This is a genomic window from Lysobacter soli (genome assembly GCF_003382285.1).
GTDB classification, from domain to species: Bacteria; Pseudomonadota; Gammaproteobacteria; order Xanthomonadales; family Xanthomonadaceae; genus Lysobacter_J; species Lysobacter_J soli.
The window spans coordinates 169,165-225,844 of the sequence record NZ_QTJR01000004.1 but is presented as its reverse complement, the minus strand read 5'-3'; the positions used below and the strand labels follow the sequence as shown (position 1 = coordinate 225,844).

Sequence of the window (56,680 nt, the reverse complement as noted above, 5' to 3'; positions counted from 1 at the left end):
GTCTGCCCCTTTAACGCGAACACATGCGCGAGTCGGGCCGCTTAGGGGCCTGCCTCACCCCGTGTTCTGTATCCCTGCCGAAATCCCGTTCACCGTCGCGACCAGCGCCTCATAGAGCGCATCGTCGGGCCGGTCCGCCGCGCGCCAACGTGCGAGCAGGTCCACCTGCAGCAGGCTGATCGGATCGACGTAGGGATTGCGCAGGCGGATCGACTGGCGCAGGCGGTAGTCGCCCGCCAGCAGTTCATCGCTGCCCTTGATCGCCAGCACGGCCGCGCGCGTGCGCTCGAATTCCGCCGCGATGCCGGGATGGAAGCGCTCGTGCAATTCGCCGGCGAGCAACGAGTAGCGCTCGAAGATGCCCGGCTCCGACTTGGCCAGCATCATTTCCAGGTCGTCGATCAGCGTGCCGAAGAACGGCCAGTCCTGCGCCATTTCGGCGAGCGTGTCGCGGCCGTGCGTGTCGAGCGCGCGTTGCAGCGCGGTACCCACGCCGTACCACGCGGTGAGGCCGGCGCGATTCTGCGACCACGCGAAGACCCAAGGAATCGCGCGCAGCGAACCGACATCGCCCGTGCCCGCACGCTTGCTGGGACGCGAACCGATGCGCAGGCGCTCGATCACGTCGATCGGCGTCGCGGCGCGGAAATACGCGGGAAAGTCCGGGTTCTCGTGCACCAGCGCGCGGTAGTGCGCGCGTGCGTCGCGGGCGAGTTCGCTCGCGATCGCACGCCATTGCTCCTCGCGCGGTTCCGGCGCGCGCGGGCGCAACGTCGCGCGCAGCACGGCGCCGGTCGCCTGTTCGAGGTTGCGCAGCGCGATGGCGCGGATGCCGTACTTGCGGTGGATCACCTCGCCCTGCTCGGTCAGGCGTAGATAGCCGTCGACCGAACCGCGCGGCGCGGCGATCACCGCGCGCTCTGTCTTGCCGCCGCCACGGCTGATCGATCCGCCGCGGCCGTGGAAGAACGCGATGCGCACACCGCTGTCGCGCGCGAGTTCGGTGAGCGCGATCTGCGTGCGTTGCAGCGCCCAGCGCGAGGCGAGCATGCCGCCGTCCTTCGCGCTGTCCGAATAGCCAAGCATCACGACCTGACGATCGCCGCGCGCGGCCAGGTGCGCGCGATACACAGGATCGGCGAACAGCGCGCGCAGGGTGTCGCTCGCGGCGTCGAGGTCGTCGACGGTTTCGAACAGCGGCGCGACGTCGAGCGGCACGCGGCCGTCGCCATCGACGCAGCCGGCCACGCGTGCGAGTGCGAGCACCGCCAGCGCGTCGGCCGCGCTGCGGCTCATGCTGACGATGTAGGGGCCGAACGCCTGCGCGCCGTAACGCGGGCGCAGTCGCGCGACGGCGCGGAACACGTCCAGGGTCGGCCGCGCGGTGCCGTTGCCGACGCCGCGCACCGGCTCGCTGCCGTCGAGCAGGCGATGCAGGCGCTCGGCGCGTTCCTCGCGTGAATGCGATTCCCACTGCGCGTCGCCCAGCACTTCGGCGAGCGCCGCGTCGTGCATGGCCGAATCCTGGCGAAGATCCAGGCTCGCCAGATGGAAGCCGAAACACTGCACGCGCCGGCGCAGGCGACGCACCGCGTGGCCGCCGGCGTGTTCGCCCTGATGCGCGCGCAGGCTGTCCTCGATCATGCGGATGTCGGCGAGGAACGCGGCGGCATCCTGGTACCCGTGCACATGGTCGTCGGCCGTCGCGCGCAGTCGGGCGGCGATCAGCGCGAGCAGATTGCGATACGGCATGTCGGCGTGGCGCGGCTTCAGCGCGGCGGCAGCCTTGGGCAGCAGGTAGCGGTATTCCTCGATGCGCGCGAGCACCGCGTCGGCCACGCCGATGCGCTCCAGCGACTGGCTCAGCATTTCGCCGAGCGCGGCGACTTCCTGCCGGTACGCGCGCAGCACGAGCGAGCGTTGCCCGGCAAGCGTCGCGGCGATGGTATCGGCACCGACGTTCGGGTTGCCGTCCATGTCGCCGCCCACCCACGTGCCGAAGCCGATGACGGTCGGCATCGCCACATGCTCGCCATAGGTCTCGCGCAGCGCGTCCTCGAACAGTTCGTAGAACACCGGCAACACGCGATACAGCACGTCGGACAGGTAGAAGCCGACGTGCTCGAACTCGTCGGCGACGCTGGGCTTCACCGGCGGCGTTTCGGCCGTCTGCCAGCTCGCGGTGAGCGCCAGCCGCATGCGTTCGAGGTCGGCGCGGTGTTCGTACGGCGTGCGCGTGCGGTCGATGTCGTCGATCAGGCAGGTGACGATCTGGCGCTCCTTCTCCAGCAGTGCGCGGCGCACGGCTTCGGTCGGATGCGCGGTGAACACCGGTTCGATGCGCAGCCGCTGCAGCAGCGCGACGACTTCCTCCAGGCTCACGCCCTGCGCGGCCAGCGTGGCGAGCACGTCGCGCAATCCGCCGGGCTGGCGGCTCGCGCCCTGTCGCTCGTAATCGCGGCGACGGCGGATGCGGTGCACGCGCTCGGCGACATTCACCGCCTGGAAATACGTGGCGAAGGCGCGCACCAGATCGCCCGCGTGTTCGAGTTCGACTCCGGCGAGCGCGTCGGCCAGTTCGGCCACCGGCGCGTTCGACTCGCGGCGACGGATCGCGGCGCGGCGCAGGTTCTCCACTTCGGCCAGGAATTGCGGCCCGCGCTGCTCGGCGAGGATGTCACCCACGAGGGCGCCGACGGTTTTGACGTCTTCGCGCAGCAGGGCGTCGTGCGGTGCGAAATCGACGACGCGCAGGGGGTCGTTGGCGGACTCGGCGGGCGGGTTTTGTCGGGTCATCCGCCGAGCCTACCGCACTGCAACATGAGGCGGCGCGACGGTTGCGGCTGCAACGGTCCGGCGGTGACCGCCCGGCTGCGCCGGTCGCGTTGTCTTTTCCTGATGACCCTCGCGCTGGAGTGCGCCATGACGCTGCGGATCCGCCTGTTCGGCCTCGCCGTCGCCTGCCTGGCCCTGGCCGGCTGCCCGAAAGCCTCGAAGGAGGACGCCGCGCAGGCGAACGCGCCGCCGCTGTTCGACACGTTCGGCGAGCAGCATCGCGACATCGCATCGAAGGTGCCCGAGGCGCAGCGCTATTTCGACCAGGGCCTACGGCTGGCGTACGGCTTCAACCACGAGGCCGCCGGTCGCGCGTTCGCGGAGGCCGAACGGCTCGATCCCACCTGCGCGATGTGCGCATGGGGACAGGCGCTGGTGCTGGGGCCGAACATCAATCTGCCGATGTCGCCCGATCTCGCCGCCGATGCCACCACGCTCGCGCTGCGCGCGCAGAAGCTGTCGAAGAACGCCACGCCCGCCGACCAGGCGTTGATCGCCGCGCTGGTCAAACGCTACGAAACGCCCGCGCCGGCGGATCGCGCGCCGCTCGACAAGGCCTATGCGCAGGCGATGGGCAAGGCGCACAAACAGTTCCCGGAGGACGACGACATCGCCGCGCTCTACGCCGAGTCGCTGATGGACCTGACGCCGTGGGCGTACTGGAACGCGCAGGGCGAGCCGACCGAGTACACCGACACGCTGCTGGCCACGCTGGAAGGCGTGCTCAGGCGTAACCCGCGCCACATCGGCGCCGTGCATTACTACATCCACGCGGTGGAAGCCTCGCACCAGCCCGAACGCGCCGAGCCGTACGCCGATCGCCTGGCGTCGCTCGCGCCGGGCTCGGGGCATCTGGTGCACATGCCGGCGCACGTCTACATCCGCGTCGGCCGCTATCACGACGCCACGCTGAGCAACCTCGCCGCGAGCACCGCCGACAAGGCCTTCCTGGCCGTGTGTCGCGGCAGCAACGGCGCGTATCCCCTGGGTTACGTGCCGCACAACTGGCACTTCGCGGCGATGACCGCGGCGCTGCACGGCTCGCGCACGCTGGCGATCGAAGCCGCCGACCAGACCGCGCAGCGCGTCGATGCGCAGCAGCTGGAGGCGATGCCCTTCATGCAACAGTTCCTGGTCGCGCCGCTGTTCGCGCGCGTGCGCTTCGGCGAATGGCAGCAGATCCTCGCCGACGACGCGCCGCCGTCGGAGGTGCCGTTCCCGAAGGCGATCTGGCATTTCGCGCGCGGCATGGCGTTCGTGCGCACCGACAAACCCAGCGAGGCCAGGAAGGAACTGAAGGCCTTGCAGGCCATTGCTTCGGCCCCGGCGCTGGAGAAGGTCGTGCTGTTCGACATCAACCGCGCCGACCGCGTGCTCGACGTCGCACAGCACATGCTCGCCGGCGAGATCGCGCTGGGGACGAAGCAGACGAAGGCGGGCATCGCCTCGCTGCAGAAGGCCGTCGCGGCCGAGGACCTGCTCAACTACAACGAGCCGCCGGACTGGCCGCTGCCGGTGCGGCCCTTCCTCGGTGCGGCGCTGCTCGACGCCGGCCGCGCGAAGGAAGCGGTCGCGGTGTACGAGGAAGACCTCAAGCGCTTCCCGCACAACGGGTGGTCGCTGTACGGCCTGGCGCAGGCGCAGCGCAAGCTCAAGCAGAAGGACGCCGCCGCCGAGACCGAACGCCGCCAGGCCGCCGCATGGCAGTGGGCCGACGTGAAGCTGGTGGCGTCGCGGTTCTGAGGGCGGACGTCTGTCCGGATGCCGCTGGCGTCGCGCGCGCCGATTCGGGAAACTCTCCCCACTCTGGGGAGAGCAACGGACATGCCCGTACTTGGTCTGCACGTCGTCATCGCACTGTGCTTCGCCGTCCACGCCGTTCGTAGCGGACAGGATCGCTACTGGTTGTTCGTGCTGTTCGCGTTCCCGCTGCTGGGCAGCGTCGTGTACGGCGTCGCGATCTGGTTGCCCGAATGGCGCCACAGCCACGCTGGCCGTCAGGTCGTGCGCGGAGTGCAGCGCCGGCTCGACCCCACGCGCGAGCTGCGCCAGGCGCAGGACGCGTTCGAGACCGCGGCCACCGTGGACAACCGCGTGCGCCTGGCGGACGCGCTGATCGAAGCCGGCCGCGCCGACGAGGCCCTGACGCAGTACGAGGCCACGCTGCGTGGCGTGTATGCCGACGATCCGGAACTGCACGTGCGCATTGCTCGTGCCGAACTGGAGGCGGGCCGACCGCAGGCGGCGCGCCAGCGGCTTGATGACCTGATCCGCCGCAAGCCCGATTTCCGGTCGCCCGCCGGGCATCTGCTTTACGCCCGCGCGCTTGCCGCGGAGGGTTCGCGCGCGAAGGCCCGCGAGGAGTTCGACACGCTGGTCGGCTATTTCAGCGGCTTCGAAGCGCAGGCGCATTACGCGCAGGTGCTGGCCGGTTGGGGTGAGATGGACTCCGCGATCCGGCTGCGCGACGAGGCGCTACGCAAGGCCAGGCGTCTGCCCGCCTACGCGCGACGCATGAACCGCGAGTGGCTGCAACGGCTGGGGAAGATCGGCGCGCGCTGAGGCGATCGCGCCGGCGCGCCGCGACTTCTGCGCGCGACCGTTCTCACCACTCCTCTTCCTCGTCGATGTCGTCTTCGTGCGGGCGCGGACGTCCGCCGCCCGTCGACGGCTTGAAGCCCTTCGCGCTCATGCATTTGTCGAGCTTCGCGTGGTCCGGACGCTGGCCGTCTTTCGGCTCGCGGCGTTCGCCCGGCGGAGGCGGCGGGGGCAGGCCCTGCTCCGCGGCGCAGGCGGTGATCGCCTCGCGGAAGGCGTCGTGGTCGGCGGGCGGGCGTTCGCCCGCGTGCGCCAGGGCGGCCACGCCGAGCGAGGCGATCGCCAGCGCCAGGCGCAGGCGCAGTTGGCTGGGGAAATACTGTTGCATCGGAAGGTCTCCTTCGAACGTGGGGCTGCGAGGGGAGGAGGGCGCCCGCCGGCCGGGAAGTGGAAACCGGCGGACGCCACCCTCGGCCCGGACGCTGCGCATGGAGGGCATGCATGGCCAGCGACCGGGTGCCGCACGGTGCGACGGCGGTGTTGCCCGCGATTGCCGGGGCGTGTCGATGGCGCCATGTCGGCGCACGCGTTCATCGGTCGTTTCGCCGAGCGCACGGCCGCGGCATGCGAAGAGTCACCGGATCCGCCGTCCCGCCCCGCATTCATCCAGCGCTGCGCGGCTCGATGTGTCAGCGCTGACATAAAGCGGCATCGGCGAACAACATCGCGTCGGCAGGATCGATGGCGAGTCGTGGACCCATGTGTCCCGTTGCCGCCATCGGAGATCCCCCGATGGCGGCATTTTTCTGTCCGATTCGCGGTCCGGCGAGAACCAAGACATCCGGTTCGCGGTCTGCCTACACTCCGTTACGTCCTTCTGTCCGTGGTGGCATGGATCTGCAGTCGCTCCTGCTCGTCGTCGACGACGACCCCGACCTTCGCCGGCTCATCTCCGGCTTCCTGACCGAACACGGCTACCGCGTGGAGACGGCCGAAGACGCCGTGCAGATGCGGCGCGTGCTCGACGAACAACGCCCGGACCTGGTGATCCTGGACGTGATGATGCCCGGCGAGGACGGCCTGAGCGCCGCGCGACGGCTGACCTCCGAACGCGGGCCGGCGCTGATCATGCTCAGTGCGCTGGGCACCGATACCGATCGCATCATCGGGCTGGAAATCGGCGCCGACGATTACCTTGCCAAGCCGTGCAATCCGCGCGAACTGCTCGCGCGCGTGCGCGCGGTGCTGCGGCGACGGCAGCTCGCGGCCGATGCGGCGAGCGGTCACCTGTACGAATTCGCCGGCTGGCACCTAGACGTCATCCGCCGCGCGCTGCGCGATCCGCACGGCACCTACATCAACCTGTCCGATGGCGAGTTCTCGCTGCTGCGCACCTTCGTCGAACATCCGCAGCGCGTGCTCAGCCGCGACCAGCTGCTCGATTGCGCTCGCGGGCGCGACAGCGAAGTGTTCGATCGCGCGATCGACAGCCAGATCAGCCGCCTTCGTCGCAAGATCAACGAGCGCGGCCACACCGAACTGATCCGCACCGTCCGCAACGAGGGCTACATGCTGTTGCCGACCGTCACCCGCCTGTGAGCACGCACCGGTGAACACGCGCGGCCTTCCGATCTTCGCACGCACCTTCCTGGTGCTGCTGGCGGCGCTGGCGGTGGCCTACGGCATCGGCATCGCGCTGCTCGCCCTGCGCGAGCCGCCGCCGGCGGTGCGGTTGTCGGAAGTGGTCGCGCTGCTGTCCACGCGCATGCCGTCGGGCAATCCGCTGCTGGCGGTGAGCGAATCCGACGAAGCCCCGCAGCCGGAGCACGGTTTCATCAGCCCGCCGCCGCTGCGCACGCTGCTGGCGCGCTGGCTGGACGTGCCCGAGGACCGCGTGCGCTTCTTTGTGGCCGGCGCGAACATGCTGCCGCCGTTCCGGCGCATCGTCGTCATGCCGGGCACGCCGATGGCGCGGATGGACGGGGCCGATCCCGGCCGGCTGGGCGAGTACGTCGTCCCGCCGCCCCTGTCGCCGCCCCCGCCGCCGGACGCGGCGCGCACCGAGCCGGCACGCCAGCGGCAGGCCGTACGCGTGGGCGAGCCGCAGCGCGTGGGCGGCCCGCCCTTCGCGCACGACCGCGACTGGCGCGCCGATTCGCACCTTCCGTTCGCCTTCGTCGCCGCGCTGCGCCAGCCCGACGGACGCTGGCGCCGCGTCGAACGCATGGACCACGGCGTCGGCATCGGCCGAACGTTTGCGCTGATGTTCGCGATGGGCCTGATCGCGCTGCTGCCGCTGGCGTGGTGGTTCTCCAGCGCGCTCGCGACGCCGATCCGCCGCTTCGCCGCGTCGGCCGATCGCATGGGCCAGGACGCGCACGCGCCCGCGGTGCCGCTGGAAGGGCCGGCGGAAATCCAGCGCGCGGCGGCGTCGTTCAACGCGATGCAGGAACGCATCAACCGCCTCGTGCGCGAGCGCACGCAGATGGTGGCGGCCATCGCGCACGACCTGCGTACGCCGCTGGCGCGATTGTCGTTCCGCCTGGACGGGCTGCCTGCCGACGCGCGCGAGAAGGCCACGGCCGACATCGCCGAGATGTCGCAGATGATCGAGGCCGCACTGGAATTCATCCGCGAACAGCATCGCGAACGCGTGCGCGAGCGCCTGGACCTGCGCCTGCTGGTGGAAAGCGTGGTGGACGAGGAAGCCGACGTCGGCCACGCGGTGGCGCTCGCGCCGGGCGCGCCGGCGCCACTGCGCGGCGATCCGCTCGCGCTGCGGCGCATGGTCGGCAACCTGGTCGACAACGCGATCAAGTACGGCCGCAGCGCGCGGGTGTCGCTGCACGACGATGCCGACGGCTACTGCCTGCGCATCGACGACGACGGCCCGGGCGTGGACATGACGCGCAGCGAACAGCTGTTCATGCCGTTCGTGCGCGGCGAAAGTTCACGCAATCGCGAAACCGGCGGCATCGGGCTGGGGCTGGCGACCGCGCGCGGCGTGGTGCTCGCGCACGGCGGCGACATCCGGCTGGACAACCGCGACGAAGGCGGCCTGCGCGTCACGGTGACCCTGCCGCACGAGGTCGGGTGATCGGGTCGTGACGCGATGCGCGATCAGGTTCCGAACGCCCTCCTGAACGGTTCAGCAAAACCCGCAACGCTTCACGCCTGGCGCGCTGCGCCGGGCGTATTCTGCAAACGCCGTCACCGTGGGAGCCGGCCATGAAACGATTCGCCATCCTCCTCGCCTTCTCGCTGCTGGCCGGGTGCGCCACCACGCCCGCCGTGTTCACCGATTACGACCCTGGCGTGAACTTCGGCCAGTACCAGACGTATCGCTGGGAAAAGCGTCCTGAAGGTTTCTCTCCGTTGCAGACGCAGCGCCTGGTCGCCGCGATCGACGCCAAGCTGCGCGAACGCGGCTGGACGCAGTCGACCAACGCGCAGGTCACGCTCGCCGGCAGCATCCTCACCGAGCGCCGCGTGCGCGTGGATACCTGGAACAACGGCCCGATGTGGGGCGGCTGGGGCTGGGGAGGTTGCTGCTGGGGCCCGGGCTGGGGCGCGTGGGGCGGCTGGAACACCTCCACCACCGTGCGCGATTACACCTACGGCACGCTCGTGCTCGACATGTTCGACGCGCAGACGCAGCGCCCGCTGTGGCGCGGCATCGCAATGGGCACCGTGCCGGACTCGCCGATCGCGCAGACCAACGCGATGCAGTCCAGCGTCGACCGCATCTTCGCGCAGTTCCCGCCGACCTCGGCCGCCGCGCAGATGCCCTGACGCAACGCCGCAAACCTCGCATCCACGAACGGGAGCCTCGCGCTCCCGTTTCGTTTTTTTGCGGCGTGGGCGGCCGGCTGACGTATACTCCACCCCAGTACCCGAGCGGGTGGCCGTCGTGCCCCATTCCCCCGAAGAAAAGAAGCGCGTCCAGGCCCGCATCCGCCGCATCAAGGGGCAGGCCGATGCGCTCGAGCGCGCGCTGGACGCCGGCGCCGAATGCGGCGCCGTGCTGCAGCAGATCGCGGCGATCCGCGGCGCGGTGAACGGGCTGATGTCCGAAGTGCTCGAAGCGCATATCCGTGAGGAATTCGGCCAGGCCGCGTCGTCGCAGGAAGAACGCGCCGAACGCGTCGCCGAACTCGCCGGGCTCGTCCGCTCGTACCTCAAGTAATCGTCCTTCCCCATTTCCAGGAGTCGCCATGAAATCCCGTGCCGCCGTCGCCTTCGCCGCAGGGCAGCCCTTGCAGATCGTCGAGATCGACGTCGCGCCGCCCCAGGCCGGCGAGGTGCTGGTGAAGATCACCCATACCGGCGTGTGCCACACCGATGCGTTCACGCTCAGCGGCGACGATCCGGAAGGCCTGTTCCCGTGCGTGCTCGGCCACGAAGGCGCGGGCGTGGTGGTCGAAGTGGGCGAGGGCGTCACCAGCGTGAAGCCGGGCGACCACGTGATTCCGCTGTACACCGCCGAATGCGGGCAGTGCCTGTTCTGCAAGTCCGGCAAGACCAACCTGTGCGTGGCCGTGCGCGCGACGCAGGGCAAGGGCGTGATGCCCGACGGCACCACGCGCTTTTCGTACAACGGCCAGCCGCTGTACCACTACATGGGCTGCTCGACCTTCAGCGAATACACGGTCGTGGCCGAAGTCTCGCTCGCGAAGATCAACCCCGAGGCCAACCACGAGCACGTCTGCCTGCTCGGTTGTGGCGTGACCACCGGCATCGGTGCGGTGCACAACACGGCGAAGGTGGCCGAAGGCGATTCGGTCGCGGTGTTCGGCCTCGGCGGCATTGGCCTTGCGGTGATCCAGGGCGCGCGCCAGGCGAAGGCCGGCCGCATCATCGCCATCGACACCAATCCATCGAAGTTCGACCTCGCGCGCAGCATGGGCGCGACCGACTGCGTGAATCCCAAGGACCACGACAAGCCCATCCAGCAGGTGATCGTCGAGATGACCGGCTGGGGCGTGGACCATTCCTTCGAATGCATCGGCAACGTCAACGTGATGCGCGCGGCGCTGGAATGCGCGCATCGCGGCTGGGGCCAGTCGGTGATCATCGGCGTCGCCGGCGCGGGCCAGGAGATCAGCACGCGTCCGTTCCAGCTCGTCACCGGGCGCAAGTGGATGGGCACGGCATTCGGCGGCGTGAAGGGACGCTCGCAGCTGCCGGGCATGGTCGAGGACGCCATGCGCGGCGACATCGAGCTGGCGCCGTTCGTGACGCACACCATGCCGCTGGACGACATCAACGACGCCTTCGACCTGATGCATGAGGGCAAGTCGATTCGCAGCGTGATTCATTACTGAGCCGCTCCCTTCTCCCGCGTGCGGGAGAAGGTGCCCGGAGGGCGGATGGGGGCAGACGGCCCGCATCTCCGCCTTGCCCTCACCCCAACCCCTCTCCCGCGCGCGGGAGAGGGGCTCAAGAGAGCGATATGGACAGAATCGAACACCGCGCCTGCTTCGGCGGCTGGCAGCACGTTTACCGGCATCACGCGAAGTCGCTCGACTGCGAGACGACGTTTGGCGTCTACCTGCCGCCGCAGGCGGAGCAGCGTTCCTGCCCCGTGCTGTACTGGCTGAGCGGGCTGACCTGCACCGAGCAGAACTTCATCACCAAGGCCGGCGCGCAGCGCTATGCGGCCGAGCACGGCGTCATCCTGGTCGCACCCGACACCAGCCCGCGCGGTGCGGGTGTCGCGGATGCCGAAGGCTACGACCTCGGCATCGGCGCGGGCTTCTACGTCGATGCGACGCAGGCGCCGTGGTCGAAGCACTACCGCATGTTCGATTACGTCTCGCGCGAATTGCCCGACCTGATCGAAGCGCAGTTCCCGGCGACGAAGGCGCGTGCGATCAGCGGCCACTCGATGGGCGGACACGGCGCACTTGTCGTCGCACTGAAGAATCCGGGGCGGTATCGCAGCGTCTCGGCGTTCTCGCCGATCGTGGCGCCGACGCAGGTGCCGTGGGGTCAGAAGGCGTTCGCCGCGTACCTCGGCGAGGATCGCGAGGCATGGAAGGCGTGGGATGCGACGGCGCTGATCGCCTCGGCACCGGAGCGCCTGCCGCTGCTGGTCGACCAGGGCGAGGCCGACGAATTCCTCGCGACGCAGCTGCAGCCGCAGCGCCTGCGCGAAGCCTGCGAAGCGGTCGGGCATCCGCTCGAACTGCGGATGCAGCCGGGCTACGACCACAGCTATTACTTCATCGCCAGCTTCATCGGCGACCACATCGCGCACCACGCCGCCGCGCTGAAGGCGTAAGCGGCGCTCAGGCCATGGCGAAATCGGTGTAGGCGAAGCGTCCGTCGCGCAGCACCGTTTCGCCTTCGCGCACCTGCAACGGTGCGCGGAACATCGGGCCGTCGTGCACGAGCGTGTGGAACTCGCCGTTCTCGCCGCAGGGATCGCAACCATCGGGCAATTGCGCGATCAACGCAGCATCGAACGCGAGGCCGGCGAAGCGCGCGTCGAGTTGCTCGGTATCGACGCAGCACAGGCGTGCGCGCAAACCGCCGTCGTGCATCTCGCGCGCGAGCCGCGCGGTATCGCGTCCGAACAGCGGCGTGTCGATATTCCAGCCGAGACGCGCGCACAGCGACTCGCGCCACGCGCGCACGTCGGCGAGGAACAGGTCGCCGAACGCGATGGTGTCCATGTCGGGCCAGCGCTCGCGTGCGCGCGAAAGCGCATCGGCGAAGGAGGCTTCGTACGTCGCGTTGTCGCATTGCGCCGGGATGCGCGCTTCGATCAGCGCAAGCCCGGCGGCGTCGGCCTGCGCGTGCAGGATGTCGCGGCGGATGCCCTGCATCGACACGCGGTCGTATTCGTCGGTAATCGTGGTGAGCAGCGCGACGACCTCATCGCCGCGCTGGCGCATGGCGTGGAGCGTCCACGCCGCATCCTTGCCGCCGCTCCACGACAGCAACCGCGGGCTCATGCCGCGGTGACGTCCCTCAGTTCCCATGCGCTGCCGGCCAGCCAGCGCAGGCGCTGGCGGAGGATTTCGCCCCCGATGCGCGTGGTCGCGACGAGGTCGATGTGCAGGTCGTGCTGCGCACCCTGCACGACGGCATCCGGATCGGTTTCGCCCAGCGCGGGATCGACCGCGTCCGGATCGTCCTGCTTCATCTTCCAGCGTTCGAACAGCGACGGCTCGCGCAGGGCGGCCTGCAACTGCTCGGCGAAACCGTCGGGGCTGACCGCGGTGAAAGACAGCGACGAATCGCCGCCGCGCGCGCGCTGCGCGTCGGGAAGGCGGATGTAATAGCGCGTGGCCATCGTGGGTCTCCTGATAGGAGCGTCCAGTTTATGGACGTGAATATCCCCGCGCCGTGATGGATGCGACGGGCGCCGAAGCCGCCCGCCGCGTGCGTCACGCAGTGAACTTCTGCCCTTCGGCCGCGAAGCCCACCACCACCGCGCCCTTGCCGACGTTGACCATGCCGGTCAGGCTCATGACGCTTTCGAACAGCTCGACGTTGTTCGACGCGCAGGCATCGCGCAGGCGTTCGTAGCCGGGCAGCGCGCGCAGGCCTTCGAGTTCGCCGCCGTAGCTCAGGCACATCGTCGGCGTCAGCAGTTCGCCGCGTTCCACGCGCTGGGAGACGTGCTCGAACAGTTTCTGCACCGCCGGCTCGAAGCCCTTGATCTTCGCCGCCGGGCCGGTTTCGCCGCGGTTGGCGTGCAGGATCGGCTTGATGTCCAGCGCGCTGCCGAGCGCCGCGCTCAGGAAACCGACGCTGCGATCGCCCTTGGCGCGCGCGCGATTGCGCAGGTAATAGAGATCCGGCGGCACCATGTAGCCCTGCGTATGCAGCGCGAGGTGCTCCAGCCGTGCGCGGATCTTCGGCGCGCCTTCGCCCGCGGCGCGCAGGCGGATGGCTTCCACCGCCGTCACGCCCTGCGCGGCGAACAGGTTCTGCGTGTCCACCACGCGCAGCGCGAACGGCGTCGCGTTGCCCGCCGCGGCGCGCACGGGCTTGTAGTCGTTGAGGATCGCGAAACTCGCCTGCTGTGCGTTGTCGAAGATCGGACTGCGCGTCTTCGTGATCGTCATGCAGAAGACGTAGTCGTAATCGATCACCAGCCGCTGCAGGAACAGGTCCTGGATCTGCTGGACCGTGTACGGCATGGTCTGCGCCTCGTGGCCGCGTTCGGCGACGTGGGCGTGCAGGAACTCGAGCGTGGCTTGCTCGTCGCGATGATCGGCGAGCACCGCCTCGCCGATGCGGACGGTGATGGGCAGCACGGAGACCTCGTGCTGCTCGAGGTATTGCAAAGGCAGGTCGCAGGCGGAATCGACGACGAGACCGATGCGCATGGTTCCCCTCCCGGAAAGAGCGCTGGCTTTCGAAGTGTGACGGCCAGCATACCTTGTCCGAGACGGATGTCCGTGCGGCGCCGCCGCATGACGCTGCGCGTCAGCGCCGGCGCTGCAGACCCACCGGCAGGCCGCTCACGCGGCGCATTTCCTCGTCCTGCAGCAGCGAGGCATCGTGCATCGCGGCGAGGGCGAAGTCGGTGGCGTCGTACCCCCAGAACAGCTCGTCGCCGATCGACAGCGTCGGCACGCCATAGACGCCCGCGGCGATGGCCGCATCGGTGTTCGCGCGCAAGGCGGCCTTGGTCTGGTCGGCGTCGAGCGCGTCGGCGGGGACGTCCAGCGCGGCCATCAGCGGCACCAGCGCCTCGACGCTGTCGCCCGGGCGGCCGTGGGTCCATATCCAGTCGAAGATCGAATCCACCGCTTCGGGCGTATCGCCGGCGGCGATGCTCAGCCGCAGCGACGCCAGCGGATTGAACGGATGCGCCGGCGGGAAGCGCAGCGTCACGCCTGCCTGCCGCGCCAGCCACAGGACGTGGCGGTAGGTGAATTCGCGCTTGCCGGGGATTTCCGCCGGACCCTTCTGCCCGCGGGCGTCGAGCACCGCTGCGAACACGATCGGCGCCAGCCGCACCGGCGTGCCGGCCGCCTCGCGCTCGCGCAGCAACGGTTTCAGCCGCTGCCACTGCAGGTACGAGAACGGGGAGATGAAGTCGAAGTACCAGGTCAGCGAGGCGTCCATGCAGGCGTCCTCAATGCCACGCGCCGAGGATCAGCCCGTACAGGCAGAACTGGGCGATGTGGTAGCCGGCATCGATCATCCACAGCTTCAGGCTGCGCTGGGCGAAGGCGTAGTTGATGCCGAAGCTCATCGCCACGAAGAACAGGCCGACCACGAAGCCCGCGCCGAAGCCGTCGGCGGCCGTCGCGGTGGGCGGCAGGAAGTTGGCGAACATCACCGCCGCCAGCAGGCTGCACACGAACGCGGTGGCGAAGATGCGCGCGGGATGACGCGGCGCGGTGTCCGGATCGATGCCGGCCTCGCGGCACCAGGCGCGCTTGAACAGCGGCCCGTACCAGAGACCGCCCAGGACGAAGGAAGACACGGCGGCGGCGATCGCCGCGACCCAGTTGAAGTCGACGTGCGGAAGCGGAGGCATGGCGGGCGTCCTGTGCGTGGCGCGCGGGTGTGGCGCGAGGCGGTCAGGATACGGCGTCGCCTTGCCGCCAAGCGAAGCCCCTCTCCCGCTTGCGGGAGAGGGGTTGGGGTGAGGGCGATCAAACGCAGCTGCCCTCACTCCCCCTCATCCGCCCCTTCGGGGCACCTTCTCCCGCAAGCGGGAGAAGGGACCGGCTTTACCTCACCGCCCCGACGCCGGATACGCCCGCGGCAGTCCGCCGTCGGCGGCCGGGGCGGCGGTCTTCAGGTAGCGGTCGCGCAGTTCGGTCTGGCGGCTGCGCATCGGGATCGCGCGGCCGTCCATCCACACCTGCAGGGCGACGGCGTTCACTTCCAGCGGATCGCCGCTCCACAGCACCAGGTCGGCTCGCTTGCCCGGCGCGATGGTGCCGAGCCGGTCGGCGACGCCGAAGGTTTCGGCGGGCACGCGCGTCAGGCCGGCGAGGCCGTCCTCCCACGCCAGGCCATTGGCCACCGCGTTGCCGGCGAGCTGGCGGATCTTGCGCGCGTTGTGCGACGCATCGCCGGCCTGCGTGAAGCCGACCTGCACGCCCGCCGCGCGCAGGCGCGCCGCGTTTTCCATCGTCGAGCCGAGCTTGTCGAAATCCGACGGGAGGTTGCCGAGTGGATTGACGAAGACCGGCACCTTCGCCGACGCGAGCATCGGCGCCACGCGCCACGCTTCGGCGCCGCCGGCGATCGCCACGCGCACGTTGTGGCGTTGCGACCAGCGCAGCAGCTGGCGAATGTCGGCGGCGCGATCCACCTCGACCACCACGCGACCGCCGCCGCCGATGTACTTCGCCAGGGCGGCGCGACCGGCCGGCGTCAGCAGCGCGGCGTTGGCGTCGGGCGAAATGCGTCCGCGCACTTCGTCGATCAGCTGGTCCAGGATCATCCACTGCGCCGCGCGCGAATTGCCCGACAGCCCGGCCGCGTCGCCGCCGATGCGCAGGAACAGCTCGCGCGGGCCGATCGGATCGGCGCTGCCGTCCAGGCGCACGATGCCGCCCTGGCCGGCGACGATCGAACCGCCCGTCGCGGTGCCGGCGCCGAGCAGCGTCCAGCCGATGCCTTCGATGCGTGTGACCGGCACCAGGATCGAGTCCGGGTTGTAGGCCAGCGTCACGTCGAACTCCGGCCGCACCGTCATCTGCTTGGTGTCGGCGCCCAGCGCGAGCGTGTTGTCGACGGTGTCCTTCTCGCCGGAGACTTCCTCCAGGCCGATCTCGGTGATGCCGCCGAACAGCGTCGGCGTCACCGAGCGGCCCTGTGCGTCGACCACCTGCGCGCCCGCCGGTGCGGACAGCCCGGTGCCGACGGCGCGGACCGTGCCGCCGGAGACGAGGACGTCGGCGTTCTTCAGCGTGCCCTGCGCGCCGGCCGTGTGCACGGTGGCGTTGCGGATCAGCAGCTCCTGCGCGCCAGCGCCCATCGAGGCCAGCAGCAGGCCGATGAAGAGGAAACTGCGCGTGGGCGAATACCACCGCGACCAGCCCGCGTCGCGTTCGCAGCACGCCAGTTCGAAGGTGTCGACCGGGTGGTTGTGCCGAGACCGACGGAACTCGATGAAGCGCCTCATTCCACACCTCCTGCGCTCGTGCCGGCGGCTGCGCCCTGTCCGAGCATGAAATCCGAGACCGGCTGGCGCGAGCGGTCGTTGCGATCGAACACGCGCGCACCATCGATGTACACCTGTTCGGCGTGCGCGTAGACGCTGAAGGGGCTGCCGTTCCACACCACGACGTCGCCCATCTTGCCGGGCTCCAGCGTGCCGGTTTCCGCGTCGATGCCCAGCGCCTTGGCGGCGTTCTGCGTCATCCAGCGGATCGCGCGCTCGGGCGGGATGTCCATGCCGGCGAGCTTCGCGTGCGCCATCACCTTGGCCGCTTCCTGGTTGAGGCGCTGGATGCCTTCCTCCGAATCCGAATGCACGATCGCGCAGCTGTTGGGCGGGCGATCGACCAGCGCGATGTTTTCCTGGATGCCGTCGAAGGCTTCCATCTTGAAGCCCCACCAGTCGGCCCACAGCGCGCCGCAGACGTTCTCGGCGGCGAGGCGGTCGGCCAGCTTGTAGGCCTCCACGCCGTGGTGGAACGCGGCGACCTTGAAGCCGAATTCCTTCGCCAGGTCGAGCATCACCGCCATCTCGTCGGCGCGGTAGCAGTGGATGTGCACGCGGATGTCGCCGTTGATCGCGCCGGCCAGCGTGTCGAGCTTCAGGTCGCGCTTGCCGCCGGTGTCCTTGTCGCTCTCGCCGGCGTCGTTGGCCGACTGCCACCAGCGGCGCTTCTTCTCCGGCTCGTCCTTCTTCTTGCCGCCGTTCTTGGTGAGGTATTCGCTGGCGTCGATGAACGCGGCGCGGTAGCCGGCGACGTTGCCCATGCGCGTGGCCGGGCCGCTCTTGCCGCCGTAGACGCGCTTGGGGTTCTCGCCGCAGGCCATCTTCAGGCCCCACGGCGCGCCCGGGAATTTCATGCCCTGGTAGGTCGTGGCCGCGACGTTCTTGAGCGTCACGCCGCGGCCGCCGATCAGGTTCGCGCTGCCGGGCAGCACCTGCAGCGACGTGATGCCGCCGGCCAGCGCGGTGGCGAAGCCCGGATCCTGCGGCCACACCGAATGCTCGGCCCACACGTTCGGGGTCACCGGCGCGGTCATCTCGTTGCCGTCGCTGTGCGCGCTCACGCCGGGGCTCGGGTAGACGCCCAGGTGCGAGTGCACGTCGATCAGGCCCGGCGTCACCCACTTGCCGGTGCCGTCCACGCGGGTCGCGCCGGCTGGCGCCTGCAGGCCGTTGCCGACCGCGACTACCTTGCCGTCCTGCAGCAGGACATCGGCGCCGTCCAGCCGCTGGCCGGTGCCGGTGAGCACGGTCGCGCCGGAGATCAGCACCGGCGCGGCGGCGATGCGCTGGTAGGTGCTGGGATAGGGGTCTTCGGTGAAGCGGGAGCGGGATTTGGCCGACGAGCCGGCCTGCGGGTTGCCTGGCGAATCCGGCGGCGCGGCGTGCGCGGCGCCGATCGCCAGCGCCGCGAGCAACGCGGCGGCGAGAGGTCGATGCATGGAGGTCCCCGGGTGAGTACGGCTCACAACGCCCCACCGTAGCCGCGCCGGCGCGGCGATGCCAACCCTGACGATGGTCATGGACGGCGTGACACAATGCCCGATTAGGCGCATCGGACTGGATGCGTACTGCAGCACACACAACTACAAGAGGAGCCATCCCCCATGAAAGACAAGGAACAGATCGTCGACAACTGGCTGCCGCGCTACACGGGCGTGCCGCTGGACCAGTTCGGCGAACACGTGCTGCTGACCAACTTCGGCGGTTACGTGAACATCTTCTCGCGCATGACCGGCGCGCCGGTGGTCGGCATGGACCGCCCGATGCCCAGCTGCACGCACGACGGCATCACCATGATCAACTTCGGCATGGGCAGCCCGAATGCCGCGACGATCATGGACCTGCTCAGCGCCATCTCGCCCAAGGCCGTGCTGTTCCTGGGCAAGTGCGGCGGCCTGAAGCGGAAGAACCAGCTGGGCGACCTCATCCTGCCGATCGCGGCGATCCGCGGCGAAGGCACCAGCGACGACTACCTGCCCCCGCAGGTGCCCGCGCTGCCGGCCTTCGCGCTGCAGCGCGCGGTGTCGACGATGATCCGCGACCTCGCGCTCGACTACTGGACCGGCACCGTCTACACGACCAACCGTCGCGTCTGGGAACACGACGAGGCCTTCAAGGAACGCCTTCGTGCGATGCGCTGCATGGCCATCGACATGGAAACGGCGACGATCTTCGCCGCCGGCTTCGCGAACCGCATTCCCTGCGGCGCGCTGCTGCTGGTGTCGGACCAGCCGATGATCCCGGAAGGCGTGAAGACCGAAGCGTCGGATGCGCGCGTATCGGCGGACTACGTCGACAACCACATCAACGTCGGCATCGAAGCGTTGAAGCTGATCCGTCGAAACGGAAAGTCGGTGCGCCACCTCCGCTTCGACGAGTGACGAACCCGTACGGGCACCGCAACGAACGAAGGCCGGCAATCGCCGGCCTTCGTGTTTTCGTGCACGTGCGAACAACCGCGTCAGTCGCAGACCATCTGCCACTCGTAGGTCTGCGTGTCTTCATCGAATACCTGCTGCGCCGTGCACGCCGGCGGCGGGGCCTGCGACGCATCCGAAGTGTCCAGCGCCGTGGCGAACGATTGCGTCGCCAGCGAATTGGCGCCGCACAGTTTCGCGATGGGCGGCGCGGGTGCGCCCGAAGGCTGGCAGTAGACACGCGCAGGCGTGCAGACCAGGAAGCAGTCGTACTGCGCGAAGGCGAAACCGGGAACGAACAGGCCCGCCAGCAGGATGGCGGCGAGGAGCATCTGTTTCATGGGATTTCCCTCAGGGAAACGGTAGCGGGGCGGTGTGCTTGCGGGAATCGGACCAGGGGGACGGTCCATCCGAGCGTAACCAAGGGCCCGTTCGCTCGGCACGAAGACCGTCCGTTCAGTCTTGTGGAGATCGTGTCAAGGCGCCGTGGAGGCCTCTAAGAGGGCCTCGCGCACGCCTCTCCAAGGCTCGCCACAGGTCGCAGTGCATGCGACCTCCCGCAGGCACACTGTCCTCCGTGGAAAGGAGCGTGCCGGGGAGGCCCAAAATGGAGAAGTTGCTGTATCTGGCGCTGGGCGCCGTTCTGACCTGGGGGTTCTATTTCCTCCAGCGCCGCGTCGAACGACGCAGCGCGGTGGAGGCGATCGAACGCAACCAGAAACTGCTCGACCTCAAGCAGGGGCTCGACGAATCCAACACCAATCTCGACGACCTGCGTCGCCTCGAACACCGGCTGATCGGCAAGGCCGAAACGGCGGCGCGCATCGCCGACAACTACTTCACCAAGGCCGAGGAAGTCGCGCGACAGAGCGACGATTCGGCCGTCACGCAGCGCGACATGAACCAGCAGGCACTCGAGGAATTCCACAGCGCCGATGCGCGGTTGACGACGGTGGTCGCGCACCTGCGTCGCCAGCTCGACGAGGAAACGCTCGCCGTCTTCGACGACGCGCACCGCAGCTGGCTGCAGTTCCGCGAGCGCTACGCGCGCTTCGTTTCGCAGTCCTACGCCGGCGGCGCGATCCGCCCGCTGATCCACGCCGTGACGCTGGAAAGCATCACGCAGCTGTGGACGGAGGAACTGGAGACGCAGCTGGGCGATGAGTCGTTGTGAATGCGGTCGCTGATCCAGGCTCCTCTCCCGCATGCGGGAGAGATGGGGTGAGGGCGCGACGCGCGAACACCCGATCACCAGAACGCATGCATTAGCCTTCGGCTTTAGCCCTCTATCCCGCGCCCATGCACACCACTCCGCAGGACCTCCTCACCTTCTGGCACCAGGCCGGCTACGAACGCTGGTTCGCGCGCGACGACGCGTTCGACGCGCGCTGTGGCGATTTCCTCGATGCGCACTTCACCGCGGCGCGACGCGAGCTCGAACACTGGATGGAGACCGCCGACGGCGCGCTTGCGCTGTGCCTGCTGCTCGACCAGATTCCGCGCAACGCCTTCCGCGGCAGCGGCCACGCGTTCGCGACCGACCCGCTCGCGCGCCATTACGCGGCACGCGCGATCGATCGCGGCGACGACCTCGCGGTCGACGCGGCGCTGCGTCCGTTCTTCTACATGCCGTTCGAACATTCCGAGTCGATGGAAGACCAGGAGCGCTCGATCGCGCTGGCCTCGACGCTGGGCGGCGATGCCGGCAGGGGCTATCTGGAATACGCGATCAAGCATCGCGACGTGATCGCGCGCTTCGGCCGCTTCCCGCATCGCAACGCGATCCTGGGTCGCGAAACGACCGCCGAGGAACAGGCCTATCTCGACGCCGGTGGCGGCTTCTGAGGCAAAGAAAAACGCCGTAGCCGGGGACGCGAGGTCCGGGGAGCGGCTACGGCGTTCGGGAAACGTGCGCGGCAAGCGCCGCAGGCCTGAGGCTAAGCGTTGCGGCCGGCACGTTGCGGTTCCACGCGGCGAAGCGTGGCGGGGATGCGGTGAGGCGAGCGGTGTCGTGCAGAAGAAGCGCCGTCATCCCCGCGTTCGCGGGAACGACGGTGATGGTGTTCACCGGCGCGGGAGTGCCCGCGGGTTACGGGCCTGGGTCCCGGCTTTCGCCGGGATGACGGCTTCGGACACGCTCCTGCAATCCCGAATCCCGAATCCCGAATCCCGAATCCCGAATCCCGAATCCCGAATCAGTACTTCGGGATCGCCGCGTCGAAGTCCGCCCACGCGTCGATGCCGCCGACGACGTTGTAGACCTCGCGGAAACCCAGGCCGCGGAAGTGTTCCGCCGCCTGCTGGCTGCGGCCGCCGTGATGGCACAGGAAGGCGAGCGGCGTGTCCTTCGGCAGCGCCTGCAGGGGCTCGATGCCGCCGTCGAGCGTGTCGAAGGCGACCGGCGCGGCGGCCAGCGAGCGCTCGTCGGCCGGTCGCACGTCCACCAGGCGCAGCGCACCGGCGCGAACGCGCGCGTCGGCCTCGTGCGGCGACAGCGTCCGCACCGGCGGTGCGGCGAGCGGATGCGTCACGGCCAGGCCGCGGCCGCGCTCGTCGTCGACCCAGTCGATGCTGATGCCGTCGGCGCGACGAACCTGCAGCGCGTCGGTCTGCAGGCGCACGCCTTCGATCTCGATCGCCACCGCGTTCGCGTCGATCGGCGCCAGCTGCAGGCGCACGTTATGGCGCGCGTCGATGTCGATCTGTACGGCATACCCGCCGCCGGCGTTGTCGATGGCGCTGCGCAGCATGTCGAGCGCTTCGGGCGTGATGGTGAACTCCGGCGGACGGCGGTCCGGCGGCGGCAGGCCGAGCGCGGTGTGCAGCTCGCCGCTGCCGGCCATCTGCTCGACGATGTCGCTGCCGCCGACGAGCTCGCCGTCGATGTACAGCTGCGGGATCGTCGGCCAGTTGCCGTACTGCTTGATGCCTTCGCGGATGTCGGCGTCGGCCAGCACGTTCACGTGCGCGTAGCCGTCCGGCAGCAGCGCGTTGAGCACTCCGACGGCCTTGGCCGAGAACCCGCACTGCGGCGCTTCGGGCGCGCCCTTCATGAACAGGACGACGCGGTTGGACTGCAGCAGGGTTTCGATGCGCGAACGCAGCGCGGGGTCGAGCGACATGGGCGGACTACCGGGTGGGAATGGGGTGCATGTGGGGGCGGGGAAGGGGTTTGGCAACCCGGCGTCGCCTTTGACCGTCATCGCGGCGAAAGCCGGGGCCCAGGCCTGCAGCCTCCCTGCGCTGAGGGCTCGGCGAACCACCATGCTCGTCATTCCAGCGAAAGCTGGAATCCATTCTGGTCTCCGAAGCCGATGTGGTTCGCGCTGGATCCAAGCAACACCCCCTGCGCGGTAACGCAATGATTGGTCGCCGCTCCCGCTTCGTTGCCCCTCACCCCAACCCCTCTCCCGCAGGGAGAGGGGCTCAGACGCCCAGCCCCTTGCCGTCGCGGCGATATTCCAGTCTTTGCGTACCATCCCCTCATGCCCACGCCCCTCCACCAGCCGCCCCGCCACCCGCACGCATGGGCCTGGATCTTCGGACTCTCGCAAGCCGCCGTCGTGGCGATCTGGTGGCTCTGGGGCTGGAAGGCCGGCCTGCCCGCGCTGCTGGTCACGCACGGCGCGCTCGTCTGGGCCACGCTGCGCCCGCAATCCCGCCTCCTCAGCCCGGTGTTGAGCCGGTTGCCGACGAACGAGCGCGTCGTCTGGCTGACCATCGACGACGGCCCGTCCGACGACACCCGCGCGGTGCTCGACCTGCTCGACCAGCACGATGCGAAGGCCACGCTCTTCCTCGTCGGCGAGCGCGCGCAGGCGCGGCCGGAGCTGGTCGCCGAGATCGTCCGCCGCGGCCACGGCATCGGGCAGCACAGCCACACGCATCCGCAGGCGTGGTTCTGGGCGCTGCCGCCGCGGGCGATGCGCCAACAGATCGACGAGGCGCAGGCGGCCCTCACCTTTCTCACGGGCGCGCGACCGCGCTGGTTCCGCGCGGTGGTGGGCATGTCGAATCCGTTCGTCGCCGCATCGCTGAAACGTCACGACCTCGCGCGTGTGGCGTGGTCGGCGCGGGGTTACGACGCCGTGCTGCGCGATCCGGCCGGTGTGGTGGCGCGCATCGAACGCGACCTTGCGCCCGGTGCGATCGTGCTGCTGCACGAAGGCGCGGCGCATGGGCGCAACGTGGAAACGCTGGCGACGCTGCTGGTGCGATTGAAGGCGCTCGGGTTCGGGACGGTCTTGCCGGAGGAACTGGAACCGGCTCCTGCAACCCGAGGCGGCGAACCGCTTAATCGCGCGATGCCACGATCCGGAAATTGTTGAACGGCGTGTTCCCGCGCAGCGACACGAATTCCGAACGCAGGCCGGCGGCATCGAAGCGCGCGCGAAGCATTTCCGCGTCCGGATAGTGGATCGGCGCGGCGTTCATCCAGCCGACGACCTTGGCGAACACGTCCACCGCGCGGGTGACCTGCGCGCGATGGCTGCCGTCCGCCAGCCCCGTGCGGATGACCAGCTTCGCGCCCGGTTCGAGCATGCCGATGCAGGTGTCGATGGCGCGCATCTGGGCGTCTTCGGGCACGAACTGCATCACGTCGAGCAGCGCCACGCTGCCGCGATGCGCGGGCAACTGCGCGCCGAGGTCCGCCGTGCCGAATTCCACGCCGTCGAGCCCGCAACGCGCCGCGGCGCGGCGGCCGCGTTCGACCTTGCTCGCATCGTTGTCGACCCCGCGATACGGCATCGTCTGCCCGTCGGCACGCAGCGCATGCGCGAGCAGGCCGAGCCCGCAACCGATGTCGAGCAGCGGCGCGCGCGTGCCGCGAAGCACGTCGCACACGCCGGGATACAGCGGATCGGTGCCGAGCTTGGTGCGCGCGTAGTAGTAGTCGTACCGGATGTACCAGCGCGGCAGGAACGCACGCGCGATGTCGTCCGCGCGCTGTGGCGGAAGCGGGCGGACCATCAGGCCGTCTGCGTTCACGTGGGTTCCTTCAGCGTTGCAGTAGCGAACGCGCGGCCGGCAGCGCCAGCGCGGTCCACAGCGTGTACATCGCGGCAGACGGATGCAGCCCGTCGTCGGCGAGCATCTCCGGCTCGGCGCCGCGTTCGCGCGAGATCGGCGTGATGTCGACGTACGCGACCTCATGCGCCTCGCACACCACCTGCGCGGCGGCGTTGTAGGCGTCGAGCTCGGTGGCGACCTGTTCCGGCGTCGCCTGGGTCGTCTTCACGAACGGCGTCACGCCCCAGTCTGGAATCGACAGCACGAGAACGCGGTCTGCGCGACCGCGCGCGTAGCGGATCGCGCGCTGCAGCAGCGTTTCGAACTCGCCGCGGAAGTCGATCGCGCTGCGCCCGCGGTACTGGTTGTTCACGCCGATCAGCAGCGTGACGAAATCCCATTCGCCCAGCGGTTCGGCGCCGTCGATACCCCACGCGAGCTCGTCGGTGGTCCAGCCGGTGGTCGCGATGATGCGCGGATCGGCCAGCGCGATGCCCTCTTCGCGCAGCGCCTTGGCCAGCTGCACCGGCCAGCGGCCGCTTTCGGGCACGCCTTCGCCGATGGTGTAACTGTCGCCCAGGGCGAGGAAGGACAGCGCGGTGGCGGGCGCGTTCGCCATCAGGCCACCGCGACCTGCGCGTCGGCATCGGCCTGCGCGTAGCGGTCGAGCAGGCGTTCAACGCGGCGGAACACTTCGCGCAGGTCGTCCGGCTGCGGCAGCAATGTCACGCGGAAATGGTTGCGGTACGGCACGTTGAAACTCGAACCCGGCACGACGAGGACGTCTTCGGTTTCCAGCAGTTCCAGCGCGAAACGGTGATCGTCGAAGCCCTGCGCCGCCGCGCCGGTCACCGCCGGGAACGCATACAGCGCGCCGGCCGGCGCGACGAGTTCGAGGTGGCGGCTCTGCTCGATGCTCTCGATGACCGCGCGGCGCGCCTCGAACAGGCGACCACCTGGCGCGCACAGCGGCGCGATGGTGTCTTCGCCGTGCAGCGCCGCTTCGATGGCGAACTGTCCCGGCACGTTGGCGCACAGGCGCAGCGCACCGAGCAGGTCCATCGCGTGGTGCAGGTTGCCGCTGGCGACCGGGTCGCCCGACAGCACCGCCCAGCCCACGCGCCAGCCGCAGGCGCGATGCACCTTGCTCAGGCCGCCGAAGGACAGGCACGGCAGGTCGCCGGCGATCGGCGCGATCGGCTCGAACTTCGCATCGCCGTAAAGGATCGAGTCGTAGATCTCGTCGCACATCAGCAGCAGCTTGTGGCGCTGCGCGATCGCGACGATCTGCTCCAGCAGCTCGCGCGGATACGCGGCACCGGTCGGATTGTTCGGGTTGATCAGCACGATGGCGCGCGTGCGGCTGGACACCAGCGACGCGATTTCGTCCGGATCGGGCAGGAAGCCGTTTTCCGGCAGGCAGCGGTAATAGACCGGGCGCCCGTCGTTGAGGATGGTCGCGGCCGACCACAGCGGATAGTCGGGCGAGGGCAGCAGGACTTCGTCGCCCGGATTGAGCAGTGCGCGCAGCGACAGGTCGATCAGCTCGCTCACGCCGTTGCCGACGAACACGCGCTCCGGGCTCGCGTTCGGCGTGCCGCGCTGCTTGTGGAACGCGGCGATGGCCTCGCGCGCCTGCGGCAGGCCCTGCTGGTGCGTGTAGGGGTCGGTATCGCTGATGCGGTCGGCGATCGCGCGCTGCAGGTGCTCCGGCGCGCGGAAACCGAACGCGCCCGGGTTGCCGATGTTGAGCTTGATCAGCTTGCGCCCCTGGCCCTCCAGCTCGCGGGCTCGCCGTGCCAGTTCACCGCGGATCTCGTAACGGACTTCGGACAGGCGTTCGCGGGTCTTCACGGGGGGCAGGGACATTGCAGCGGCAGGAAAGGGATTCGGAGGGCCAGACTAGCCCAAACCGGGCGCGAGAACAGCGAAACGCGCCATTTCGGAGGCGATCTCCTTCGAAACTTCCAACGCGATTCGCACAAGCGTGCGTCCGCGCGCCCACCGTCGCGCGCGGCGCACTAGAATCCCGGGCCATGGCCCCAACCTTCCGACGCGCTTGATGTCCTCTTTCGACGCCCTCCAGGCGATCGGCTGGCCGCTGTCCGCGGACGCGCCGGCGCCGGAGGGCGCATCAGGCCCCGAGGCCCAGTGGCGCGAGCTGATGGCCGCCCATCCACAGGCCCGACCGGCGCGCGTGGTCGAGCAGCATCGCAGCGGCTACATCGTCGCCGACGGCCCCGACACCGGTTTCCCGGTCGAATCGCTGCCCGAATGGCAGCGGCCGCCGGGCTACCGCAAGGGCACGGTCACCATCGACCAGCGCCCGGGCGTGGGCGACTGGCTCCTGATCGAAGGCAAGAAGGCCGTCGCATTGCTGCCGCGGCGGACCACGATCAAGCGCGGCGCGGCGGGCGAGCACTACCAGCAGCAGCTCATCGCGGCGAACGTCGACACCGTTTTCGTCGTGTGCGGGCTGGACGCGGACTTCAACCCGCGCCGCATCGAGCGCTACCTGCTGCTGGTCCGCGGCGGCGGCGTGGAGCCGGTGGTCGTGCTGACCAAGGCCGACCAGGCGGAGGCGGCCGACGCGGACGAGGCGATGTCCACCCTCGTCGAACTGGCCGCGCAGGGCGTCGCCGTGCGCGCGGTCAACGCGAAGGATCCCGCCAGCGTCGCGACGCTCAACGAATGGCTCGGCCCGGGCCGCACGGCGGTGCTGGTCGGCAGCTCCGGCGCCGGCAAATCCACGCTGACCAACACGCTGCTGGGCATCGAGAAGATGAAGACCGGCGAGGTCCGCGAACACGATTCGCGCGGCCGCCACACCACCACGCACCGCGCGCTGATCCCGTTGCCCTCGGGCGCCTGCCTGATCGACACGCCCGGCATGCGCGAGCTCAAGCCGACCGGCGAGGAAGACGTCGCCGAGAATTTCAGCGACATCGAAGCGCTCGCCGAGCAGTGCCGCTTCCGCGACTGCAAGCACGCCAAGGAGCCCGGTTGCGCGGTGCGCGCGGCGATCGAAGCAGGAAAGCTCGATCCCCAGCGCTTCGCCAACTACCTCAAGCTCAGCGATGAAGTGGCCGGCGCCGCGAACAAGCTCGCGAACCGCCGCGCGCAGAAGGCCGACGAGAAAGTGCAGGGCAAGGCGCTGAACAAGCGGCTGGACGAGAAGTATGGGCGGCACTGACCGCGCGCTCTGCTGCAGCTTTGCTCCGTCCCCCTGCACGCAGGGGGAGGAGTAGGAAGCGATGGACAACGTCTCCCCCGACATCGGCCACCACGCCGCGCTCGACGCGCGCATGGTCGACGCCGTGAGGGACATCCGCCTGCTCGCCCTGGTGAGCTGGCCCGCCGGGCAGGAAGTGAACTTCCTCGCCGATTACGCCCGCGGCGTCGTCAGACTGCCGCAGCCCGAATACCCGAAGCTCGACTTCAGCCACGCGCGCGCCGAACTGGACGCGATCGCCAGTGCCGCCGATCCCTCGCATCCGCTCGGCATCTACCTGATGGAGTCGGCGCGCAGCTGGTCGATCGCCGCCTCGCTGTGCGAGAGCGTCGGCACGACGACGGTCGGCGATCTCTCGATCCAGCTGTTCGGCCGCCCCGACCAGTGCCTGCCCGGGGACGGCCCGACCACGCGCGATGCGGCGCGGCATTTCATCTCCATCGCCGACGAACTCGACCACGAGCTGATGGCGCCGGCCGAGCACGTCACCATCTCCGCCACCGCGCTTCAGTTGCAGCTGCAGCGCGAGCTGGACGACTACTTCGATGGCCGCGTGATCGACGTGGTGCTCGATCCGGACCTGATCGCCAAGGCCGCCGCTGGCGCCACGCGTATCCGCCTGCGTTTCGGTGCCGCCTTCAGCGATTACGACCGCCACCAGCTGCTGCAGCACGAGGCGTTCGTGCATTCGCTCACCGCGCTCAACGGCCGCGAGCAGCCGCTGATTCCGAGCCTGGCGCTGTCCTCGCCGCGCGTCACCGCCACGCAGGAAGGCCTGGCGACGTTCGCCGAACAGATCACCGGCAGCATCGACATCGGCCGCATGAAGCGCATCAGCCTGCGCATCGAGGCGGTGGCGATGGCGCTCAACGGCGCCGATTTCATCGAGGTTTTCCGCTTCTTCCTCGATTCCGGGCAGAAGCCGGAGGACAGCTTCGCCTCGGCGCAGCGCGTGTTCCGCGGCGTGCCGACCACCGGGGGCACCGCGTTCACGAAGGATGTCGTCTACCTGCGCGGCCTGCTGGGCGTGCACACGTTCTTCCGCTGGGCGCTGCGCGAACGCAAGCTGCAACTGTGCCGCTGGCTGTTCGCCGGCAAGATGACACTGGCCGACGTGCAGCGCTTCGAGCCGCTGTTCGCCAGCGGCGTGCTCAAGCCCGCCCGCTGGCTGCCGCACTGGGTAGCGCGTGCGAACGGCCTCGCCGGCATGCTCGCGTTCTCGCTGTTCGCCAACCGGATTCGCCTCGACAAGATCGTCGCCGACGGCCACGTGCCGGATCTGTAGCGCTACTTGGCGGGCGAGAGCGTGCCGTCCTTCGCGATCACGTAATCGGCCGGCGCGTCGGACGCGACCAGCTGGACGCGATCGCCGATCGGCACGCCGCGGTACTGCGGAATGTCGTGGGTGAGCCGCAGGTAGATCCAGTGCTGGCCGACATCGGCGGCACGGATGCGCACGGGGTACGCGGACGCATCCTCCAGCACGTTCGCCACGGCCGGCGAGAAGCGCGACTGGATGGTGCCGACCTCGTGCATGCGGCGCATGACGTTCACGCCGTGCCAGACGCTCAGCACCGCGCAGAGCACCAGCACGATGCGACCGCCACGACCGACCCGCGACCACGCCGCGGCGCCGAGGCCCGCGACGACCGCGGCGAAGCCGTAGCCGTACTGGTTCGCCGACTCGGCCAGCACGAGCACCGGCCCGAGCGCGGCCCCGCCCACGAGCAGGAACGCGCACAGCCAGCGCGCGCCGGCGCGCCAGAAGGTCCAGGCCAGCGCCAGCCACAACACCGCGGCCACAAGCACGCGCGGCTCGGTGGCCGAGCCCGGAAGCAGCCCGGTGATGGCCGCACGCGTGGCGAGCGGCGGAAACAGCTGGTATTCGAGCCAGCGCAGCGGGATGAGCGCGAAACTCCACTCGTAGTTCGCCGCTTCGCGTGGCGAAAACAGGATCACGTTGAGGCGGAGCGCGAGGTAGATCGCAGTCGGGATGGATGCCCCGATCGTCGCCGAGCCCCACCCGCGTCCGCGTCCGAGGAACAGCCAACCCAGCGCCGCGAGCGCGGGAATGACGATCGCCGATTCCTTCGAAAGCAGCCCGATGGCAGTGAGGATCGCCGCCGCCGCGACGACCTGCCACGGGCGCCGGTCCGCGGTGGCGAACAGGCCGACGATCAGCGCGCAGCTCACCCAGATCAGGTCGGCGAGCGTGCCAGCCCACCCGTGCGTCTGCACCGCGAAGGCGCTCATCGCGAACGCGATGGCGCCCACGGCCGCGGCCTTCGCGCCGACGCCCAGGCGAATCATCAGGCGCGCGAGCATCACGGCATTGAGGCCGCCCCAGACCACCATCACGCCATGGAACAGCGGCGGGCGGTCGAACATCAGCGACGACATCCCGACCCACAGGCTGAACGTGACCGGCCGGTACTGGAACGCATCCACCTGCGCCCACAGCGAGCGGATCGACACGCCCTGGTCGGCGAAGGCGGCCCATTGCAGCTCGTCGTGGCTGTAGTAACCGGGGTTGAGGATCAGCGGCAGCTGCATCGCCACGATGGCGGCGAGCAGCGCCCAGCCGGTCCAAGCCCCCGTACGATCCATCGTGCCCATCGTGTTCTTCCGCCGCGAAAGGCACGCATTCTGCGCACCGGCGCACACCCGCGCCATACCGTGGCGTCCGCCCGCCACCGGGGAAGCGGCTAGAATCACCGGCCCGCCCGTGGTTTTCGCCCTGATGTCCGAACAATCGTCGTCCAACGAGCTCAAGCAGGCCGCGCTCGACTACCACCGCCTCAGCCCGCCCGGGAAGATCAAGGTCACCGCGACCAAGCCGATGGTGACCCAGCGCGACCTCGCCCTGGCGTACTCGCCCGGCGTGGCCTTCGCCTGCGAGGCGATCGTGGAGGACCCCAACCGCGCCAGCGAACTCACCGCGCGCGGCAACCTGGTGGCGGTGATCAGCAACGGCACGGCCGTGCTGGGCCTGGGCGACATCGGCCCGCTCGCCGGCAAGCCGGTGATGGAAGGCAAGGGCGTGCTGTTCCAGAAGTTCGCCGGCATCGACGTGTTCGACATCGAGATCGACGAGCGCGATCCGGACAAGCTGGTCGACATCATCGCCTCGCTCGAACCGACCTTCGGCGGCATCAACCTGGAAGACATCAAGGCACCGGAGTGCTTCATCGTCGAGCGCAAGCTGCGCGAGCGGATGAAGATCCCGGTGTTCCACGACGACCAGCACGGCACGGCGATCATCGTCGGCGCCGCGGTGCTCAACGCGCTGGAAGTGGTCGGCAAGAAGATCGAGGACGTGAAGCTCGCCACCACCGGCGCCGGCGCGGCGGGCATCGCGTGCCTGGACATGCTGGTGGCGCTGGGCCTTAAGAAGGAGAACATCATCGCGTTCGACCGCGATGGCGTGATCTACCGCGGCCGCGAACACCTGGATCCCGACAAGGCGCGCTACGCCAGCGACACCACCGCGCGCTCGCTGGCGGAAATCGTCAGCGGCGCCGACGTGTTCCTGGGCCTGTCCGCCGGCGGCATCCTCAAGCCGGAAATGGTCGCCACGATGGCCGACCGCCCTGTGATCCTGGCGCTGGCCAATCCGTATCCGGAAATCCTCCCGGAAGACGCGAAGGCCGTGCGTCCGGACTGCATCATCGCGACGGGCCGTTCGGACTACCCGAACCAGGTCAACAACGCGCTGTGCTTCCCGTACATCTTCCGCGGCGCGCTGGACGTGGGCGCCACGGGCATCAACGAGGCGATGAAGCTCGCCTGCGTGCGCGCCATCGCGCAGCTGGCGCGCGAGGAATCGGCCGACCTCGGCGCGGCCTACGGCGGCGAAGCCCCGGAGTTCGGCGCCGAATACCTGATCCCGCGTCCGTTCGATCCGCGCCTGCTGGTGAAGCTCGCCCCCGCCGTGGCCCGCGCCGCGATGGAATCGGGCGTCGCCACGCGTCCCATCGAGGACATGCGCGCGTACGAGGAAAAGCTCGGCACGTTCATCTACCGCACGGGCCTGGTGATGAAGCCCGTGTACGACCGTGCGCGCAGCGACCTCAAGCGCGTCGTCTACGCCGAAGGCGAAGAGGAAACCGTGCTGCGCGCCGTGCAGACGGTGATCGACGAGAAGCTCGCGTGGCCGATCCTCATCGGCCGCCCGGACGTCATCGACACGCGCATCAAGCGCCTGGGCCTGCGCATGCGCGTGGGCGTCGATTTCGAACTGACCAACATCAACGACGACCCGCGCTTCAACGACTACTGGCAGCAGTACCACGCGCTGACCGAGCGCCGTGGCGTGTCGCCGGCGGCGGCGAAGAACCTGCTGCGTTCGCGTCCGACGCTCATCGCCGCGCTGATGGTCGAGCGCGGCGAAGCCGACGCGATGATCTGCGGCCTGGTCGGTCGCTTCCACAAGAAGCTCGGTTACCTGCGCAGCGTGTTCGATTTCGACCCGGGCGTGACCGGTACGTCGGCGATGACCGGCGTCATCAACGACCAGGGCGTGTGGTTCTTCCTCGACACGCACGTGCAGTGCGATCCGACCGCCGAGCAGATCGCCGAGGCGACGTTGCAGGCGTCGTTCCGCCTGAAGCTGTTCGGCATCGAGCCGAAGGTCGCGCTGCTGTCGCACAGCAACTACGGCAGCCACGACAACCCGTCGGCGGCGAAGATGCGCCGCGTGTTCCAGCTCATCAAGCAGCGGTATCCGAAGCTCGAAGTCGACGGCGAGATGCAGGCCGACACCGCGTGGGACGAGGAGCTGCGCCACCGCATCTTCCCGAACACGCTGCTGAAGGGCCGCGCGAACCTGTTCGTGATGCCCAACCTCGACGCCGCGAACATCACCTACAACATGGTGCGCGTGATGACCGAAGGCGTGGCGATCGGCCCGATCCTGATGGGCCTGGACAAGCCGGCGCACATCCTGACGCCGGCCTCGACCCCGCGCCGCGTGGTGAACATGACGGCGATCGCGGCGGTCGACGCGCAGATCCGCGCGTCGCTTTCATCGCAGTAACTTCGGCGATTCCTGGTCCTCTCCCTTCGCGGGAGAGGGCAAAAGCACCGTCATCCCGGCGAAAGCCGAGACCCAGGCCCGTAACGCACGGGCAGTGGATACACGCAACACAACATCACGAGTGCGGTGGCGGAACGCGCACCTGATGACGGTGCGCGCTCGCAATATCACGCCCCCAGCAACCCTCCACCCATCTTCCCCGGCAGCGAGTTGTCGTCGCCGTCGTCCTGGTCGTCGTCCGCGTCCGGATCGCGCTCGGCGTCCGCATCGGCATCGAGCTCGCCGACTTCCGGATTCATGCCGCCGTTCGGAACGCCTTCCACGCGCGTCAGGCCTTCCTCTTCCGAGGAGGCTTCCTCCAGTTCCGTCGGACGACGGCCGAGTTCGTCGCGCTCGGGCTGGCGGCCGACGCCGCTGCGCGTGTCGCCCTTGTGCTTGTCGGTGAGCTGCTTCATCCCGCGTTCCTCGATGGAAGACGTGCTCAGGCTAGGGCGCCAAGCGTGAGGCGACGGTAGATGGCGCGTGCACGAATCGTGCGTTTCGCGCTACGGCTTGGCGCGCTTCACGGGCTTCTTCTTCTGCTTCGCCTGCTGCGCACGCACGCGCTCCACCTCGGCCGGCAACGCGCGCTGCAGCATCGCGAGCACCTCCGCCGTCGCATCGTTGTCGATGGGTTTGCCCGCCGGCGTCCGTGCGGTGACGCGCGTGCGGATGACGTTGCCCGTTTCGGCGGCGGTCATCGCCTTGGTCAGCACGAGGAACTCCACGCCGCGATAACGCAGCGAGTAGAGGTCGAGCATCTGCGCGCGCCCCAGATACTCCACGCCGCGCGCATTCACGACGATCTGTCCGACCGCGTTCCACACGTCGAGCTTGTCGGCGGCGAGCGTGAACTCGCCGCGCGTGACAGTGACGATCGGAACAGGCTGCTCGCGCGCTTCCTCCTTCGAAGGCACCGCCACAGGCTCCGGCGTCGTACCGCACGCCGCGAGCGCAAGCGCGATGCAACACGCGGTCAGTGCATCGCGCCGCATCCGGACGCATGATCGCGCGCGCATGGTTGCCTCCGTGGCCGAAACGCTCCCGCGCAACCTAGCGCGGCGTGCGTCGCGGCCGCGCGATGCCGTTCAGCCGCCCGCCTTCCAGCCCAGTCCCAGCGTGAAGGCGCGCCCCGGCGCAGGTTCGAAATACCGTGCGTTGCCTTCGTTCACGATCACCGAGCCCACGTAATCGCGGTCGAACACGTTATCCACGCGCGCGAATCCGTACCACCCGCTGTTTGCCGCCCGCCACTGCAGTCGCAGCGCGAACGTCGTGTAGCCGTTCGACGCATCGGTATTGCGGTCGTCGGTCGGAACGCCTTCGCTCGCGCGCATCTCGACGGCGGCACTGGTGCGGCCGTCGTGCGTGTTCCAGGCCAGCTCCGCGTAGCCGTCGGCGCGCGGAATGCCGGGGATGCGATTGTCCGCCTCCACCACCTGCACGCGCTCCACGCCGCTGGTCAGCACGGTGTACGAGAAGCTTTCGGTGAAGCGTGCGCGCAGCCAGTTGGCGGTGAGCGCGTACGACCATTGCGGATGGAAGCGGCCTTCGAAGCCGGCCTCGATGCCTTCGCGCCGCGTGCGTCCGGCGTTGGCGAAACTCGCGCGGCCGCCGCGATTATCGGCCGGCACGATCTCGTCCTCGCCATCGATGCGATACGCCGACACGCTCGCCTTGCCCGCCGAAAAGCGCCAGCGCGCACCGATTTCCGCCGTGTCGAACTGCGCCGGCTCGAGTTCGGTGTTGAAACCGGCGCTGCCGTCGGGGCGGTACGCGAGCTCGGTCACCGTCGGCGTTTCGAAGCCGTGGCCGATACTGGCGAAGATTTCGCCAGCGCCGAATGCGCGTGACACGCCCAGCGCCGCCGCGGTTTCGCCGTAGTCGAGTGAGCCGCTGTCGTCGCCGTTGCCGGGCGCGATGTAGTGGTCGTCCGATTCGAAGCGCAGCTTCGCGCGACGCACCGCGCCGAGCACGGTCCAGTCCTGCGCGGGTCGCAGTTCGCCGAGCGCGAATGCCTCCGTGCTGCGGATGCGGTTGTCCTCGTCGCGACGCAGCCGTCCGCGCACGCCGAGTTCGTCGCCGACGAAGTTCTCGTAGCCGCGGCGTTGTTCGTCGAGCCAACCCGCTTCGGCGCCGAGCGTCAGTGCGCCGCGCGCGAATTCCCAGCGATGCCCCGCATCGACGCCGGACGAACGACGACCAAGGTCGATCACGCCCCCCGCGCTGCTCGGCGCGCGCTGCGCGACGGGCGGGATCGCGAGGAACTGCACGACGTCGCGCGTCACGCCGTAACCGCCGATCCAATACTCGCGACCTTGCGCGTATTCGTCTTCCCATCGCGCGCCGAGCTGCGCGTTGTCGATCTTCTTGCGTGTGTCGAACTGTTCGGCGACCGGATCGGTGCCGTGCGGATCGCGTTCCCACTGCTCGCGCGTGAGGCCGAGCGGGTCGTCGGTATACGGCTGGCTCAGCGCGCCGGCGACGATGCGCAGCCGCGCGCGATCGTTCGGCGTGTACTGCGCGACGCCGTCGAGTTGCGCGCGCTCGGCCGCGCTGTGCGGGCGATCGCCATCGGTGGTGAACCAGCTGCCGAGCGCGCGCCATTGCCACGCGTCGTTCGCACTTGTGCCTTCGAAACCGGCGGCCACGCGCGCGCTGGAATTCGAACCGATCCAGCCTTCGACTTCGGCGGCGGGGCCATCGAACGCGGTTTCGCCGACGATCGCCCCGCCGGCGGCGTTGCCATACTGCAGAGCGAGCGGACCGCGCAGCACCTGGATGCGGTCGAGTGCGCTCAGCGGAAAGCTTGCCGCCTGCCCCTGGCCGTCGAGCGCCGACGACGGAATGCCATCGACGATCAGCTTGATCCCGCGAATGCCGAACGTGGAGCGCGCGCCGAAGCCGCGACTCTGCACCTGCAGGTCCTGCGCGTAGTTCTGTCGATCGAGCACGGTGATGCCGGGCGCGCGCACCAGCGATTCGGCCAACGACACCTGCCGCTGGCCGGCGCGCAGCGTGTCGCCTTCGATGACGCTGATCGAACCGGGGAAATCAGCCAGCGAATGCCGCGCGCCGAGCACCTCGACGGTGTCGAGCGTGGTGGCGTCGGGCGAAACCGTCTGCGCCGGGGCAGGGGGGTGGAAGAGCAGCGTCGCGAGCGCGAGCGCGAGGGGGGCGGTGGCCGGGACGTGCGCGGCCGGAGCGGGTCGCTTACGCCGTGAAATCACGCACACAGCCGCCCCGCTAGGGTGTCGGCCGGAATCGTCCTGCTGGGGTGGGGTCATGAAGGTCGCAATCCGCGCAATGCTCGTTCTGGCCATTGTGGCCGTGCCCATCGTCATCTCGGCGCAAACGAGCTCACCGACGACCCCGGCCCCGGTGGTTCCGCCCGATCCGGCAACGCAGCCCGCGCCCGTCACACCGCCGGTGTCGCCGGCCCCGCCCATCGACGACCCGATGCCGATGGACCTGGACGGCGACGGCGTGGTCACCGCCGCCGAACACGCCGCCGGCGCCCGCGCGCTGTTCGAGCACATGGACGCTGACCATGACGGCCGCGTCACCCGCAGGGAGATGGCCGACTTCCAACGCCAGGTGCTGGGCGCGGCGATTCCGCCGGTTAGGTGAGGCGCTTGTGGTCCCCTCTCCCGCGCGCGGGAGAGGGTTAGGGTGAGGGCAAGTCCGCCGATATCGCTGCCTTCGCCCTCACCCCAACCCCTCTCCCGCAGGCGGGAGAGGGGCTAATCGCAGGCGTGATCCTGGCATCGGCGTGATCGCCATTCCCCAACTACACCGTCATCGCGGCCTACACCGTCATCCCGGCGAAAGCCGGGACCCAGGCCCGCACGCGATCCGCCTCATCACGTCACTCCCGCGAAGGCGGGAATCCATGACTTGCAGCGGCCGAAAACATCGCCAGTGCGAGCGCAGTCTCGCGCCCCGCCCCTCACCCCAGCCCCTCTCCCGCTAGGAGAGGGGCTAAAGCATCCGCCCCCGTACGCAACCCCGCGCCGCCATTCGCCTTTCGTAGCAACGAAGTGGCCCACCCACGGGGTCCGGCGGGGCAGGTCCGGCTGTTAGAATCGATGCTCTAACCCGTCCCCACACGAGGCGCGGCCAATAGGGGCCGCGATACGCATGACGTCTCTCCACGCTGTCATCAACGACCTGATCCAGAACGACCCGGACCCCACCGAAACCCGCGAGTGGATCGAGTCCGTCCAGGCCGTCATCGCGCGCGACGGCGCCGAGCGCGCCCACCAGCTGCTCGAAGGCATGGTCGAAGTCACGCGCCGCGCCGGTGCGCACCTGCCGTTCCAGCCGACCACCGAATACATCAACACCATTCCCGCGCACCTGGAGGCCAAGAGCCCCGGCGACCACGCGATGGAATGGCGCATCCGCTCGATCATCCGCTGGAACGCGCTCGCCATGGTCGTGCGCGCCAACCGCAAGCCGGGCGAACTCGGCGGCCACATCGCGTCGTTCGCCTCGGCCGCCACGCTCTATGACGTGGGCTTCAACCACTTCTGGCGCGGTCCGGACGGCGACCACCCGGGCGACGTCATCGGCGTGCAGGGCCACAGCTCGCCGGGCATCTACGCCCGTTCGTTCCTCGAAGGCCGCATGAGCGAATCGCAGCTCGACAACTTCCGCATGGAAGTCGACGGCCGCGGCATCTCGTCGTACCCGCATCCCTGGCTGATGCCCGACTACTGGCAGGTGCCGACCGTGTCGATGGGCCTGGGCCCGCTCGCGGCGATCTACCAGGCGCGCAACTGGAAGTATCTGGAAGGCCGCGGCCTGCTGCCCAAGAGCGACCGCAAGGTGTGGGCGTTCCTCGGCGACGGCGAGACGGACGAACCCGAATCGCTCGGCGCCATCTCGGTGGCCGGTCGCGAAGGCCTGGACAACCTGGTCTTCGTCATTAACTGCAACCTGCAGCGCCTGGACGGCCCGGTGCGCGGCAACGGCAAGATCATCCAGGAACTGGAAGGCCAGTTCCGCGGCGCCGGCTGGAACGTCATCAAGACCATCTGGGGCAGCTACTGGGATCCGCTCCTGGCGCGCGACACCAGCGGCAAGCTGCGCCAGCTGATGATGGAAACCGTCGACGGCGAATACCAGAACTGCAAGGCCTTCGGCGGCAAGTACACGCGCGAGAACTTCTTCGGCAAGTACCCCGAAACCGCCCAGCTGGTGGCGAACCTGTCCGACGACGACATCTGGCGCCTCAACCGCGGCGGCCACGACCCGCACAAGGTCTATGCCGCGTACCACGAAGCGGTGAACACCAAGGGCATGCCGACCGTGATCCTCGCCAAGACGGTGAAGGGCTACGGCATGGGCGCGGCCGGCGAGTCGCTCAACCCCACGCACCAGACCAAGAAGCTCGACGACGAAGCCGTCCGCATCTTCCGCGACCGCTTCAACATCCCGGTGACCGACGCGCAGCTGGCCGATGGCAAGGTGCCGTTCTTCCACCCGGGCGAGAAGTCGCCCGAAATCGAGTACATGCACGAGCGCCGCAAGCAGCTCGGCGGCTACCTGCCGCAGCGCCGCCGCAAGAGCAGCCAGACGCTGGAAGTGCCCAAGCTCGAAGCCTTCGACCGCCTGCTCAAGAGCACCGGCGATCGCGAGATCAGCACCACGATGTCGTTCGTGCAGTCGCTCAACATCATCCTGCGCGACAAGCAGGTCGGCCCGCGCTGCGTGCCGATCGTCGCCGACGAAGCGCGCACCTTCGGCATGGAAGGCCTGTTCCGCCAGATCGGCATCTACGCGCCGCACGGCCAGAAGTACAAGCCGGTCGATCGCGACCAGCTCATGTACTACCGCGAAGACGCGGCCGGCCAGGTGCTGGAAGAAGGCATCACCGAAGCTGGTGCGTTCACCAGCTGGATGGCCGCGGCCACCAGCTACAGCACCAACGACCTGCCGATGCTGCCGTTCTACATCTACTACTCGATGTTCGGCTTCCAGCGCATCGGCGACAGCGCGTGGCAGGCGGCGGATATGCGCGCGCGCGGCTTCCTGCTGGGCGCCACCGCCGGCCGTACCACGCTCAACGGCGAAGGCCTGCAGCACGAAGACGGCCACAGCCACCTGCTGGCCAGCGCCATCCCGAACTGCCGCAGCTACGACCCGACCTTCGGTTTCGAAGTCGCGGTGATCCTGCAGCACGGCATGCAGCGCATGCTCACCGAGCAGCAGGACGAGTACTACTACCTCACCCTGATGAACGAGAACTACAGCCACCCGGACATGCCCGAGGGCGCGGCCGAAGGCATCATCAAGGGCATGTACCTGCTCAAGGACGCCGGCAAGGCGAAGAAGGGCGAGCTGCGCGTGCAGCTCATGGGCAGCGGCACCATCCTGCGCGAAGCCATTGCAGCGGCGGAATTGCTAGACAAGGACTTCGGCGTCACCGCCGACATCTGGTCCTGCCCCAGCTTCACCGAACTGGCCCGCGACGGCGAAGACGCGATCCGCGCCAACCGCCTCAACCCGGAAGGCGAACAGCGCAAGCCGTACGTCACCCAGTTGCTGGAAGGCCGCAGCGGCCCGGCGATCGCCGCCACCGACTACGTGCGCACCTTCGCCAACCAGATCCGCGAGTTCGTCCCGACGCGTTACACCGTGCTGGGCACCGACGGCTTCGGCCGCAGCGACACCCGCGAAAACCTGCGCCGCCACTTCGAAGTCGACCGCTTCCACATCGCGCATGCCGCGATTGCGGCCCTGGCGGCGGAAGGGAAGATGACGGGCAAGGATGTGGCCCGGGCTATCAAGCAGTACAAGATTGATGCGGAGAAGCCGAATCCGATTGGGGTTTGAACCGGCTGGGCTGGGATGGCCTATATTTCGCCGAAGAGTTAGAGAAGGGCGGCCGCACGGCCGCTCGTCTCTTTCCGGAAGGCAAAACTTTCAGCTCGTCAAAGTCGGAAAAGCATCGGGGGCATCATGGACTTCTTTACGTTCGACGAAGACCGAGTAGTAGAGGGCTATGTAGCAGGTGGAGTGACGACTTACCGTTTCGCTCTCGACCACCTTGCCCCGTTAATTGGTAGGTTGAACATCCAGCGTGACACGCTCAAAACTAAGTTCTACTCGCGGCTAGAGAAGGACATAGTTCGCGGCTGTGTCATGCCTCCGATTACGGTGGCGTTAATCCATGACTTCGAAGAAGGCGCGGCTGCAGTCGCGGTTAATGACCACATTCGCGCCCATATCGATGAAGGGTTTGTGCTGGACGGAATTCAGCGATTGAATACGCTTGCTCGAGCGTCGCAGAGTGCCGGCTTCGATGACGCTCGTCCACTGCATGTGAACTTTGTTATCGCGCGCTCTCGGGATCGACTGCTCTACAGGATGATCACGCTAAACAACGGACAGCGGCCGATGTCCGCCCGCCATCAGATTGAGGTTCTGGCTGATTCGTTCTTCGACTTTGACAGCGTCGACCTAAAGCTGGTCGCGGAGAAAGGTAAGTCCCGAGTGAGGGCTCCGGACTCCTTCAAGAAGTCGGATTTCATCAAGGGCTACATCGCATATCTAAGCGAAACCGTAAACGTCGACAACCAGAAGATCATCGAAGAGAAGCTCGATGAGCTGATAGCATCGAGGATCATCGAATCAGACATTCCGACTCGGAGAATCGAGTTCTCCGACATCGTTAACTTGATAAATCGCATGAGCGCGTCCGAATACCTGAGTGAGTGGATTCGCGTTCAGAACAACTTCATTGGCTTCTGCGTCGGCGCAAAGCAGTCGATACCTGCGTTGCAGGAGGCGCAGTATGCAGAGATGGAAGGAGCTATTCAGAGTTTCGAGCAAGCCTTCGCTTCCATTAATGTCAGCAAGGTAACCGGGCAGATCTCCGTCACGAAGAGCGGCGCAACAGGCAAATCTCAACTCATCGATCTTCCCAGCATCTTCCTGACCCGCGCCGCTGGTGGCGGTCTACTTATCAACTCGACGGTCCTTTACGAGTATCAAGGCACCATCAACACCGGCGATTTCAACTTCGACGGCGACCAGGACTTCGCCATCCAAACTGGAAACAACGGTTCCTACGGTGGTCCGAGCTACGACGTGTTTCTTCAAGACCGACGGAGTGGCCGCTTTCTTCACGCCCCAGCCCTATCCGCTCTGACTGCCACAGGTCTCGGATTCTTCGAAGTCGACCCGTCGGCCCGCGAACTCGTGGAGTACACGAAGGATGGATGTTGCTACCACGAAGAGACGCATTTCTCGGTTCACAACAACATGCCGATGCCCAAATGGCGGCAGGTGGAGGATGCGAGGGACAATCAGTTCAGGCAGTTCAGCGAGGCTTATCGCAGGGGAAGATGGGTGCGCGCGAAGGTAGGAGTGCCGTGAATCTCTGCCGAGTCCTGACGCAGGCGAGCGGAGCGGCGTTCGTCGTCGGCGTTGTCCTGTCGGCCGTCCCATATGGCTCCGTCACTGGCGAGCCGACGCAAGAGCTGTCTCCCGGGCGAGCCTGTGCCCCCGTGCTATCGGGTAGCGACTCAAGTTTCATTCCCGACGATCCGGGAAGGGTCAGTGAGTGGTCTATGGCTGTTTGCAAGAGAAGGCCCGATAACCCGGACACGCTCCTTGCCGTCGTTCCAATGTCGGCAGAGACCGGCGAACTCAGGGATCTTCAAATTCTGGTGATCGATCTACCGAGGCAAACCGTCGTGGCCCGACGGGTCGAGCGAAATGTTCTGGAAGGGGACGCCATTTACGTGAATGCCGTTGCGCTCGACACCGCGCGTTACACATTGACTCCAAAACAGCGCGCCTTTGGCGTGCGTGTTGAATGGAAAGGATCCTCCGGTCCAAATCCGTACAGCCGCGAGACGCTCTCCCTGTACACCGTTTCTGGCCCGCGAATAGAGCGCAACTTGGCCGAACTCGTTACGTGGGAGCGGTCGGGTGAGTGGGACATGGAGTGCACTGGGACGTTCTCATCCGTGTCGCGGACGATCAGCTGTGCGACGGCTCTTCGCGGAAATCGATCATTGACGGCGGAAAGAATGATCGATGCCTGCCGGAGGAAGCCGGCTTGCTCTTGGTAGTAGCCGATATCGTTGATTGAGGAGACCGTTCCCTCATCGACTTGGGCGGCTAGCTCGAATGCCAAGTAGTCCGGAACTGGGTCTGTCTTCTTGAGCTTTCCAGCCTCGCTAAGTGCGAGCTCGCGCGCGGTCTTGTCCGCGACAGGCACTGCCGGTGTCTTCTGCCCCAGGACGGTACAGGGCGCATAGCGACTCACCTCTACGTCTTGCGGTAACCACTCGCCTTGCAGCTGGTTGGGAGGAGTGCCGGTCACGACAGCGTGTAGGCACAGATGCCGGCGGCGAGCATCCCAACGAAACACTTCATAGCTAAGCTCAGCCGCGTCGCGGCTGCTCTGGGACCGATCGACGATCAGGGCTCCATGACTGATGTACGCCTGCAGGCTCGGTGTCTGCGATCTGAGGTCAGCACGTATTGGCGCGGCCCGCGTGGACATCCGGATCACCACATCGAGCGAAGATGAACCATCTTCCAGCACGTCCACGGGAGATATGGACAGCTCATCAGGCTTTCCATCTCCATCAAGGTCATCGCTCGCGGCCGGCGATCCATGCGCGATTCGAGCGACCATCAACAGTAACGCCGCCAGGAAAAGGCTCACCGCCGCCATGATCAGGTGCGCCTGGACGTGACGAGCGCCAGCATTGCGCACCAAACTAGTACCCATGCTTCCTTAGGTACTCGCGGACGCTCCTAGCGTCCTTGTAGGGATACGAAACCCGCTTGCCCTCGAGTACTCCATCCAAGCCCACGCCGAGCGCTCCTTCCAATGACTCCATGTGCACAACCCGCAATGGCGATTTGCCGACGAAGTCCGGAGAATCGTCCTGCCACACTGTTCGATAAAGGCGTTGGAAGTCTTCGTAGTTGCACTGCCATGTCAGCTGCTTGAGACCACGGCCTCGATACTTCCATCCTTGCCCCAAGGCTGGATCACCATGACAAATTCGGTTTGAGTAAGCGCGATTCGCAATGGCTTCTTGGTCTGCAGGATGTGCGGCCGTGCGACCGTACATCTCGGCCTCGGCCGGCCTTCTCCTGAAGTAGCTGAAGTTTGCGACGAGGGCGCCAGGCGTGTAGTCGAGAATCTCCACCGTTCGCGCTGAAGCGCCCGCCTCCTCCCTTACCTGGGCGAAGAAGTGCGAGAGTCGGAGATTGCTATTCAGTTTGTATGCGTCGAGATTGCGGTTTATCTCGTCGGCGAAAGACCAAAGCTTCTCTTCAAACGCGCGCATCGCCTCTGCGGTGTCGAATCGCGCGTCGAAGACCTTCTTGAGCATTTCGAGAGTTACGGCCGCTCGGGAGAGGTTTCCTACCACCCCACCCGCATGAAAATGCCAAACGCGCGAATTCGCCGGAAATCCCTCAACGCCGGCAGCCACGTCTTCCCACCACGGCAGCTTCTCGCCGCGGGGTTCCTCCGCGTTGACGTTCTCCACTGCCGCGGGTCCCAGCTTCGCGGCGATGCGGCGTGCGGTCTCGGTGTGGCGGCGCATGCTGGTGCGGGTCCACGCGGTCTCGTGGCGGACGATCAGGCGCGTGAGGTGGTCGGCGTGGTGGCGGTTGCGTAGCAGGCGGTCGAGTTCCTCTTCGCTGAAACTGCCGTCGTGGTTTCGATCCACCAGCGAGCGCAGCGCCTTGTAGAAGGGCGTGTCGGGCGGGCGTGGCCCGTCGCCTCGCAGGTAGTCGGCGAAGGCTTCCGGATCGTCGTGGCGGAACCCATCGGGGCTCGCGACTTCGTCCCGCACTTCGAAGCCGGGCCATTCCCACGGCGATACCAGTCGTCCTTCTTCCTCGATCCAACCGGTGGCGTGGCCCTGCGTCATGCCGAGCGTGACCTTGCGCCAGCGCTTGTCTTCCACGGTTCGCGATTCGAGCCCACTCACGCGCAGGATCTGCCGCTGGTTCACCGTGGCCGAAGCCGGGCCGCCCACATCGCGCTGCAACGTATCGCCCGGCATCAGGAGCAGCAGCGTGCGTTCGCTATCGGGCAGGTATTCCTTCGCCCAGCGGCGGCTATTCGCGAGGTACGCCGGAACATCGTCGCCGCTGAAGACCTCCAGGTGCAGCAGGCGCTTCGTGACGGGCTGGCCTGCGACGGGATACGCGTGTGCGGGCACGTCTTCGCCCAGGTAGCCGATGAGATCACCCTGTCGGATCGGCAGCGGCTTCGCGAGCGCGACCACGCGATCGGTCGCCTCCGGTTTGCGGGTGCCGCCGCGCTCGGGCCACCACGAAGGGCGCTTCCACTTTGCGTTGCGGTCGTAGTCGCGCTCGGACGCAACGTGCATGTAGAGGCTGTACAGCGTGAGCACGGGCGCGGTCTCCGGTTCGGGCCGCTCTCGTTGCGCCTTGTTCTCCGCGTGCGCAGCCGACTTGTCCGGGTCGATGCTGTCGCCGCGATACACCGTAGTGGCGACGGTGTCCTTGAGGCCGAAGGCGCTGCGCATGCCCGTGCCGACGGCGGGATCGAGTGCGAGATGCGTGCGGCTGATCCAGCCCTCACGCGGGAGTTTCGAGTCGAGCGTGTCGGTGACGCGCACGAGCGTGCTCTGGCCCGGCGTGTACGCGCCGACTTGCACGATCAGCGGGGTGCCGTGGCGCAACCACGCGAGCGGCTGCCGTCCCTGCGGATCGGCGTACAGGCGTGTGCCCCAGTCGCGGATGTCGGCGCCGGGCGTATCCATCGGCGGAGGCGTCGCGGGGATGGGCGGGGACGGTGCCTGCACCCGGTGCCGCACGAGGATGAAGCCGGTGGAGTAGGGCCGCAACATCGCGCCATCGCCCACGTCGCCGGGCGTCGCGTCGTGGTAATCGCTGTCGATGCGGTACGCGACAACTTCACCATCGGCCAGGCAACGAATGCCGTCGTCGATCGACAGCTTCGAGCTGCATGCGCGGTCCAGGTGGATGCCGCCGTGGAAGAAGCCGTACGAGCCGAGCAGGTAATGCCCGCCCTGCACCGGAATCAGCGCTTCGATGAAGGCGTACGGGTCGGCGATCTCGCGATCGTCCTTGTCCTTGAACGGATAGCCGAAGCGCGACGTGGCGATCGGCATGGGTGCGCGTGGCGCATTCATCTGCTTCGGATCCCTGAAGTCGGAGGTGCATTGCACGCTGCGGATCTACGTGCGTTGGGTCCATCAGAAAGGTCCGAAAGTCGACGCCGCCGGCGATCACGTTCCACCCGATAGTTGCAGCGCTCCGCCAACATCCATGCCACCAACCGCCCGCCCGTCGCCCGGGGTGCACCACGCGATGCAAGGGCGGCCGGTGTGCGCATGACCTGCGTTGGAATCCATGCGCCTGCTGGCGCTTGCCGTCGGGCGCGTCCTCCATCCCCCACAGGACATCGCCATGAACTCCCCACACACGCTTTCCGCGCGTTCGCTCCGTGCGCGCGCGTGCACGCCGCTGGCGGTCGCACTCGCGCTGTGTTCCGTGCTGCCCGCGTACGCCGATTCGGTGACCGACTGGAACGCGCTCGCCAGCGGGCCGACGGTCGCGCCGCGCTTCGGCGGGCCGCAGCAGCAGTCGCGCGTGATGGCCATCGTGTCGCTCTCGGTGCACGACGCGCTCAATTCGATCCAGTCGCGCTACAACACGTATCGGCCGGTGGCGAGCGCGCCGGGCAACGCGTCGCCGGATGCGGCCGTCGCGGCGGCCAATCGCACCGCACTGCTGGCGATGCTCGATGCGCTGCCACCTCCACCGACGCCCGCCGAAGGCACCGCTCGCGCGAACGCCGTCCTCGCGATCAACGCGGCCTACGACGCGGCCATCGGCCCCGGCGCGCCGGATGCATCGGAAGCGGCCGGCATCGCCGCGGGCGAATCCGCGGCGGACACGCTGCTCGCGTTGCGCTACGCCGACAACGGTTCGGGCGGGCTCACGCCGACCGACGGCTCGGGCACGCCGAACCTGCCGGCATATTCGCTGCCGCCATCGGTGGGCGTGCACCAGCCGACACCCGCGCCGGAGTTCCCGGCCGTAACCACGCCGGCCTTCATGGGCTGGGCGTTCGTCACGCCGTTCGCGGTGACCAGCGCCGCGCAGTTCCATTCGCCGCCGGGAAAGATCTTCAAGGTCAACAGCGCGAAGTACGCGTCCGAATACAACCTGGTGAAATCCATCGGCGATGCGCGCGTTCGCGGCGCGCTGCCGAATTCGCCGCCCAGCGACATCGCGCGCTTCTGGGCCGGCGGTGGCCTGGACTGGAACGGCAACGTGCGCATCATCGCGATCAACCGCGGGCTCGATCGCTGGCAGAACGCGCGTCTGTTCGCGCTGGTGAACATGTCGCTGGCCGACGCGGCCATCACCAACATCGCCGACAAGTACCAATACAACTTCTGGCGTCCCGTCACCGCGATCCGTTGGCCCGATGACGGCAACCCCTTCACGAAGAGCGACGCGACGTGGCGGCCGTTCCTGCAGACGCCGCCGTATCCGGACTACCCGTGCGCGTCGACGACGCTCACCGGCGCTGCGGCGCAGACCATGCGGCGTTTCTTCAAGAGCGATGCGTTGACGTTCACACGCACGGTGAATGCGCCCATCGCGCCGCTGCCGGCGCCGCTGGTGGACCTGCCGGTGAAGGCGATCACGCGCAGCTATCCGTCGCTGTCCACCGCCGAGCAGGAGCAGGCAATGGCGCGCGTGTACTCGGGCATCCACTTCACCGAAGGCTGCCTGGCCGGTCTGAAGGCGGGCAACAAGGTGGCGGACTGGGTGTTTGGGCATCAGTTGCAGGCGAAGTAGCGAGTCGGCCGCGTCCGTTCGCCCTCACCCCAGCCCCTCTCCCGCAGGCGGGAGAGGGGCTTTGATGCGTCGCGGCGCGTGCGGGACTTCGGAACATCCCGGCGGCGGGATTCTGATTCCCCGGAATCCCGTCTTTGGCCGGGGCGTGCGAGTACCCAGCTGATTGGGGGACGAAGGGCACAACGCGCCTTCGCGTTCTCTCTCCCATCAGGAACTCAAATGAGCAAGCTCGCAGGAAAAGTGGCCGTCGTGACCGGCGCATCGAAGGGTATCGGCGCCGGCATCGCCACGGCGCTGGCCGCCGAAGGCGCGGCGGTCGTCGTCAATTACGCGTCGAGCAAGAGCGGCGCCGATGCCGTGGTCGAACGCATCACGAAGGCGGGCGGCAAGGCGATCGCGGTGAAGGCCGACGTGTCGAACGCCGACGACGCGCAGGCGCTGATCGACGCCGCCGTGAAGGAATTCGGCCGCCTCGACGTGCTGGTCAACAACTCCGGCGTGTACGAATTCGCGCCGCTGGAGGCGATCACGCCGGAGCACTTCCACCGCCACTTCGACATCAACGTGCTCGGCCTGCTGCTGACCACGAAGGCAGCGTCGAAGCACCTGGGCGAAGGCGCCAGCGTCATCAACATCGGTTCCATCGTCTCGCGCCTGACGATGCCGGAAACCGCCGTTTACACCGCCACCAAGGGCGCGGTAGACGCCATCACCGGCGTGCTTTCGCGCGAGCTCGGTCCGCGCGGCATCCGCGTCAACTCCATCAACCCCGGCATGATCGAGACCGAAGGCTCGCGCGAGATCGGCGTCATCGGCTCGGACTTCCAGCACGCCATCGTCGCGCAGACGCCGCTGGGCCGCATCGGCCAGCCGGACGACATCGCCGACATCGCGGTGTTCCTCGCGACGGACGCCTCGCGCTACATGACCGGCGAATTGCTGAAGGTCGCGGGCGGCCTTCGCTGAGGATTCACGACGCAGGGGTGCGCCGCGCCCCTGCGTTGCTTCTGGCTGTGAAGCGGTGTCACCGCAGCGTTTGGTCTCGGCGACGACGCGGCGGCACGAAGAACCACGCCGCGATCACCAGCGCGGCAAACGCGCTGTATGCGGCGACAAACGTCCACCACGGCGCGTCGAAGAAGATCAGCCGTGACAGCCAGTGTTCGATGAAGGATTCACCGTAACTCGCCTGTCCCGCGCGTCGGCGCAGCGCCTGCTCCCACACCGTTAGCGGGCACAGTGCGCCGAGCCACGCCTGCAGCGCGATCAACACCATCAGCAGCACGTGCGCGATGCGCCAGCCGAACCCGCGCACCCAGCGCCAGCGCGTGCGGCCGATGAAGATCGCGATCGCGCCGAAGATCACGAACGCGACGATGCCGACGTGCAGCACGAGGATGGCGTCGGCGAGGGCGGCGGCAAGCGTCGGATTCATTCACGCGCACTGTAGCCAACCGGTGGCCCATGCCGCTCACGCCACCTCGTGCACAATGCGGCGCATGCGCTATCCCCTGGTCATCTTCGACTTCGACGGCACGCTGGCCGACTCCTTCCCGTTCTTCGTGAAGGCCCAGCACGCGCTCGCGCAGCGTCACGGCTTCACCGCGATCGATGAGGAACGCGTCGAGGACCTGCGTCGCCTGGGCACGCGCGAGTTGCTGCAGGAGCTGAAGTTCCCGACGTGGAAGGTGCCCATCGTCGCGGCGGATTTCATCCGCATGATGCGCGGCGCGCCGCCGGTCCCGCTGTTTCCGGGCGTCGCCGACGTGCTGCGCCAGCTGCGCGAACGCGGTGCGCGGCTGGCGATTCTCACGTCGAACTCGGTCGAGAACGTGCGGCGCGTGCTCGATGCGGAACTGATGGAGGCGATCGAACTCATCGACGGCGGCGCGCACGTGCTCGGCAAGCACCGGCGCATCGCGCGGATGCTGAAGCAGGCGAAGGCCGACGCGTCGCAGGCGATCTACGTCGGCGACCAGGTCAGCGATGGCGAAGCGGCGCGACGCGTGGGCGTGGCGTTCGGTGCCGTGGGTTGGGGCTATTCGCACGCGGACACGCTGCGGGCGATGGGCGCGGAGGAGTTCTTCGAGACGGTGCCGGAGCTGGGGCGGCTGGCGCTGTAGCGCGCGCATGTAGCCCAAACGGAAGTGCGCTCTAAGAAACCGCAGTCACGCCGCTCTTTTGCTGTCATTCCCGCGAAGGCGGGAATCCATCTGCCCGTCCATCATTCCGGCTTCCGGCGGGGGTGACACGCGCAAGCATGGATTCCCGCCTTCGCGGGAATGACGGCTTTAGCAGCCCGGTGAGCTTCCTACCCCGCTAGAACGCCCTGCGCTCGAGCCCGTTCACATCCTCAAGGTCGCGCCACCTGCTGCAATGCAACATAATGGCCACATGTCCCCCGAATCCCCCACCGCGCCGGTGCTGAGCCCGCGCCAGGTCGCCCTGATCCTGTTCGCTCTCGCGATGGGCGGTTTCGCCATTGGCACCAGCGAGTTCGTCGTGATGGGGCTGATCAGCGAAATTGCGCGCAGTTTCGGCGTCAACGAGCCGCAGGTCGGCCATGTCATCAGTGCCTACGCGCTGGGCGTGGTGATGGGCGCGCCGACGCTGGCGATCCTCGGCAACCGTCTCTCGCGCCGCAGCCTGCTGCTGTGCCTGATGGGCTTCTACGCGCTGGGCAACCTCGCCAGCGCGCTTGCGCCGGGCTATTTCACGCTGATGGGCGCGCGCTTCATCGCGGGCCTGCCGCACGGCGCGTACTTCGGCATCGCCGCGCTGGTTGCGGCGCGCATCACGCCGCCGGAGCAGCGCGGTGCCGCGGTCGGTCGCGTGATGCTGGGCCTGGCGATCTCGCTGCTGGTCGGCAATCCGCTCGCGACGTGGATGGGGCAGACGTTCGGCTGGCGATGGGCGTTCGGCCTGGTGACGCTGCTCGCGATGGCGACGGTGTTCATGACGATGCGCGTGCTGCCGCGCGGCATGAATGCGCCGCGCCCGGATGCGCTGCGCGAGCTGCGCGACTTCAACCGCAAGCCGGTGTGGCTGGCGCTGGGCATCGGCGCGATCGGCTTTGCCGGCATGTTCTGCGTCTTCAGCTACCTGACGCCGACGCTGGTGCACGTCACCGGCGTGCGCGAGAGCTTCGTGCCCTTCGGCCTGGTCGCGTTCGGCATCGGCGGCATCCTTGGGACGCTCGGCGGCGGCTGGATGTTCGACCGCTACCAGTTCCGCGCCGTGCCGATGCTGCTGGTGTGGTCGATCGTGGTGCTGCTGGTCTTCCCGTTCGCGGCGAAGTCGCCGTGGACCGTGCTGCCGGCGGTGCTCGCGGTCGGCACGATGGGCGCGCTGGCGACGGTGTTGCAGGCGCACCTGATGGACGTCGCGCGCGAGGCGCAGACGCTGGCCGCCGCGTCGAACCACTCGGCATTCAACTTCGCCAACGCGCTCGGCCCGTGGCTCGGCGGCATGGCGATCACCGCCGGCTACGGCTGGACGTCCACCGGCGTGGTCGGCGCGGCCACCGCGCTGTGCGGGTTGCTGATCTATGCGTGGGCGCGAGCGGATCTGCGTCGCACAGAGGCGGCGGCGCTGGAAGACGCGGCCTGAAGCGTCGCGTTACGCGGGAAGCCAGTAGCACCACAGCCGTTCTCAGCTGTCATCCCCGCGAAGGCGGGGATCCATGCTTGCGAGCCTCACCATTTCCGGAGGCCGGAGCGACGTCGGACAGATGGATTCCCGCCTTCGCGGGAATGACAGCAAAAAGCGAGTGGATTCCCGCCTTCGCGGGAATGACAGCAAAAACCGAGTGGGTTCCCGCCTTCGCGGGAATGACAGCAAAACAAGCGAGCGCGGTCAGCGTGCGCCGCGCGCGAGCATCTCCTCCACCGCGGTGAACGCCGAATGCGCACCGGGCGGCGCGTCTTCCATGCCGGTGGCGAAGTACACGACACCCGTGCCCGACGCACGATCGATCCACACGCCCGACAGCTGGCCGTACGCCGCGCCGGCGTGGCCGCTGCGTTCGATGCCATCGCCGAAGGGATCGTCGCGGCAACCCTCGCGTTTCGTCGCCAGCGTCTGCACGGCAAGTCCGTAGCGGCAGAAGAAGCCTTTGCGCGACTGGCCGCTGGAATCCTCTTCCACGGTGAGGCCGTTGTCGGCCGTGTACGTCCACTGCGGTTCGAACATCGTCCGCACCGACGCGGGCGACAAGACGCGAACGCCGTCGAGTTCGCCTTCGCGCAGCAGCATGCGGCCGATGCGCGCCAGACCATTCGCGGAAATGCGCAGGCCGCCTTGCGGCGAGAACATCGCGCCGTTGCGGCCGGGCATCCATTGCGACAGATCGCAGCCGCCGTCCGTCGCGCGGATCACGGCGCATCCGGGCTTGCGGCCGCGCAGGTTGTCGTACACCGGCTTGCCTGTGGGGTCGTACTGCACGACCGCGCGCGCCGCGGTCTCGCGGCTGCAGCTTTCCCAGTTGAAGCAAGCGTCGATCTTCAGCGGCGCCAGAACGAGCCGCTGCATCAGAATGTCGAAGCGTTCACCGGTAGCCTTCTCCATCGCGGAAGCGACGAGCGGGAAATTGACGTTCGCATAGCGGAAGAACGTGCCCGGTGCGTGCGTGGCATCCCACGCCTTGGGATCGTCGGTGATGTCGCGGAGCGCGCCGTCGATGGGAACCTTCCAGTAACCGGCCGCGTCGGTCAGGCTCGCGCGATGCGAGAGCAGCAGGCGCAGCGTGATCGGCGTATCGGGAAACGCCGGGTTGCGCAGCCGCCAGCCGAGCACCGGCGACAGGTCGGCATCGAGGTCGAGCTTGCCTTCATCGACCAGTCGCATCGCCCCGATGGTGGTAACGAGTTTGGAAATCGATGCGATGCGCACCGGATCTTCGGCGGTGATCGCGCGCTTCGCAGCGACGTCGGCGAATCCGTGCAGCTGGGTATCCGTCGCGCCGTTGCGATCGAACGCCACGCGCACGCTCGCGATCGGGGGCGACGCACTTGCCGACGTCGTGCACGCGGCCACGCACATCACCAGGACCAACGATCGGATCATTCGCATGGGCTCGCTCGCAGGAGGCAGTCCCAAGCGTAGCGGCAGGGACCGCATGTTGCAGCGATGAAACGCTTGTCTGCCGCCGCGAAAGCCGCATGAGGCCCTTCACGGACAAGCTCGTTATCCGGGCGCACACTCGTGACGAACGATGCAGGGGCCTGCGATGAACGACGGAACGCGCTCCACGTCGCCAGAGGGAAACGGAGTCGACGATACCGTCATCAAGGACATGCTCTGGGCGTTCGCCGTGCGATCGCCGGAACACGCCGCGCTGCTGGTGGGTGCGCACGGCCGCATCACATGGACCAATTCAGGCGCCGAAGTCATCCTCGGTGCCGAGCCCGGCGGACTGGTCGGCCGCGACATCTCCTCCATCTTCATCCCGCGCGACATCGCCGCTGGCATCCCCGAGCACGAAATGCTGGAAGCGCGATCGCGCGGCACGGCGTCGGACGATCGCTGGATGGCCCGTCTCGACGGCTCGCGTTTCTGGGCGTCGGGCACGATGGTGTATCTGGGGCCATTCATCGAGGAGAAGGCGTGCTGCGCCTTCCTCAAGCTGTTCCGCGACCTGACCGAAGTGAAGATGCAGCTGGAAAGCAGCCGCAAGCGTTGCCGAGCGGCCACCGAGTCGAGCGACAAGAAGAGCGCGGCCATCGCGCTGCTCGCGCATGAATTGCGCAATCCGCTGTCGGGCATCAGCCTCGCCGCGGGCATGCTGAAGCGGAAGATCGGCGACCAGGTGCCCGCGACTGGGGAACCGCTGGACCTGATCGAGCGCAACGTCACGCTCGCCGCGCGCCTGATCGAGGACCTGATGCAGCACAGCAAGGTCGGCGCGGACGGCTTCAAGCTCGACAAGGCCACCTGCAACCTTCGCGAGATGCTCGATCACTCGGTGTCCATCGCCAAGCGCCAGATGGAGCAGGAAGGCCGGCACGTCGAGGTGCTGCTGCCGGAGCACGAGATCGTCGTGGAAGTGGACCCGATGCGCATGCAGCAGGTGTTCGTGAACCTGATCGCCAATGCGCTGCGCTACACGCCCGCGCCGGGACAGATCTGGGTCACCGGCACGCTGGAAGGCCCGGAGGCGATCGTGCGCGTGACCGACGAAGGCATCGGCATCGCGCCGAACCGGCTGGAACGCCTGTTCGAGATGTTCACGCTGCCGCGGCTGGACAGCTCGAAGCTCGGGCTGGGGCTCGGCCTGGCGCTGGTGAAGAAGATCATCGAGCTGCACGGCGGCACCGTGCAGGCGCGCAGCGAAGGGCCGGGGAAAGGCAGCCAGTTCGTGGTGCGCTTCCCGCTGCGCTGATCGTTACAGCGCGCCGGTGCGCACGTGGAAACCGAGCGCGCCGGCCACCATGCGCAGGGCCTCGTCGTCGCGTTGGCGCGTGATGAATCCGGCCTGCGCGTGCTCGCCGGTTTCGTACGTCCACAGCGTGTAGTGGTGCTCGCGCAGGCGGTCGAAGGCGACGTTGACCAGCGCCGGCACTTCGGCCTCCGCGAGGAAGTCGTCATCGTCCACGACGTCGCCCCAGTCGATGCGCAGGCCGAAACGCGCGGCGAGCTCATCGAGCACTTCGATCAGCCCGGCGGGATCGGATTCCTCAACATGGAAGCCGGCGCGCCAATCGATGGCATCGCGCAGCGCCTGCACGGGATCCTCGCCGTCGGCGAGCGCTTCGCGGCAGCGGGCGAACTGTTCCATCGCCGCGTCCTCGTCGTCGGGATTGACCAGCAACAGGAACTGCCACGCGACCGCTTCCTGTGCGGCGTCCTCGTCGAGGTCGGCGTCGTCGTGGAACGAACGGGCGAAGTTGTCGTCGGGGTCGTATTCGGAATGCATGGCGCGGTACTGCGGGCGGGGCGCACAGGATACGGCGCGACGCGGCGGTGGCGCGTGCAGGCAAAAAAGAAGGCTGCCGAAGAACACCGGCAGCCCTGAAAGGAGTGGACGCCCGGGGGGAAGAGGGCGCCCGGCCGACTCGCAGCGGCCGACGCCAGCGTCGCTGCGCGGCGATGCGTGCTCCATAGGAGGAATCCGAATCGCACCTTCCGTCGGGAGGTCGGGTGCGGGCGTGGCGATGACGCGGAGGCGGGATCACGCTGCCCGCATCGCCCGCTCGGAGTGCGCCCATGGCTTCGATCCAGCGCGACATCGACGTGGACATTCCGTTGCGCGATGCGTGGGACGCACTGCGTGACGTCGGCAACATCCACACCCGCCTGGTGCCCGGCTTCGTTACCGACTGCCGCATGGAAGGCCGCGTGCGCGTGGTGACGTTCGGCAACGGCACCGTGGTGCGCGAGCCGATCCTCGATATCGACCAGACGCGTCATCGCGTCGCGTGGGCCGCGATCGGAGGGACCTTCGAGCATTACAACGCGTCGGTGCAGGCGTTCGAACTCGACGGCGCGCGGACCCGGATCCGCTGGATCGCCGACCTGCTGCCGGATGAGGCGGCTTCGACGGTCGACGGGATGATCGCGGAGGGGTTGTCGGTGATGAAGCGGACGTTGGAGGGGGCGGGCGGGGGGTGAGCATCGATGCGCGGCGCTAATGCGGGAATCGAGCGCGCTTGCTCGTGCTCGTCATTCCCGCGTAGGCGGGAATCCATGGACGTTGCTGCGGTGATCTGAGAGCAAAAGCGCAGAACCAGCAGCGCTGTGCGCCCGAGGTGGGCCACCGTAGACGCTCCGTTACCCCTCACCCCAACCCCTCTCCCGGTGGGAGAGGGGCTCAAACCGGGGAATCGGGATGAAAGTGCGAGAGCGCAAGGCCTTCAACTGCCTTACGGCAACGGCGTCCCCTGGTCCGCGATCGCCAGCCAGCGATGGCCGTCGTGGCTGTAGGTCACGCCGGTGTAGGCGTGCTGGCGGAAGCCGATGCGGGGGATCTCGTACACCGTCTCGTACAGGATGAACGCGGCGTTGCAGCCGTCGACCACGCGATAGACCTCAGTCCAGGTCCACTGCGCCTCGCGGTTGGCGAAGTGGCTGGCCAGCGCGGTCATGATCGCGTCGATGCCCACGCGCCTGGCGCCGCTGGCGAAGATGGTAATCGCGCGTTCGTCGTGGACGGCGCGGAAGGTCTCGGCGTCGTAGTCGCGGAAGGATTCCATGTCCATGCGCTGGGCCAGTTCGAACTGGCGCGCGCAGCCGCGGGCACGGTGGTCGCTGCCGCGATCGCCGGCGAATGCAGGCGCGGCAGCGGACAGGAACAGCAGGCAGGCAACGGCGGGAAGGCAGCGGAGCAGGAGCGGGCGGATCGTCATCGTCGTGTCCTCGACGTGGGGGCAGACGGACGGTAGGCCCGCAAGCGGCCCTGTTCGAGAGCCACTATCGAGGCGTTCCGTGGGGCCATTGCATCGCGGACCTGCCGCGGTGCGGCCACAAATTCCCCGCATAATCGAGTGCCCACACGTCATCGGAGCCCCACCCATGACCCTTCTCGTGACCGGCAGCGCCGGCCATCTGGGCGAAGGACTGATGCGGCAGTTGCGCGCCACCGGCCGCGACGCGGTCGGCATCGACATCAAGCCTTCGGCATTCACCGACCACGTCGGTTCCATCACCGATCGCGACTTCGTGCGCCGACGCATGAAGGGCGTGCGCGCGGTGGTCCACGCCGCGACGCTGCACAAGCCGCACGTGGCGACGCATCCGCACCAGGACTTCATCGACACCAACATCAGCGGCACGCTCGTTCTGCTCGAGGAAGCGCTGGCCGCGAACGTGGAGTCTTTCGTCTTCACCAGCACGACCAGCACCTTCGGCGCCGCGCTGACGCCGGCGATGGGCGAGCCGGCGGCGTGGATCAACGAGGACGTCGCGCCGATCCCGAAGAACATCTACGGCGTGACCAAACTGTCGGCCGAGCAGCTGTGCGAGCTGTTCCACCGCAAGCGCCGCCTGCCGGTGCTGGTGCTGCGCACCTCGCGCTTCTTCCCCGAGCCCGACGACAGCATCGACGTGCGCAACGGGTTTTCCACCGCCAACGCGCAGGCGAACGAGCTGCTCTATCGTCGCGTCGACATCGCCGACGCGGTGGACGCGCATCTTCTGGCGGTCGAACGCGCGAAGGCGATTGGCTTCGGCCGCTACATCATCTCGTCGACGACGCCGTTCACGCGCGAGGACCTGCCGGAACTCCGTCGCGATCCGGCGACCGTGCTGGCACGGCATTTCCCCGAAGCGCCGGCGCTGTACGCCTCGCGTGGCTGGCGGATGTTTCCGCAGATCGACCGTGTGTACGACAACGCGCGCGCGCGTGAGCAGCTGGGCTGGCAGCCGAAGTACGACTTCGCGCGCGTGCTCGACGCGCTGCGCAGTGGCGAGGATTTCCGGAGCCCGCTGGCCGAGGCGGTCGGCAGCAAGGGCTACCACGACGTGGTGTTCGAGGACGGGCCGTATCCGGTGGTGTCGTAGGCGCCGTCGCTCTCACCCCAACCCCTCTCCCGCAGGCGGGAGAGGGGCTTCAAGCGAAACTACTGCCCCTTCGGCCGCACCTGCACCGCCGCGGCTTCCGTGAACGCCACGCGCAGCATGTCGCCGACCTTGAGCTTCGGCAGGCGCGCCTGGTATTCGGGCTTGCGCACGTCCAGCGTCACGACGTTGCCGCGCGGGCCTTCGACGGTGATGGTGTTGTTCTTCGTGTCGATCGCGCGGATCGGCGCCAGCACGGTGACGACTTCGGCCGCGCCGACCTTCGGCTTCTCGCCGAGCTTGCCGACCTGCTCGTCCTTCGCGATGTACGCGCCGGGCTCGGCGCTGCCGGCCGGCTGGATGTCCACGGTCACCGCGCGCATGTAATCCAGCGACACGGTGTCGCCCTTGTGGATCTGCTCGAAGTTGCGGACGGTCTCGTCGGCGTGCACTTCCACCTTGTTGCCGTCCGGCCCTTCCACGGTGATCAGCCGGTTGGGGGTGTTGATGTCGACGACCTTGCCTTCGACCGTCACGACGACGGCCGCGGACTCGCTGCGGTTGGGATCGGGTGGCGAGGGCTTGGCGGCGTACGCGGTCGTGGTGGCCAGGGCCAGGACGATGGCGAGGGAAACGGGGCGGAGCGGGAGCGGGGAAGTCTTCACTGCGTCCTCCGTGCGGGTGGGTGCGCATCGCGCGGCGCGCGACGGCAACGCGCAGCCCAGTCCGGGCGGCGCGGTTCAGTGTGTGCACGGAAAAGTGAAGGCCGCGTATGTTGCGCGGCCTTCGCATCGCGGGACGTCAGTGGATCGTGGGTCCGTCCTGCTCGCGGTAACGCACCTTGGCCAGCGCGTTCTCGTCCGAGGGTTCCTCGCTCCGGGACGCCGCCTTCGGCTGCTTGCGGTCCTCCAGATCCTTCTTCTGGTCCTTGGCGCCCGATTTCTGCTGCGCCTGGCCCTTCTGCTTGTCCGGTCGCATCGCGTCCTCCTAGTGGTGGCGCTTGTCGCTGCCGGAACGATGGTCGTCGCGGCCTTCGTCGCGGGTCGACGGCTCCTTGTGCACCGCGTGCTTGCGCTGTGTCGGAC

51 protein-coding genes and 1 pseudogene (1 of these 52 cut by a window edge) are annotated in these 56,680 nt (G+C 68.0%); 26 read left to right on the top strand and 26 right to left on the bottom strand.

The window, feature by feature from the left end; all coding sequences use genetic code 11:
- Positions 1-54: 54 nt before the first annotated feature.
- Positions 55-2,796, bottom strand: a complete 2,742-nt coding sequence (gene ppc, locus DX912_RS08255; protein WP_115842008.1) for a phosphoenolpyruvate carboxylase — start codon at positions 2,794-2,796, stop codon at positions 55-57.
- A gap of 126 nt (positions 2,797-2,922) precedes the next feature.
- Here ppc and DX912_RS08250 point away from each other — a divergent pair, with 126 nt between their 5' ends.
- Both DX912_RS08250 and DX912_RS08245 read left to right on the top strand, forming a co-directional pair.
- Positions 2,923-4,578, top strand: coding sequence for a tetratricopeptide repeat protein (locus DX912_RS08250; RefSeq protein WP_115842090.1), 1,656 nt, complete (start codon positions 2,923-2,925; stop codon positions 4,576-4,578).
- Between the two features lie 81 nt (positions 4,579-4,659).
- Positions 4,660-5,397, top strand: coding sequence for a tetratricopeptide repeat protein (locus tag DX912_RS08245; RefSeq protein WP_181902763.1), 738 nt, complete (start codon positions 4,660-4,662; stop codon positions 5,395-5,397).
- 43 nt (positions 5,398-5,440) lie between these two features.
- On the opposite strand, the gene DX912_RS08240 is transcribed toward DX912_RS08245, so the two are convergent.
- Positions 5,441-5,761 carry a hypothetical protein gene (locus DX912_RS08240; RefSeq protein WP_115842006.1) on the bottom strand — a complete coding sequence of 107 codons (321 nt, stop codon included), beginning with the start codon at positions 5,759-5,761 and terminating at the stop codon, positions 5,441-5,443.
- A gap of 503 nt (positions 5,762-6,264) precedes the next feature.
- On the opposite strand from DX912_RS08240, the gene DX912_RS08235 reads away from it, so the two are divergent.
- From DX912_RS08235 to fghA, 6 genes are all read left to right on the top strand, one after another.
- Entirely contained in the window at positions 6,265-6,972 is a 708-nt protein-coding gene (locus tag DX912_RS08235) for a response regulator (protein WP_115842005.1), read from the top strand.
- Between the two features lie 10 nt (positions 6,973-6,982).
- The gene (locus DX912_RS08230) at positions 6,983-8,470 is read left to right on the top strand and encodes an ATP-binding protein (RefSeq protein ID WP_115842004.1); all 1,488 of its coding nucleotides are present in this window, start codon (positions 6,983-6,985) and stop codon (positions 8,468-8,470) included.
- A 131-nt stretch (positions 8,471-8,601) separates the two neighbouring features.
- On the top strand, positions 8,602-9,165 hold the full coding sequence (locus DX912_RS08225) for a DUF4136 domain-containing protein (RefSeq protein WP_115842003.1): 564 nt from the start codon (positions 8,602-8,604) through the stop codon (positions 9,163-9,165).
- Between the two features lie 118 nt (positions 9,166-9,283).
- On the top strand, positions 9,284-9,559 hold the full coding sequence (gene frmR, locus DX912_RS08220) for a formaldehyde-responsive transcriptional repressor FrmR (RefSeq protein ID WP_115842089.1): 276 nt from the start codon (positions 9,284-9,286) through the stop codon (positions 9,557-9,559).
- A 28-nt stretch (positions 9,560-9,587) separates the two neighbouring features.
- Entirely contained in the window at positions 9,588-10,697 is a 1,110-nt protein-coding gene (locus DX912_RS08215; protein WP_115842002.1) for an S-(hydroxymethyl)glutathione dehydrogenase/class III alcohol dehydrogenase, read from the top strand.
- Between the two features lie 128 nt (positions 10,698-10,825).
- A complete protein-coding gene (gene fghA / locus DX912_RS08210) occupies positions 10,826-11,656 on the top strand; it encodes an S-formylglutathione hydrolase (protein WP_115842001.1) in 831 nt (276 codons plus the stop codon).
- A gap of 7 nt (positions 11,657-11,663) precedes the next feature.
- Here fghA and DX912_RS08205 read toward each other — a convergent pair whose 3' ends face one another.
- The 7 genes from DX912_RS08205 to DX912_RS08175 form a co-directional block, all read right to left on the bottom strand.
- A complete protein-coding gene (locus tag DX912_RS08205) occupies positions 11,664-12,332 on the bottom strand; it encodes a Dph6-related ATP pyrophosphatase (protein WP_115842000.1) in 669 nt (222 codons plus the stop codon).
- The gene (locus DX912_RS08200) at positions 12,329-12,673 is read right to left on the bottom strand and encodes a hypothetical protein (protein WP_115841999.1); all 345 of its coding nucleotides are present in this window, start codon (positions 12,671-12,673) and stop codon (positions 12,329-12,331) included. Before DX912_RS08200 ends, DX912_RS08205 begins: the two co-directional genes overlap by 4 nt.
- A 94-nt stretch (positions 12,674-12,767) precedes the next feature.
- Positions 12,768-13,715 carry a DegV family protein gene (locus DX912_RS08195; RefSeq protein ID WP_115841998.1) on the bottom strand — a complete coding sequence of 316 codons (948 nt, stop codon included), beginning with the start codon at positions 13,713-13,715 and terminating at the stop codon, positions 12,768-12,770.
- A gap of 100 nt (positions 13,716-13,815) precedes the next feature.
- Positions 13,816-14,460 carry a 2-hydroxychromene-2-carboxylate isomerase gene (locus DX912_RS08190; RefSeq protein WP_115841997.1) on the bottom strand — a complete coding sequence of 215 codons (645 nt, stop codon included), beginning with the start codon at positions 14,458-14,460 and terminating at the stop codon, positions 13,816-13,818.
- Between the two features lie 10 nt (positions 14,461-14,470).
- Entirely contained in the window at positions 14,471-14,878 is a 408-nt protein-coding gene (locus tag DX912_RS08185; protein WP_115841996.1) for a DUF1761 domain-containing protein, read from the bottom strand.
- 201 nt (positions 14,879-15,079) lie between these two features.
- On the bottom strand, positions 15,080-16,480 hold the full coding sequence (locus DX912_RS08180; RefSeq protein WP_233433529.1) for an amidohydrolase family protein: 1,401 nt from the start codon (positions 16,478-16,480) through the stop codon (positions 15,080-15,082).
- On the bottom strand, positions 16,477-17,961 hold the full coding sequence (locus tag DX912_RS08175) for an amidohydrolase (RefSeq protein ID WP_115841995.1): 1,485 nt from the start codon (positions 17,959-17,961) through the stop codon (positions 16,477-16,479). Before DX912_RS08175 ends, DX912_RS08180 begins: the two co-directional genes overlap by 4 nt.
- 165 nt (positions 17,962-18,126) lie before the next feature.
- On the opposite strand from DX912_RS08175, the gene DX912_RS08170 reads away from it, so the two are divergent.
- On the top strand, positions 18,127-18,903 hold the full coding sequence (locus DX912_RS08170; protein WP_115841994.1) for an AMP nucleosidase: 777 nt from the start codon (positions 18,127-18,129) through the stop codon (positions 18,901-18,903).
- 80 nt (positions 18,904-18,983) lie between these two features.
- Here DX912_RS08170 and DX912_RS08165 read toward each other — a convergent pair whose 3' ends face one another.
- On the bottom strand, positions 18,984-19,280 hold the full coding sequence (locus tag DX912_RS08165; RefSeq protein WP_115841993.1) for a hypothetical protein: 297 nt from the start codon (positions 19,278-19,280) through the stop codon (positions 18,984-18,986).
- Positions 19,281-19,546: 266 nt separating this feature from the next.
- Here DX912_RS08165 and DX912_RS08160 point away from each other — a divergent pair, with 266 nt between their 5' ends.
- Together DX912_RS08160 and DX912_RS08155 are read left to right on the top strand one after the other, a co-directional pair.
- Positions 19,547-20,113, top strand: coding sequence for a lysozyme inhibitor LprI family protein (locus tag DX912_RS08160; protein ID WP_181902762.1), 567 nt, complete (start codon positions 19,547-19,549; stop codon positions 20,111-20,113).
- Between the two features lie 125 nt (positions 20,114-20,238).
- Positions 20,239-20,784: a DUF924 family protein gene (locus DX912_RS08155; RefSeq protein WP_115841991.1), complete on the top strand. Its 546-nt coding sequence runs from the start codon at positions 20,239-20,241 to the stop codon at positions 20,782-20,784.
- A 350-nt stretch (positions 20,785-21,134) separates the two neighbouring features.
- On the opposite strand, the gene grxD is transcribed toward DX912_RS08155, so the two are convergent.
- On the bottom strand, positions 21,135-22,061 hold the full coding sequence (gene grxD, locus DX912_RS08150) for a Grx4 family monothiol glutaredoxin (protein ID WP_115841990.1): 927 nt from the start codon (positions 22,059-22,061) through the stop codon (positions 21,135-21,137).
- 363 nt (positions 22,062-22,424) lie between these two features.
- On the opposite strand from grxD, the pseudogene DX912_RS08145 reads away from it, so the two are divergent.
- Positions 22,425-23,171: pseudogene (locus tag DX912_RS08145) on the top strand (polysaccharide deacetylase family protein); the annotation flags it as partial.
- 61 nt (positions 23,172-23,232) lie between these two features.
- Here the strand turns inward: DX912_RS08145 and DX912_RS08140 are convergent.
- The 3 genes from DX912_RS08140 to DX912_RS08130 are packed head-to-tail and all read right to left on the bottom strand — an operon-like array spanning position 23,233 to position 25,818.
- Positions 23,233-23,910: a class I SAM-dependent methyltransferase gene (locus DX912_RS08140; protein ID WP_115842087.1), complete on the bottom strand. Its 678-nt coding sequence runs from the start codon at positions 23,908-23,910 to the stop codon at positions 23,233-23,235.
- A 28-nt stretch (positions 23,911-23,938) separates the two neighbouring features.
- Positions 23,939-24,568, bottom strand: coding sequence for an SGNH/GDSL hydrolase family protein (locus tag DX912_RS08135; protein ID WP_115841988.1), 630 nt, complete (start codon positions 24,566-24,568; stop codon positions 23,939-23,941).
- Positions 24,568-25,818, bottom strand: coding sequence for an aminotransferase class I/II-fold pyridoxal phosphate-dependent enzyme (locus tag DX912_RS08130; protein ID WP_115841987.1), 1,251 nt, complete (start codon positions 25,816-25,818; stop codon positions 24,568-24,570). Before DX912_RS08130 ends, DX912_RS08135 begins: the two co-directional genes overlap by 1 nt.
- Before the next feature lie 193 nt (positions 25,819-26,011).
- On the opposite strand from DX912_RS08130, the gene rsgA reads away from it, so the two are divergent.
- Complete coding sequence (gene rsgA / locus DX912_RS08125) at positions 26,012-27,142, top strand: ribosome small subunit-dependent GTPase A (protein ID WP_115841986.1); 1,131 nt, start codon at positions 26,012-26,014, stop codon at positions 27,140-27,142.
- A 61-nt stretch (positions 27,143-27,203) separates the two neighbouring features.
- Complete coding sequence (locus DX912_RS08120; protein ID WP_115841985.1) at positions 27,204-28,466, top strand: flavohemoglobin expression-modulating QEGLA motif protein; 1,263 nt, start codon at positions 27,204-27,206, stop codon at positions 28,464-28,466.
- A gap of 2 nt (positions 28,467-28,468) precedes the next feature.
- Here DX912_RS08120 and DX912_RS08115 read toward each other — a convergent pair whose 3' ends face one another.
- A complete protein-coding gene (locus tag DX912_RS08115) occupies positions 28,469-29,788 on the bottom strand; it encodes a hypothetical protein (RefSeq protein ID WP_147298600.1) in 1,320 nt (439 codons plus the stop codon).
- 133 nt (positions 29,789-29,921) lie between these two features.
- Here DX912_RS08115 and DX912_RS08110 point away from each other — a divergent pair, with 133 nt between their 5' ends.
- Positions 29,922-32,216: an NADP-dependent malic enzyme gene (locus DX912_RS08110; protein ID WP_115841983.1), complete on the top strand. Its 2,295-nt coding sequence runs from the start codon at positions 29,922-29,924 to the stop codon at positions 32,214-32,216.
- 167 nt (positions 32,217-32,383) lie between these two features.
- On the opposite strand, the gene DX912_RS18370 is transcribed toward DX912_RS08110, so the two are convergent.
- From DX912_RS18370 to DX912_RS08095, 3 genes are all read right to left on the bottom strand, one after another.
- Positions 32,384-32,671: a hypothetical protein gene (locus tag DX912_RS18370; protein ID WP_157031308.1), complete on the bottom strand. Its 288-nt coding sequence runs from the start codon at positions 32,669-32,671 to the stop codon at positions 32,384-32,386.
- Between the two features lie 90 nt (positions 32,672-32,761).
- Positions 32,762-33,172 (bottom strand): hypothetical protein, encoded by a 411-nt coding sequence (locus DX912_RS08100; RefSeq protein WP_147298599.1) that lies wholly within the window; start codon positions 33,170-33,172, stop codon positions 32,762-32,764.
- A gap of 171 nt (positions 33,173-33,343) precedes the next feature.
- Positions 33,344-35,485: a TonB-dependent receptor family protein gene (locus tag DX912_RS08095; RefSeq protein ID WP_181902761.1), complete on the bottom strand. Its 2,142-nt coding sequence runs from the start codon at positions 35,483-35,485 to the stop codon at positions 33,344-33,346.
- A gap of 55 nt (positions 35,486-35,540) precedes the next feature.
- On the opposite strand from DX912_RS08095, the gene DX912_RS08090 reads away from it, so the two are divergent.
- The 4 genes from DX912_RS08090 (at position 35,541) to DX912_RS18825 (ending at position 41,341) form a co-directional block, all read left to right on the top strand.
- Positions 35,541-35,885 carry an EF-hand domain-containing protein gene (locus tag DX912_RS08090; protein ID WP_220340772.1) on the top strand — a complete coding sequence of 115 codons (345 nt, stop codon included), beginning with the start codon at positions 35,541-35,543 and terminating at the stop codon, positions 35,883-35,885.
- Positions 35,886-36,395: 510 nt separating this feature from the next.
- Positions 36,396-39,095, top strand: a complete 2,700-nt coding sequence (gene aceE, locus DX912_RS08085) for a pyruvate dehydrogenase (acetyl-transferring), homodimeric type (protein ID WP_115841980.1) — start codon at positions 36,396-36,398, stop codon at positions 39,093-39,095.
- A 126-nt stretch (positions 39,096-39,221) separates the two neighbouring features.
- Positions 39,222-40,640 carry an XAC2610-related protein gene (locus DX912_RS08080; RefSeq protein ID WP_147298598.1) on the top strand — a complete coding sequence of 473 codons (1,419 nt, stop codon included), beginning with the start codon at positions 39,222-39,224 and terminating at the stop codon, positions 40,638-40,640.
- Positions 40,541-41,341, top strand: coding sequence for a PA3715 family protein (locus tag DX912_RS18825; protein WP_484502523.1), 801 nt, complete (start codon positions 40,541-40,543; stop codon positions 41,339-41,341). The genes DX912_RS08080 and DX912_RS18825 overlap by 100 nt, the downstream gene beginning before the upstream one ends.
- 657 nt (positions 41,342-41,998) lie before the next feature.
- Here the strand turns inward: DX912_RS18825 and DX912_RS08070 are convergent.
- Complete coding sequence (locus DX912_RS08070; RefSeq protein ID WP_147298596.1) at positions 41,999-44,305, bottom strand: hypothetical protein; 2,307 nt, start codon at positions 44,303-44,305, stop codon at positions 41,999-42,001.
- A 394-nt stretch (positions 44,306-44,699) separates the two neighbouring features.
- Here DX912_RS08070 and DX912_RS08065 point away from each other — a divergent pair, with 394 nt between their 5' ends.
- Positions 44,700-46,103, top strand: coding sequence for a vanadium-dependent haloperoxidase (locus DX912_RS08065; protein WP_147298595.1), 1,404 nt, complete (start codon positions 44,700-44,702; stop codon positions 46,101-46,103).
- A gap of 219 nt (positions 46,104-46,322) precedes the next feature.
- The gene (locus DX912_RS08060; protein WP_115841975.1) at positions 46,323-47,069 is read left to right on the top strand and encodes an SDR family NAD(P)-dependent oxidoreductase; all 747 of its coding nucleotides are present in this window, start codon (positions 46,323-46,325) and stop codon (positions 47,067-47,069) included.
- Between the two features lie 58 nt (positions 47,070-47,127).
- Here DX912_RS08060 and DX912_RS08055 read toward each other — a convergent pair whose 3' ends face one another.
- Positions 47,128-47,538 (bottom strand): DUF2784 domain-containing protein, encoded by a 411-nt coding sequence (locus DX912_RS08055; protein WP_115841974.1) that lies wholly within the window; start codon positions 47,536-47,538, stop codon positions 47,128-47,130.
- Positions 47,539-47,602: 64 nt separating this feature from the next.
- On the opposite strand from DX912_RS08055, the gene DX912_RS08050 reads away from it, so the two are divergent.
- Entirely contained in the window at positions 47,603-48,226 is a 624-nt protein-coding gene (locus tag DX912_RS08050) for an HAD-IA family hydrolase (protein WP_115842084.1), read from the top strand.
- Positions 48,227-48,497: 271 nt separating this feature from the next.
- Positions 48,498-49,712, top strand: coding sequence for an MFS transporter (locus DX912_RS08045; protein ID WP_115841973.1), 1,215 nt, complete (start codon positions 48,498-48,500; stop codon positions 49,710-49,712).
- Between the two features lie 246 nt (positions 49,713-49,958).
- Here DX912_RS08045 and DX912_RS08040 read toward each other — a convergent pair whose 3' ends face one another.
- Positions 49,959-51,167 carry a serine hydrolase domain-containing protein gene (locus DX912_RS08040; RefSeq protein WP_233433527.1) on the bottom strand — a complete coding sequence of 403 codons (1,209 nt, stop codon included), beginning with the start codon at positions 51,165-51,167 and terminating at the stop codon, positions 49,959-49,961.
- A gap of 163 nt (positions 51,168-51,330) precedes the next feature.
- Here DX912_RS08040 and DX912_RS08035 point away from each other — a divergent pair, with 163 nt between their 5' ends.
- Complete coding sequence (locus tag DX912_RS08035; RefSeq protein ID WP_181902760.1) at positions 51,331-52,482, top strand: PAS domain-containing sensor histidine kinase; 1,152 nt, start codon at positions 51,331-51,333, stop codon at positions 52,480-52,482.
- Between the two features lie 3 nt (positions 52,483-52,485).
- Here DX912_RS08035 and DX912_RS08030 read toward each other — a convergent pair whose 3' ends face one another.
- Positions 52,486-53,016: a DUF6630 family protein gene (locus tag DX912_RS08030; RefSeq protein ID WP_115841971.1), complete on the bottom strand. Its 531-nt coding sequence runs from the start codon at positions 53,014-53,016 to the stop codon at positions 52,486-52,488.
- Positions 53,017-53,306: 290 nt separating this feature from the next.
- Between DX912_RS08030 and DX912_RS08025 the strand changes: the two genes are divergently transcribed.
- Complete coding sequence (locus DX912_RS08025; RefSeq protein ID WP_115841970.1) at positions 53,307-53,711, top strand: SRPBCC family protein; 405 nt, start codon at positions 53,307-53,309, stop codon at positions 53,709-53,711.
- Between the two features lie 251 nt (positions 53,712-53,962).
- On the opposite strand, the gene DX912_RS08020 is transcribed toward DX912_RS08025, so the two are convergent.
- Positions 53,963-54,445 carry a Cif family virulence factor gene (locus DX912_RS08020; protein ID WP_115841969.1) on the bottom strand — a complete coding sequence of 161 codons (483 nt, stop codon included), beginning with the start codon at positions 54,443-54,445 and terminating at the stop codon, positions 53,963-53,965.
- Positions 54,446-54,611: 166 nt separating this feature from the next.
- Between DX912_RS08020 and DX912_RS08015 the strand changes: the two genes are divergently transcribed.
- On the top strand, positions 54,612-55,598 hold the full coding sequence (locus DX912_RS08015; RefSeq protein WP_115841968.1) for an NAD-dependent epimerase/dehydratase family protein: 987 nt from the start codon (positions 54,612-54,614) through the stop codon (positions 55,596-55,598).
- A 59-nt stretch (positions 55,599-55,657) separates the two neighbouring features.
- Here DX912_RS08015 and DX912_RS08010 read toward each other — a convergent pair whose 3' ends face one another.
- From DX912_RS08010 to DX912_RS08005, 3 genes are all read right to left on the bottom strand, one after another.
- The gene (locus tag DX912_RS08010; RefSeq protein ID WP_115841967.1) at positions 55,658-56,260 is read right to left on the bottom strand and encodes a hypothetical protein; all 603 of its coding nucleotides are present in this window, start codon (positions 56,258-56,260) and stop codon (positions 55,658-55,660) included.
- 136 nt (positions 56,261-56,396) lie between these two features.
- Positions 56,397-56,573, bottom strand: coding sequence for a hypothetical protein (locus tag DX912_RS18365; protein WP_157031286.1), 177 nt, complete (start codon positions 56,571-56,573; stop codon positions 56,397-56,399).
- 9 nt (positions 56,574-56,582) lie between these two features.
- A protein-coding gene (locus DX912_RS08005) for a hypothetical protein (protein WP_115841966.1) crosses the window boundary here: on the bottom strand, positions 56,583-56,680 show its end. The gene runs 112 nt beyond the window's last position; the window shows 98 of its 210 coding nt (coding positions 113-210); its start codon lies off the right edge, out of view; it ends in the stop codon at positions 56,583-56,585.

Bases quoted from the DNA above. Each gene is read 5' to 3' on its own strand.
- DX912_RS08195 (WP_115841998.1), bottom strand. From the start codon at position 13,715: ATGCGCATCGGTCTCGTCGTCGATTCCGCCTGCGACCTGCCTTTGCAA.
- DX912_RS08225 (WP_115842003.1), top strand. From the start codon at position 8,602: ATGAAACGATTCGCCATCCTCCTCGCCTTCTCGCTGCTGGCCGGGTGC.
- DX912_RS08090 (WP_220340772.1), top strand. From the start codon at position 35,541: ATGAAGGTCGCAATCCGCGCAATGCTCGTTCTGGCCATTGTGGCCGTG.
- DX912_RS08160 (WP_181902762.1), top strand. From the start codon at position 19,547: ATGGAGAAGTTGCTGTATCTGGCGCTGGGCGCCGTTCTGACCTGGGGG.
- DX912_RS08120 (WP_115841985.1), top strand. From the start codon at position 27,204: ATGGACAACGTCTCCCCCGACATCGGCCACCACGCCGCGCTCGACGCG.
- rsgA (WP_115841986.1), top strand. From the start codon at position 26,012: ATGTCCTCTTTCGACGCCCTCCAGGCGATCGGCTGGCCGCTGTCCGCG.
- fghA (WP_115842001.1), top strand. From the start codon at position 10,826: ATGGACAGAATCGAACACCGCGCCTGCTTCGGCGGCTGGCAGCACGTT.
- DX912_RS08115 (WP_147298600.1), bottom strand. From the start codon at position 29,788: ATGGATCGTACGGGGGCTTGGACCGGCTGGGCGCTGCTCGCCGCCATC.
- DX912_RS08250 (WP_115842090.1), top strand. From the start codon at position 2,923: ATGACGCTGCGGATCCGCCTGTTCGGCCTCGCCGTCGCCTGCCTGGCC.
- DX912_RS08130 (WP_115841987.1), bottom strand. From the start codon at position 25,818: ATGTCCCTGCCCCCCGTGAAGACCCGCGAACGCCTGTCCGAAGTCCGT.
- DX912_RS08050 (WP_115842084.1), top strand. From the start codon at position 47,603: ATGCGCTATCCCCTGGTCATCTTCGACTTCGACGGCACGCTGGCCGAC.
- ppc (WP_115842008.1), bottom strand. From the start codon at position 2,796: ATGACCCGACAAAACCCGCCCGCCGAGTCCGCCAACGACCCCCTGCGC.
- aceE (WP_115841980.1), top strand. From the start codon at position 36,396: ATGACGTCTCTCCACGCTGTCATCAACGACCTGATCCAGAACGACCCG.
- DX912_RS08110 (WP_115841983.1), top strand. From the start codon at position 29,922: ATGTCCGAACAATCGTCGTCCAACGAGCTCAAGCAGGCCGCGCTCGAC.
- DX912_RS08025 (WP_115841970.1), top strand. From the start codon at position 53,307: ATGGCTTCGATCCAGCGCGACATCGACGTGGACATTCCGTTGCGCGAT.
- DX912_RS08165 (WP_115841993.1), bottom strand. From the start codon at position 19,280: ATGAAACAGATGCTCCTCGCCGCCATCCTGCTGGCGGGCCTGTTCGTT.
- grxD (WP_115841990.1), bottom strand. From the start codon at position 22,061: ATGTCGCTCGACCCCGCGCTGCGTTCGCGCATCGAAACCCTGCTGCAG.
- DX912_RS18370 (WP_157031308.1), bottom strand. From the start codon at position 32,671: ATGAAGCAGCTCACCGACAAGCACAAGGGCGACACGCGCAGCGGCGTC.
- DX912_RS08060 (WP_115841975.1), top strand. From the start codon at position 46,323: ATGAGCAAGCTCGCAGGAAAAGTGGCCGTCGTGACCGGCGCATCGAAG.
- DX912_RS08200 (WP_115841999.1), bottom strand. From the start codon at position 12,673: ATGGCCACGCGCTATTACATCCGCCTTCCCGACGCGCAGCGCGCGCGC.
- DX912_RS08030 (WP_115841971.1), bottom strand. From the start codon at position 53,016: ATGCATTCCGAATACGACCCCGACGACAACTTCGCCCGTTCGTTCCAC.
- DX912_RS08190 (WP_115841997.1), bottom strand. From the start codon at position 14,460: ATGGACGCCTCGCTGACCTGGTACTTCGACTTCATCTCCCCGTTCTCG.
- DX912_RS08080 (WP_147298598.1), top strand. From the start codon at position 39,222: ATGGACTTCTTTACGTTCGACGAAGACCGAGTAGTAGAGGGCTATGTA.
- DX912_RS08020 (WP_115841969.1), bottom strand. From the start codon at position 54,445: ATGACGATCCGCCCGCTCCTGCTCCGCTGCCTTCCCGCCGTTGCCTGC.
- DX912_RS08215 (WP_115842002.1), top strand. From the start codon at position 9,588: ATGAAATCCCGTGCCGCCGTCGCCTTCGCCGCAGGGCAGCCCTTGCAG.
- DX912_RS08240 (WP_115842006.1), bottom strand. From the start codon at position 5,761: ATGCAACAGTATTTCCCCAGCCAACTGCGCCTGCGCCTGGCGCTGGCG.
- DX912_RS08235 (WP_115842005.1), top strand. From the start codon at position 6,265: ATGGATCTGCAGTCGCTCCTGCTCGTCGTCGACGACGACCCCGACCTT.
- DX912_RS08175 (WP_115841995.1), bottom strand. From the start codon at position 17,961: ATGCATCGACCTCTCGCCGCCGCGTTGCTCGCGGCGCTGGCGATCGGC.
- DX912_RS08045 (WP_115841973.1), top strand. From the start codon at position 48,498: ATGTCCCCCGAATCCCCCACCGCGCCGGTGCTGAGCCCGCGCCAGGTC.
- DX912_RS08245 (WP_181902763.1), top strand. From the start codon at position 4,660: ATGCCCGTACTTGGTCTGCACGTCGTCATCGCACTGTGCTTCGCCGTC.
- DX912_RS08185 (WP_115841996.1), bottom strand. From the start codon at position 14,878: ATGCCTCCGCTTCCGCACGTCGACTTCAACTGGGTCGCGGCGATCGCC.
- DX912_RS18365 (WP_157031286.1), bottom strand. From the start codon at position 56,573: ATGCGACCGGACAAGCAGAAGGGCCAGGCGCAGCAGAAATCGGGCGCC.
- DX912_RS08035 (WP_181902760.1), top strand. From the start codon at position 51,331: ATGAACGACGGAACGCGCTCCACGTCGCCAGAGGGAAACGGAGTCGAC.
- DX912_RS18825 (WP_484502523.1), top strand. From the start codon at position 40,541: ATGGCGGCAGGTGGAGGATGCGAGGGACAATCAGTTCAGGCAGTTCAG.
- DX912_RS08055 (WP_115841974.1), bottom strand. From the start codon at position 47,538: ATGAATCCGACGCTTGCCGCCGCCCTCGCCGACGCCATCCTCGTGCTG.
- DX912_RS08135 (WP_115841988.1), bottom strand. From the start codon at position 24,568: ATGGCGAACGCGCCCGCCACCGCGCTGTCCTTCCTCGCCCTGGGCGAC.
- DX912_RS08140 (WP_115842087.1), bottom strand. From the start codon at position 23,910: ATGGTCCGCCCGCTTCCGCCACAGCGCGCGGACGACATCGCGCGTGCG.
- DX912_RS08180 (WP_233433529.1), bottom strand. From the start codon at position 16,480: ATGAGGCGCTTCATCGAGTTCCGTCGGTCTCGGCACAACCACCCGGTC.
- DX912_RS08065 (WP_147298595.1), top strand. From the start codon at position 44,700: ATGAACTCCCCACACACGCTTTCCGCGCGTTCGCTCCGTGCGCGCGCG.
- DX912_RS08170 (WP_115841994.1), top strand. From the start codon at position 18,127: ATGAAAGACAAGGAACAGATCGTCGACAACTGGCTGCCGCGCTACACG.
- DX912_RS08205 (WP_115842000.1), bottom strand. From the start codon at position 12,332: ATGAGCCCGCGGTTGCTGTCGTGGAGCGGCGGCAAGGATGCGGCGTGG.
- DX912_RS08040 (WP_233433527.1), bottom strand. From the start codon at position 51,167: ATGATCCGATCGTTGGTCCTGGTGATGTGCGTGGCCGCGTGCACGACG.
- DX912_RS08155 (WP_115841991.1), top strand. From the start codon at position 20,239: ATGCACACCACTCCGCAGGACCTCCTCACCTTCTGGCACCAGGCCGGC.
- DX912_RS08015 (WP_115841968.1), top strand. From the start codon at position 54,612: ATGACCCTTCTCGTGACCGGCAGCGCCGGCCATCTGGGCGAAGGACTG.